Source organism: Hoyosella subflava DQS3-9A1 (assembly GCF_000214175.1).
Taxonomy (GTDB): domain Bacteria; phylum Actinomycetota; class Actinomycetes; order Mycobacteriales; family Mycobacteriaceae; genus Hoyosella; species Hoyosella subflava.
Genome location: NC_015564.1, coordinates 2,128,952 through 2,186,622, shown reverse-complemented (window position 1 = coordinate 2,186,622; position 57,671 = coordinate 2,128,952). Strand labels below are relative to the sequence as shown.

Genomic DNA, 57,671 nt, shown 5'->3' with positions numbered 1-57,671 from the left:
TGTGGCACCCCGTCGCGCGCCTATACCATAAGAGGAGGGTCGGAAACAGCGTTTTTAGGTGGTGTGTGATGAAGAAAACATTCTCGACCCTGGCGGGATCGGTTCTTATAGCCGGTGCACTGGCCGTGGTGCCAGCGTCGACCGCTTCTGCGACACCTTCTCCGTATTGCGGGATCACATGGGGTTCTCTGAACAAGTCGCAGATGCAGATGACGACGGCATCAGTGGTGAATGTCCGCTCAGGGCGGCACGATTGCTTCGATCGGCTCGTAGTTGATATTGCCGGGCCGGTGACGGGTTACTACGCGGAGTACGTAGACACTGTGCGACATGATGGCTCAGGACACCCGGTGCCGCTACGCGGAGGCGCATACCTCCAATTCATCGTTCAGGCGCCCGCGTATGACCGGCATGGCAACCAGACCTATAGACCTGCCAATTATCGTGAGCTGGTCAACGTCAACGGCTACCAGACATTCCGGCAGGTTGCATGGGCTGGATCATTTGAAGGCCAGACGACATTCGGGGTCGGCGTCCGCGCTCGCCTGCCGTTCCGCGTCTTCACCCTCGACGGCCCTGGCGACTATCACAGCCGGGTTGTCATCGATGTCGCACACTACTGGCACTAGCGCGAGAGTTCGCCCGCCTCGCACACGGTAAGAAAAGCTCCGAGTTCTTCGAGCCCGTGCGGGGTGGTCGGCATGAACTCGGTGAGCGTTGGGGACCGCACAATCATCGCGAGCCACTGCCCGCGTGAAATGGCGACGTTAAGCCGATTCCGGTTGAGCAAGAAGCTCATCCCACGGGGCACGTCTTCGATAGCGGACGCGGTCATCGACACAACAGTGACAGCAGCCTGACGGCCCTGGAACTTGTCGACAGTGCCCGCCATCACGCGGTCAAGCCCAGCCATACGCAACTCGGCGAGAATTGTGTTGACTTGAGCGTTATAGGGCGCGACCACGATGACATCGTGCTGCTCGAGCGGACGCTCGGCCGCGCTGGGTTTCGGGCGCCAGGGTGTACCGAGAATCTGCTGGATCTCGGCGCATATCACGCGGGCTTCCTCTCCGGATGCGGTTGAATTGCCCGTATGGGGAACCGTGATGGTCTTCAAGCCGGGCGGTATTCCAGTGAGGAGCCGCGCAGCGGTCACGGACTCTTCACTTGTCAGCCGTCCTTCATAGGATAGGTCCGAGACCACGCGGCAAAGCGCAGGGTGCATGCGGAAGGTGCGCTCAAGGAAATAGCCGAATTCGGAGGGGATAGTGCCGTGGTCCCCTATCAGCCAGCCCAACGCAGACTCGTCGACGGGTTCCGGGTGGGTCCCCTGACTGACCTGCGGAAGCTGTTGCGGATCCCCCAGAAGCATCAGGTTGCGGGCGGCCGCTGATACAGCGATCGTGTTCGCGAGGGAAAACTGGCCAGCCTCATCGATGACGAGAAGGTCCAGCGAACCCGCAGGAACCTGGTTCGGATTGGCAAACGTCCATGCCGTGCCACCGACGACGGCTCCCCCGTCGCAGCCCTCCAGCGCGCCAGCAATAGCGTTGCGCGACCCCAGGGTCGTCCACAGAGATGATCCGAGTCGGTTGTCGGGTTTGAAGACCTGAGATCCCGGCACGTGTGCCTCGACGATGCAGTCCAGCATATTTTCGACCACCGAGTGGGACTGTGCGACCACACCCACTCGCCACCCGTACTTCAGGACAAGCTCCGCAATTACCTTTGACCCCGTGTACGTCTTGCCAGTACCGGGAGGACCTTGTACCGCCAGGTAGGAATGGTCAAGGTCACAAAGCGTCGCGATGATCGCTGCCGCAGTCTCATTCGGACTTGTGGGCGCGACAGGGCCCGCGCCCGACAGCGTGCGCGGAGGTATCCGTCGCAGAACGTCCACCGCGGCTGTCCTCGGTATCTGCGGCCACTGGCCGGCGAAGCTCTCGGCGACGCGCTCGATTGCGTCTTTCAGGGGCTGCGCGGATGGGGGCGGTCCAGGAGTGATTGCGACGGGTGCGTCGCTGTGTGGGTCAGCGCCCTTCGGGCACTTCTCTTCGAGGTAGACACATTCGTCGGAGACCGGCAAGCCGAGCTCATGGCAGCGTGTGCTGCTCAGCAGCTTTGCGGTGGTGAAGCCGCGAGCTCCTGGGACTGGCTGACGCGCACTTTGCGGGCTCGGTGCGTCGTACAGTGCAAACACATCGCCTCCCGCGCGGAGGGTGGCACCGTGTGGTGCTTCACCAGCGATCCGCAGAACGCGGCGCGGCACACGCTGTCTTGGTCCCATTGCCCAATCGCCCACCACGTCACAGCCATCCACAACAAATGCCTCAGACGACTCCGCCAGGTCAGATGCCGAGGCCGTTAGGCGATCGAAATGCCCCCACCAGAAAGGTTTGTCCTCACGCCAGTGGTAGTTCATGGCCGCGGCGAACATCGCGGCTGTCTGTTGCTCCGCCGACCGCCGCATCCGCGGCAGTTCACCCGCGTAATCCAGGAGCTGCACTTCGAGCGGAGACGTGTCGAACTCGCCGTTCGCGTCGTCAGCAGCCTCTACAACGGGGATGGCAAGGGGCACACCCTCTGACTGAGCGCACCGGGCGAGCCAGTTACGCAGGTGCAGTGTCGAATCGCAGTCATACCGGTTGTAATCCTCGATTGAGGCGAGTACCGCAGCCGCTTCCTCTGCTGCCCCTGATTCGGCCAGTCCTGTAAAGCGGGCGTATTCAGCAATCGAGTCGCCCGCGGTGGTGACGTCGCCGCCTCGCAGATGTTCGCCCATGTACAACGGCTCGAGCTTCTTGATGCTGTACGACGACTTGCCAACGCGAACTGCCTTGCGCACCAAGGGATACAGGTCGACGAAGACGTTGGCGCGCAACAAGTCATCGAGTGCGGCTTCGCATATGCCGTGGCGGCCGACGAGGCGACGCAGAGCGGTCTTCTCGTAGGGCGCGTAATGGTAGACATGCATATCCGGAAAACGCGCGCGGCGTTCGGCGACATACTCGAGGAAAGCGTGCAGCGCGCGCTTCTCTTCAGCACGATCGTGTGCCCAAAACGCGCGGAAATCCGTGTGCACGCCGGGGTCGTGGTCGATACGAGCGTCGGGTGCCTCCACGATTCCGAAGAGGTACTCGAGCCCCCAGTCTGTCGAACCGTCCTCAGCCCATAGTGGGTCACCTTCAAAATCGAAGAAAATGTCGCCGGGACTTGGCTGGGGCAGTTCACGCAACGCAGCTGGATTGTGAACAACGTAGTGCGGCTGCCCTGTCCTTTCTTCTTCGACCTGCGCCCCGGCCTGGGAACGCAGCCTGGCAAGCGCGTGCGGTGAAATCCCCGGGACTGTCGTCTCCGGATCTAGCGCGGCGAGCTCGTCGAGCGTCCGCACACCTGCCCATTCAAGCCGGGCACGCTGCACCGTCGTGAGACCCGCGACCAGGATGACGTCGCGGGTGCGCGCGATTTCGTCGGCAGCGAGATCACTGCGCACGTCGGCGCTGTACCGGGGGTCGCCCCACGCTACCGGCGCGTTCTGAGCAAGATGCCCGGTCAGGATCATGTCGAGGCGAGCCCGCCGCTGACGGTACACAGGCAGAACATCCGATAAACGGTGGTCCGTGATGGTCCCGTCCCCGAGAACAAGATGCATTACCGGTGAGACGGCGACACCCGCAGAGATCAACTGATCCGCATAGGCTGCGAGCTGTAAGAGTGCCGGTACACGCGCGTGACGTGAGAGCTTGGTGTCATAGACCGCGTACGCGGAACCACCGGACGTGTCCTCACGTACGAGGAAGTCACAGAAACCCGCGAAACTCCCATCGAAGAACGTGCCCTGATAGATCACCGGCGCATTGTCGTCGATCGCCTCGAACGTCTCCGCTCGTGCCGCGACGAGCCCCTCCTCCGTGAACATAGGGCGGCCGAGGCTGACGACCTTGTCTCCGTGCTGATCGACGAACTTCTCCAACAGTCGCTGCTCATGCGCATCTCCGAGCTCGGCCGTCCTGGCAAACATTGGGTCGTCGATGGCCGCCGCGGCTGGATAGCGGCCAAGCTTCATATCGAGAGTGCGCAGGAAATCGAACTCACTCGCCGCGGCGACCGCAAGATCGGTCGCGCTGTAGACCACCCGGGGGGCGTTCGAGTTGGATGCCTCATGGCCGGCAGCTGCTGGAAGAAGAAACACGCGCCTAGCCTAGGCGGCTCCTCTGACAGTTATCGCATTCGTGGCGGTCTGGAGCGGTGAGGCGTCAGCGCTTGCGCGAACCACTCCGGCCGAGCACGTGAAACGCCGCGAGGCCTAGCACGGCGATGACCGCGAATGCGGAGCTGGGGAGAACTGGACCGAGCATCGCACCGCCGAATGGAGCACTGAAAAGCAGCACAACCGCAAGAATGGCGATGATCAGGCCAGCGAGGATGCCCACACCGCTGAGTTGTGCGACTGAGAGTTGCGGCGGCAGCGGACTGCGCGCGGCTGCAAGGATCTGCGCAAGGGCCCGGGTGGCGCCGTGACGCCGCGGCGGTTCCTCCGCGGACCGTCCACGGTAGCTACGTCGAAAATCCCGCGCGGTCGACGTGTGGACACCGCGACTCACGGGCTTGCGGCGACTGCCGGAATTGTCTGCGCGCGCCATGTGCTCGCAACCTCCTCCGGCATAACGTTCAACTTTAGGTTGATTCTAAGCGCATCCGCAGGACCCCGTAACCGTGTTTCGCGGTTAGCTGCATCACGGTGAATTAGGTTCTTGCGTTAGCGAATTCGGGGTAAATCCCTCAGCCGCGTGCAATTCCTCCACACTTAGGGTTGACTTACCTACTTGTGACCTCCGACCCCGCTGCGCCGCAGACCGGCACCGCGATCCTGCGCCGCACACTGCGGCGTCATCGATCCCGCCTCAGCGGCGCCACCGCCTTGCTATCAACACATCAGGCCGCCGAAACCGCCGTGCCGATCGCAATAGGGCTGATTGTCGATTACGCGATTGCCGTCGGTGACTTGCCGCGTCTCGCTTTCTCCCTCGCGGGACTCGGAGCGCTGTTTGTCGTGCTCTCCTTCGCCTGGCGCTACGGCGCCCAGCTGCTCAATGTGGCCTACCAGCGTGAGTCCCATGCGCTGCGTGTAGAAGCCGCCCGCCACATCCTGAACCCGCGCGGGGTTTCGTCGTCCATGGCGACCGGGGAATACATCACTGTGTCCACGTCAGACGCCGACAACGAAGCCAGCATCCTCGACGCCATACCTCGCGGTATCGCCGCAACCGTCGCAATTGTGTTTACCGCTGCGGTTCTCGTGACGATTCATGTCCCGCTGGGGCTCGCGGTCGTTATTGGCACCCCGGTAATTCTCGCGGTGCTCCACGCCGCGACTCCCCACCTCGTCCGTCGTACGCACGCCCAGCAAGAAACTGTCGCACGGACGTCCGCGATGGCCACCGACCTGCTGAGTGGGCTACGTCCGCTGCGCGGCGTCGGGGGTGAAGCCGCCGCATCCCAGCGGTACCGGAGTGCCAGCCGCCGAGCGCTCGAAGCACGAATAAGTTCGGCGACCGCGCAGGGTGCGTATACGGGCGCAAGCATGACCGCCAGCTCGCTTCTCGCGGTGGCGGTAGCTGCTGCCGCCGGGTGGCTTGCCCTCAGTGGCTCGCTCACCGTGGGCCAGCTCATCATTGTTGCGGGGTTAGCCCAATTCCTGCTCGAGCCGTTGTCGACCCTTGCCTCCGTTCCCGGACTGATCGCCCGCGCCCGCGGCTCCGCTGACCGTTTAGCACTGGTCCTGTCTGCACCCCCACTCCTCCCCGCGGGTGAGAGGGCTGCCCTTACACCGGGCGCCTTGACAGTCGGGGAAGTAAAATTCCGCTCCCTGCGGTCAGTCTCACTGACTGTCGCACCAGGCGAATTCGTCGTACTCTTCGCGTACGATCCGGCTGACGGTGAAGCACTCGCTAGCGTCCTCTCGGGACAGATGGCTCCCAGTGAGTACCGTGGCACCGTTTGGATTAACGGCGTACCTATCGCGACTGCAGAAACGAATGCCGCCCGCGCAGTCTTACTGAGCGAACCCCACCACACCGACCTCTTCGCGGGAAGCCTGCGCGACAACATCACTCTTGGAAGGCACAGCACGAACGCCACGAACGACGTCGTCTTGCGAGAAGCGTTGCACGCATCAGCCGCCGACGATGTGGCCGAACTTCACCGCGACGGACTCGACCACATTATCGGTGAGCGCGGTGGCACGCTCTCGGGCGGCCAGCGACAGCGCCTCGCGCTCGCCCGGGCCCTTTATGTGCGTCCCCCGATTCTCGTTCTGCACGATGCGACCACCGCCGTAGACGCTGTGACGGACCAGGAAATCGCGCAAGGCGTGAAAGCAGCGCGCTCGTTCACGGGACAACGGCTTACCACCCTCGTGATCACGACGAGTCCGGCATTCTTGTCCGTCGCGGACCGCGTGATCGTCATCAAAGACGGGACGGTAACCAGTGAGGGATCCCACGCCGTGCTCATCACGAACGATCCTGCCTACCGGAAGGCAGTGGCACGATGACCCAACAGCTACTTCCGATCGCGCGCACCGCGGCCACGGCGCGATGGCTGCTGCGCGAAGTGCTGCTGCGCTGGCGCCACAGCCTTCTCACATTGGTGGTTTCGACTCTGGCGGCAGCCGCGGCAATCGTCCCCATCTGGGTGCTCGGAATCCTCGTCGACAGAGTGCGCGACGGCGCCCCCGCCAGCGGAATCGGTGGGCTAGTCGCAGTGATGGTCGCGGCCGCGCTCGCCGCGGGTGTGCTCAGTGGGATCGGTTACCGGCTCATCGCATCGCTGGGCGAAACAGTGCTCGCTGATCTTCGTGAGGGATTTGTCGACCGGGCGCTGCGCCTGCCGCTGCACCAGGTTGAGGCTGCGGGCCGCGGCGACCTGCTGGCACGCGCGGGTGACGACGTCGCCGTAATTAGCCGTGCTGTGTCTAACGTTATCCCCACCCTCATGACGGCGATGCTTACCACCGTGCTGAGCATCGCCGCTATGGTCGGCCTCGACTGGCGCCTCGGTCTTGCAGGTCTCGCTGCACTGCCGATGTATGTGCTCGCGCTACGTTTCTATCTCCCACGTTCCGGGCCGCTGTACGCGGAGGAGCGCGTAGCAATGGGTGAACGCACGCAGGCACTCGTCAGCAGTATCGATGCGGCCAAGACCATCCGCGCCTATCGGTACGAGGAACCTCGCCTTGCTCTGATCGACACTGCTTCCGCCCGGGCACGCGACATAGGGATCACCGTGTTCCGACTCGTCACCCGATTTGCAGCGCGTGGCAACAGAGCCGAATTCGTCGGGCTCGCTTCAGTTCTCGCGGTCGGTTTCGCGCTGGTCAGCAACGATACAGTGACCGTTGGACAGACCACGGCGGCCGCACTGCTGTTCCACCGCTTGTTCAACCCGATCGGCATACTGCTGTGGACGTTCGACGACATCCAGTCAGCTGGGGCAAGCCTCGCTCGCCTCGTCGGGGTTGTTCAGATACCCGCCATAGGGACCCGTTCGCGAAAAATCACGCCACCGGAGCCCACTGATGCGAGCCTGGAACTGCGGAGTATCGAGCACACGTACGACGGGGAAAGCTTCGTTTTGCGCGGAGTCAATCTGCACATCAGTCCTGGTGAGCGCGTCGCTATCGTCGGTGCGACAGGTGCGGGAAAATCGACTCTGGCTGCGATCGCAACAGGCACTCTGGCGCCGACGTGCGGTGACATCCGCGTTGGTGGTGTCGTTTTGAGCGACCTGGGCGGCCAACTGCGCGGCCATATCGCCATCGTCACGCAAGATGTCCATGTCTTCGCCGGTTCCCTGGCCGACGATGTCCAGCTCGCTGCGCCGGAGGCTTCCGACAGCGAGATCCGCGCCGCGCTCTCCGCTGTCGGTGCACTCGCGTGGGCTGATGCGCTGCCTGACGGTCTCGGAACGCGGGTCGGTGAGGGCGGCCATCCACTGACGGCGGCGCAGGCGCAGCAACTCGCCCTCGCGCGCGTCCTGCTCGCGGATCCCGCGATCGTGGTCCTCGATGAGGCGACAGCGGAAGCGGGAAGTGCAGGGGCACGCGACCTCGAGCAATCCGCGCTCGCAGTAACAGCGGGGCGCACAAGCCTCGTTATCGCGCATCGGCTCACACAGGCAATGACCGCGGACCGCGTCGTGGTGCTCGAACACGGCATGATCACCGATGAAGGGCCACACGCCGAACTCGTGGCACGTGGCGGCCACTACTCCGCGTTGTGGCACGCATGGTCTGGGCAGGCAACCGGAACGCCTCAGCATCGCCCTCAGGTTTCCCGATAGGGTGCATATGTGGGAAAACGCCCGACCGAGAACAGCGAAGCTGCCAGAACGCCCGTCCTCACCGATGGCGTCGTCACGCTGAGGCCGTGGAATGACGCGGACATCCCAGCTGCTGAACGGGGTCATGATGAGGAAATCCGCCGCTGGACGGATGCACAATCGGCGAACACCCTGACCGACGCGGTCAAGCGTGGGCGCGAGGAACCTGATCCGGAGCGCGGCGTCAGCCTCGTCATCGAACACGACGGAATAGCCGTCGGCTATGTCGAGGTTCGCCGTACCGCCGATGACACGGGCGAACTCTACTGGGTTCTGTTCGCAGGCCAGCGGGGCCGGGGGCTCGCCACTCGGGCGCTAGCCCTGCTCGCCGAATTTGCCTTCGAGGAACTTGGGTTCGCACGGATCGAAGCCCATGTCGATGTGGAAAATCTTCGTTCCATACGCCTCGCAACGCGCGCCGGGCTGCGCCGTGAAGGCCTGCTCAGGAAAGGGCGGCGCCAGGGTGAGGAGCGCCGAGACACTGTGGTGCTCGCCCGCCTTGCCGACGACCCTCCACTACGTGACCCTGGCGGATTTCGCGAGATACTCAATGCTTTTCTGCCCCGAAAGCGCGCGATTTCGCAGATGCTTATCCGCGATGATGCTGATCGCGTGCTTCTCTGCGAACTTACGTATAAGCGGGACTGGGACCTTCCAGGCGGGGTCGTGGAGGTCGGAGAGTCCCCATTTCTCGCCGTCAGTCGCGAACTACAAGAGGAATTAGGCATCGATGTACCTGCCGGACGGCTGCTGCTGACGGACTGGCTGCCGCCGTGGGGTGGCTGGGACGACGCGGTGTGCCTGGTTTTCGACGGCGGCGCTCATCCGTCCTCATTGCTGGACACGATGGTGGCCGATGCGAAGGAGGTGCGCACCGCTGAGTTCTGCACGCTTGATGAAGTGCGCGCCCGTTGCACCGACTTCACTGCTCGCCGGATCGAATCGGCTCTCCACTCGCTGGAAGGCGGTGGACCGCAATACACCGAATCAGGACGCACATGACACTCGATCAACTCGGCACCATCGAACTCCGTGTCGGAACAATCCTGACAGTCGAGAAGAACCTGAAAGCCAGGAAGCCGGCCTACATCCTGACAGTCGACCTTGGCCCCCTCGGGCAGAAGACCTCAAGCGCGCAGATCACCGACCGGTACGAGCCCGATGACCTAGTAGGCCGACAGGTTGTATGCGTATGCAACCTGGAGCCGAAACGTGTCGCGGGAGTGAAGTCGGAGGTCCTCACCGTCGGTGTGTACACCGCTGACAACACCGTCACGCTGGTCTCAGTGGACCATCCCGTCGCTAACGGAGCCCCGCTGGCGTGAGTTCAGCTCTGCGGGCCTGCCTCGTGTCCGGGGCGCCCCGGAGTGCGGCGCTGCTCTTTCATCTCAGCCTCGTGAATATGGCGGACACCGCCGGCCAGTTTTTCCCGGGCCTCTCGCTCCACCGCACGGAACGTAGACCAATATCCGTCGTCGAACTCCTCGACGACCTGGAACGTCCACCGGCCAGAAAGCACATTCAGTCCGATGACGGTGTCTTCGATCCGCTGCGCGAGTTCGGTGTGGCCCGCGTCCCTCAGTTGTTCTACGGCCTCGGAGAGCTTAGCGTCGCCACCACCAATCAGCTGATGGAACGAGTACAGGTGCCCCCGTGCTCGTTCCACCATTTCCAGGGCCTCCGACATGAGGCCGAGCGCGGCCACAGTGGTGTCGTCGACACCGTCAGGCCGCCGGTGGTCGGATGGGCGCGCGATCGGAAAGTCGTCAGTCACGTGTCAACTCTACTTTCGTGCGATGCGTCTGTTCACGGCGCGCAGTAGGCGCAATGGCGTGACCTGTGCGCTGTTGAACATCAGCGCGGCCTGAGTTCCCACCGGAATATGGGTTGGGCGCGGAATAGGGTGCCGCGCGGGACGAGTGGTCTGGAAAATTTTGTCCGCCACATCACGAGCGGTGAGGTGAACCCCCAGCGAAGTCATCGATCCAGTACGTTCCGTCGCGATCATCGAGGTGTCCACAAACAGCGGCCAGAGCGCGAATACTCGTATGTCCTCGGAGCGCCACTCGATGTCCAGAGCTTCAGTCAGCCCTCGCACCGCGAACTTGGAGGCGGAATACGCGGCGAGTTCGGCCTGCCCGTAGATCGCGGACGCCGAGCACATATTCACGACCTGGGCACCGGGCGTAGCTTTGAGGTAGGGATAGGCCGCGTAACACCCGTTCATCACACCGTCCACGTTCACGCGCATAACGCGCTGCTGCGCATCGAGCGGCAGATCGACGAAATTGCCGGCCCGGAGGAGTCCGGCGTTGTTGACGAGAATGTCTAAGCGTCCGCTCGTCCGTTTCATGAAGTCATCGAGCACGCCCGACCACGCGTCTGCATTTGTCACGTCGAGCGCGGCCCTGGTCACGCTCCCCTTGGGCGCCTCGGTTTGCAGCGACCGGAGGCCGGCCTCGTCTACGTCGGTGGCGCACACCAGATAGCCCTCTGACGCGAATCGCAATGCTGTCGCGCGGCCAATGCCCGACGCGGCACCCGTAATGAAGACACTTCCCTGTGTAAACGCCATCGAGGCCCTCTCCCTCAACGAACCAGCCAGTCACCCCTCACCTAGGAACGCTACCTGCCCTCAAGACAAGAACTTCGCGGGGTGATGTATCAGTTTCGACACGCAAACCGGATACATCACCCCGCGAAGCTGGCGGGCGGGCAGCCGCGTCAGTGACGGCTGTTCGCGGTCTCCCACGCCCTGTCATAGGGGCTCGAGCCACGCTTCGCGACGTCCTTACTCCGGTAGACGACGTAGGGACGGAACAGATACCCCAGCGGGGCACTGAACACGTGCACTAGCCGCGTGTACGGCCAGATCGTGAACAGCACGAGCGCCGCTATCGCGTGCAACTGGAAGCTAACCGGGATGCCGATCATCAGGTCCGGGTCGGGACTCAGCATGAAGACACTGCGGAACCACGGGGATACTGTTTCGCGGTAGTCGTACCCACCAGCGACGATGTTCTCCCAGACGGTGTTCACCATCCCGGTCAGCACCGTGAAGATGAACACCGCGTACATGAAAATGTCGCCTTTGGTGGTTGCTTTCCGTACCGCCGACACGGTGATTCGCCGGTACAGCAGAATAACCAGGCCAGTGATCACGGCAATTCCAGCGAGGGTTCCGGGAATCACGGCCAAATAGTGATAAGCGTGGTCAGAAATACCGAGGGCCTGTGTCCACGATTTTGGGACTGCAAGCCCTCCGACATGCCCCGCGATCACTGCGAGCAACCCGAAGTGGAAGAGCGGGCTGCCGATTTGTAGCAGGCGGCTCTCGTACATTTGCGACGAACGAGTGGTCCAGCCGAACTGGTCGTGCCGGTACCGCCACACGTGGCCAAGCGCAAAAGAAGTGAGCGCAACGTACGGCAGAATCAGCCACAGGAAAGTATTCACTGGTGCCCTCCCGAGGCGCCGGGGAACGAGGGCGTCGGGAGAAGTTCCGGCGCCGTGACAGTGGGGTCTATCGAGTAAGGGTCGAGTCCCACCTCTTCTTCGGGCGGGCCTTCAGCGGCGAGCACACGGATTTCGGCGCGGTCGGTCGTCGTGAGCGGGCGCAACGTGTCGCATAGCGCATCGACGACTGCGGCATAAGGGGATTCGCTGTCGTGCAGCGAGAGCCGCAATAGTTCGAGGACGGCACGATGGCGTGCCAGGATCCGGCCCCCAGCACGCGCGTCGATCGTCGATGCGAACTCCAGGACCGCGGGCAGATAGTCCGGGAGCTCCTGCTCATCCATCTCGGCACCAGCCGACCTGTAGGCCTGCTTCATCATCAGCAGCGCACCGCCACGCTTCCGCGTATCACCGTAGGCGTAGTAGGTAAGGTGCAAACTCGACCGGCGGCGCATATCGAACGTTTCCACGTAATGCCCCGCCAGGGTGATCTGGTCGGTGTTCTGCGCATAATCCAGAAATGACTTCAGATGCGCCCGTGCGGGTCCGGGTACGCGCGCCACCGCCGCGACCAGATCTGGGAGCATCACGAGGGTCCGGGGGTGCGGATAGTCGAGGAGCAATGCGCACAGCCTCCACACGAGCCGCATGTCGCGTTCGGTGTAGTCGTCGCGTTTGCGGCGCCCGCGAATGATGCTCACGACACGCTCTCCGGGTGTTTCTCCGCCGGCTCCTTCGGAACGCCTTCGGGCACGATTCCGCTGGTGGACTTACCATCCCAGTTCAGCAAATTCACCCGTCCCGTTTTGTCCTCTGGGGCTGCGCCATTGGTGTCATCGAGAAGGTGGAACTTCTCCGCCATGACATCAAACGCCGTCATGCCGGGGCCGCCATCATTGTCGAGACTGCAGGACGTCGCGATCGCTTCGAGACGGTGCGCATCCGACGTCGCGCCGGTGGGGATCACATAGCGGTCCTCGTACTTCGCAAGCGCAAGCAGCCGGTACATCGCCTCGATCTCGTAAGTTGTCAGCCGGACCGACGCGGCGATCGACGGATCGACCTCTTCCTGCAAGTTGACCTGACGCATGTGGGCGCGCATCGCAGCGAGGCGCTGCAATGCGGCACGCACAGGTCCGACATCGCCGGCTGTGAAAAGCTCCGCGAGGTATTCGATTGGGATTCGCAGGGCGTCAATCGCCCCGAATAAGTTGTCGCCGTTCTCGCCGTCACCGCCGGATTCGGTCACAGCGTCGACAACCGGGGACAGCGGCGGGACGTACCAGACCATCGGCATCGTTCGATACTCGGGATGGAGGGGCAGCGCGATCTGGTACTCGGCGATCATCTTGTATACCGGCGAGTTCTGGGCCGCTTCGATCCAGTCGTGCGAGATGCCGGCTTTTTCGCACGCGTCGACAACGCGTGGGTCGTGCGGGTTGAGGAACACGTTCAACTGGGCGGGGTACAGGTCCTTGTCATCAGGCACCTGAGTCGCCTGGGTGACAGCGTCCGCGTCATACAGCATCACGCCGATATACCGCAGGCGACCAACACAGGTCTCCGAGCAGATAGTCGGGATCCCCACCTCAACACGCGGATAGCAGAAGGTGCACTTCTCGGCTTTGCCGGTCTTGTGGTTGAAGTAGATCTTCTTGTAAGGACAGCCCGTCACGCACTGGCGCCAGCCTCGGCACTTGTCCTGGTCAACGAGAACAATCCCATCCTCGGTGCGCTTGTAGATGGCACCCGACGGGCACGACGCAGCGCACGAGGGATTGAGGCAGTGCTCGCAGATACGCGGCAGATAAAACATGAAGGTCTGCTCGAACTCGAGTTTGATCTTCTCGTTCACCCGCTGGAGAATCGGGTCCTGTCCCACTTGCTCCGATCCGCCACCGAGATCGTCGTCCCAGTTGGCGCCCCAAGTCACCTTTGTGTCTTCACCGGTGATCGCCGACTTCGGCCGCGCCACCGGCGTCGTATCCATCGGCCCTGCACCAAGAATGGTGCTGTAATCGTAGGTCCACGGTTCGTAATAGTCCGCGACAGTCGGAAGGTCTGGATTCGCGAAGATGTTGCCGAGCCGCTTCAGGCGTGACCCCGACTTCAGGGTGACCTTCCCGCGTTTGGTGCGGGTCCATCCGCCCTTCCACCGCTCCTGATCCTGATACTGGCGCGGGTACCCTTGGCCAGGGCGGGTTTCGACGTTGTTGAACCATGCGTACTCGACACCAGGACGATTCGTCCACGCTTGCTTACAAGTGACCGAGCAGGTGTGACAGCCGATGCATTTGTCCAGGTTCATCACCATGGCGATCTGAGCCATTGGTTTCATCAGTACTCAACCTCCTGCGCGCGACGACGGATCGTGGTGACTTCGTCGCGCTGATTGCCGGTCGGTCCGTGGTAGTTGATCGCGAATGACTGCTGTGCGTAGCCACCGATCATGTGCGTCGGTTTGATCATCACGCGTGTTAGCGCGTTGTGGATGCCGCCGCGTTTCCCGGTTCGTTCGATACGAGGCACATCGACCGCGCGGTCCTGGGCGTGATACATGAAGACTGTGCCTTCAGGCATGCGGTGGCTGACGATTGCGCGTGCGACTACGACGCCATTCCGGTTGACCGCTTCAATCCAGTCGTTGTCCTTCACACCGATCTTGTTCGCGTCGACCTCTGACATCCAGATTGACTGACCGCCCCGTGACAGCGTGAGCATGTGCAGGTTGTCCTGGTAGGCAGAGTGAATGGACCATTTGGAGTGCGGTGTCAGGTAGCGCACGGTGATGCCTGCGGTGCCTTCCTGGTTCCCGACATCCCCGACGCGTGGCTCGCTGAACAGCGCGGTCATGTCCAGCGGGGGGCGGAAGATGGGCAGCTGCTCCCCCAGTTCAGCCATCCACTCGTGGTCGAGGTAGAAGTGCTGACGGCCGGTCAGAGTGTGCCACGGCTTGAGCCGCTCAGTGTTGATGGTGAATGGCGAGTACCGCCGCCCGCCTGACTCCGAACCCGACCACTCCGGGGAAGTGATAACTGGCACTGGCCGGGATTGAGTGTCTGCGAACGTGATCCGCTTTCCTTCGTGCTCCGCGGCAAGGTCAGCCAGCTTCGTTCCGGTGCGGGTTTCGAGGCTCAGGAAACCTTCGGTGGCGAGACGGCCGTTGGTGGTTCCAGAGAGCGCAAGTACGGCCTCGGCAGCGTGGGTGTCCTTCTTGAGCGACGGCCGCCCCGCCGCGGGTCCAGTCGGGATGACGCCGTTCATCTCCTTGAGGTATTCCACCTCTTCGGCCGGGTAGGTCGTGACACCTTTGACGGTCAGGCCTATCTGCTCGACAAGCGGTCCGAGCGCTGACATCTTGTCCGCCAGTGCCGGGTAGTCTCGCTCTACGACAGTGAGTTTTGGCATGGTCTTACCCGGGATGGGTTCGCACTCGCCTTTCTTCCAGTCCCGGACTTTGCCTCCCGGCTGGGCGGTCGCATCCGCTGTGTCGTGCATCAGCGGCGTGGCGACGACGTCCTTGCGAACACCGAGGTGTTTCTCGGCAAGCCAGCCGAATCCCCGGGCGATGCGGTGAAACGCCTCAAAGTCCGTCTTCGATTCCCACGGCGGACTGATGGCCGGCGAGAAAGCATGCACGAACGGGTGCATGTCGGTGCTCGACAGATCGTGCTTCTCGTACCACGTTGCTGCGGGAAGAACGATGTCGGAGAACAGAGTTGTCGAGGTCATCCGGAAGTCCAGCGACAACAACAAGTCGAGCTTGCCTGCGGGTGCTTCGTCACGCCACTTGACGTCCTCGGGCCGGATGCCCTCCGCATCAGTCGTGCGCAAGTTCGTGTCGGCGCCGAGGAGGTGTTTGAGGAAGTATTCGTTGCCTTTCGCTGATGAGCCGAGCAGGTTCGACCGCCACACAGTCAGCACTCTGGGGAAGTTCTCTGGGGCGTCCGGGTCTTCGCATGCGAATTGCAGGTGCCCCGATTTCAGTCCGTCGACCACGTGGCTGACAGGGTCCTTGCCGAGACGTTCCGCTTCGTCCGCGAGGTCGAGTGGGTTGCGGTTGAACGTGGGATACGACGGCATCCAGCCGAGCCGCGTCGCCAGGGCGATGTTGTCGGCGGCGGTCCGGCCCCGGAAAGCGCCCTTGGCCAGCGGCGACGCCACGACCTCGGACGTGAAAGGGTCATAGCGCCACTGATCCGTCGCGAGGTACCAGAAAATGGTGCCCTGCATCTGGCGCGGTGGGCGTGCCCAGTCGAGACCGAATGCGAGGGTGCCCCATCCAGTGAGAGGCCGGCACTTCTCCTGTCCGACGTAATGTGCCCAGCCACCGCCGTTTACGCCCTGGCAGCCAGTCAACAAGGTGAGAGCCAGGAAGGAACGGTAGATCTGGTCTGAATGGAACCAGTGGTTCGTGCCCGCTCCCATGAGAATCATCGAACGGCCACCGGAGCGGTCGGCATTGTCGGCGAACTCTCGTGCCACCTTGATGGCTGATGCGGCTTTGACTCCGGTGATTCCTTCTTGCCACGCGGGTGTGTACGGCTGGGAAGGATCATCGAACCCCTTGGGCCAGGAGCCCGGCAAGCCGTCCCTGTGCACCCCGTACTGGGCCAGCATCAAGTCGTACACGGTGGTGACGCGCTTGCCTGCAACTGTCCGCACCGGGACGCCACGAGTGAGCACTTCAGGCGTTGTGGTGTCGAATCGGGGCAGTCTCACCTTTGCGGTCTCGGCTGATCCGTGCAGCGTCAGTGCCGGAATCACGTCGCCGAGATCAAGGTTCCATTTCCCTTTTCCGGACGCGGTGAATCGGTGGCCGAGTGAACCACCCGGCACCACTGCCTCACCCGTCTCCGAGTTCAGCAGTACCGTCTTGAACTCCGCGCCTTCCGAGTTCGATCCGAGATCCGCGGCGGTGAGGAACTTTCCCGGAACAAAGGACTGACCTGTGGTGTCGTCCTCCAACGTGACGAGATAGGGCAGATCCGTGTATTTGCGAACGTAATCAAGGAAGCGTGGTGTCGTCTTGTCGACGAAGAATTCTTTCAGAATGACGTGTCCCATGGACATCGCCAGCGCGCCATCGGTTCCTGGGCGGGCGGGCAGCCACTCGTCGGCGAACTTAGTGTTGTCCGCATAGTCCGGAGAGACGACGATGACTTTTTGACCCCGGTAGCGCGCTTCGGTCATATAGTGGGCGTCCGGTGTGCGGGTAACCGGCACGTTTGAGCCCCACATGATGAGGTAGCCGGCGTCGAACCAGTCAGCTGATTCGGGTACGTCCGTCTGGTCACCGAACACCTGTGGTGAGGCTTCCGGCAAGTCCGCGTACCAGTCGTAGAACGACAGCATCGTTCCGCCGAGCATCGAGATGAAACGCGCACCAATTGCGTGGGACACCATCGACATCGCCGGGATGGGTGAGAAACCAGCGACACGGTCCGGACCATACTTCTTGATGGTGTGAACGTGCGCGGCCGCGATCATCTCCGCCGCTTCCCACCACTCGGCGCGGACGAACCCGCCTTTGCCGCGTGCACTCTTGTAGCGTCGCGACTGTTCTGGGTCCTCGACAACGTCAGCCCACGCCAGCACTGGGTCTTTCAATCGCTCCTTGGCAGCACGGTACAGCTCGAGGAGCGTTCCGCGAACGTACGGGTACCTCACTCTGGCCGGCGAATACGTATACCACGAGAAAGACGCACCGCGCGGACATCCGCGGGGCTCATACTCAGGTTTGTCCGGGCCGATAGACGGATAATCCGTTTGTTGCGCTTCCCAGGTAATAATTCCGTCTTTGACGTAAATCTTCCACGAGCACGATCCCGTGCAGTTAACGCCATGCGTGGACCGCACAACTTTGTCGTACGACATTCGGTCGCGATAGAACGCGTCTGCCTGGCGTCCACCAGACTTGTGAATCGCCCGTAAGTCGTCGGAAGCGTCACCTCGCTGAAAATGACGTCCGAGCCTTAAGAGCGATTCCGCTACATCTGGGCTGCCGGTTGAACTGGCACGCTGGTCGGCGAGGTCGGTCACAACTGTCCTCTCGAGGGAGCACCTGATGTCGAATCGGTTAACTCCGGCATCTGGCGCAAACTGCGATGGGCTGAGCAGGTTTGAACGACTGTATATACCGCGTGACCTGCGGTTCAACGCCGACGATGTATCGCACGCCAAGGCCCTTCACCCGGTGCGACACCCGCAATGTCGTAGTTACATTAAATGTGACGAAAGCGACAGGCGCCGCGCACTGATCAGGGGCTTTACCGCCAAACGACGCACCGCCACCCGCGGCGCGGTGAAGAGTGCGGAACAAAGAATTAACCATCTCGCAGCGGTGGCAGCGCGGCCAGGTGGCCGATTCTCCACCCCTAGGGTGCCTGGATGCGCGACGCCCCCATTGAGAACCTTAAGAACACGAACCTGCACCCGACGTCGGGAACCGGAGGGTTTGCCGAGAGTACGGAAAACACCGGCAGCACGGTGTAATCGCACGGACGTAAATGGCGGCGCATTTGGAAATGCGCATCAAATCATAGACGCCGCTGGTACCGAGTGGGAAACTATGAATGGCTGCCCACGCGACAACCACAGCGGGAACGCTACACGTCCTCCAATAGGAGGCTGGGACGAATGGCAGAAGAAGGCGATACACCGACGCCTGGCGGTTCTGGGCCGGGGATTGCCGACGAGCTTTCGGCAGCCGGTTTCATCAATGCCCGAATGGTTGGACGAGGCGGGTTCGGCACGGTCTATCGATGCGTCCAGGCGGCAGTGGGGCGTGTGGTCGCTGTCAAGGTGTTGTCCTCCGACCTTGACCGCGACAACCGGGAGCGCTTCCTTCGCGAGGGCCATGCAATGGGGCGACTCTCCGGGCACCCGAACATCGTCAATATCATTCAGGTCGGTGCGACCGATTCCGGCCGCCCCTACATCGTCATGCCCTTCCACCCGCGCGATTCGCTCGCCGTCCGGTTGCGCCGCCATGGTCCTATCGCCTGGAGCACGGCAATAAGCATTGGCGTCAAACTCGCGGGCGCGCTCGAAACCGCGCATCGGTGCGGGACACTGCATCGTGACGTCAAACCCGGCAACATCCTGATGTCGGACTACGACGAGCCGCGCCTCACCGATTTCGGTATCGCCCGGATCGAGGGCGGCTTCGAAACCGCCACCGCGGCATTTACTGGCTCCCTTGCCTACACCGCACCGGAGGTCCTCGAGGGGCACAAACCAACTCGCGCGGCGGACATTTATGCTCTCGGTGCTACGTTGTTTGCACTGATCACGGGTAAAGCAGCGCATGAGCGGCGCACCGGAGAGGAACTCGTCGCACAATTCGTGCGCATCACGACGCAGCCGTTACCGGACCTTCGGGAACGAGGCATACCCGACGATATTTGCGCCGCGATTGAGAAGTCGATGGCGCTTCGCATAGACGATCGCTGGCAGTCCGCCGAGGAGCTCGGCCACGAACTTCAGGCTGCTCAGGAACGTCACGGCCTGCCCGTAGACGATATGGCGATTCCCGAGTTCGACGCTGACGATCTCGATACCGCCAGCGCTGCGTGGCCGGCGGACGGCGCGGCCGACTTCGAGGAGACCGAGGCCTCACCACGCGCACCCGACTTCACCGCGCCGAGCGAAGTACGGCCACCCACCGGGGAAAGCCGCGAAGCGCAGCCGCCCAGCATCCCAGTCGCGCCTTTGCCCCCAGTAGCGAACCCCGCAATTCCAGTGACGCCGGAACCCAGTCCAGGGCCACCGGATACGCCGCCATCACGCCGGAACTCTCGTGTGCTGACTTATGCCGCCATCACGCTCGTTCCCATTCTTGTCATCGCGGTAGGCTGGGCGTTGTGGCCGCGCACAAGCCCGGCGACCTGCACACAGCCCCCCTATTCGGCTGAAGAATGCACGTTCGAAACCGTGGCTGATTCCTGGTCACCGTACCCAGATGCGCCACTAGCCCGTCAGCAGACAGCGACGGCTGTCGATGACGGCGGCATCGTCTGGGTCATTGGCGGGCTCGACGAAAACGGAGCGAGCACCGACGCGGTACGGGGCTACGACCCCGGCGGTGGAAGACAATGGCGGACAGGTCTCAGTCTCTCGGAGCCGGTGGACCACGCAGCCGCCGTGTTCTACAACGGGGAACTCGTTGTGATTGGCGGCTGGCTGGACGGGGGAAGCACCACCACTGGCCAGGTACTCGCCCTCCGCGACGGCCGCAGGTGGGTCGAACTGCCTCCCCTCAATCATCCGCGAGCAGCGGCCGCAGCGGCCGTCGCGGCCGGCAAGATCGTGGTGTTCGGCGGGCAGTCAGACGGCGAACTGGTCCCCGAAACCGAGGTTTTCGACGGTGAACGATGGGTCGACGCGGCTGCGATCCCGGTTCCGCGTGAACATCTGGCAGCCACGACCGATGGGTCCTTCGTGTACGCGGTCGGAGGCAGACAGCTGTCAGTTGATGACAACAGTGCTGCGCTCGACCGATACGATCCCGTGGCGGACACGTGGACGAGTTTGCCTGACATGCCAACGCCTCGCGGTGGCCTCGGTGCAGCATTCGCCGATGGGCGCATTCTCGCGGTGGGCGGCGAACTCCCCGACCGGGTCAGCGGTGTCACCGAAAGCTACGACATCGCCGCACAGACGTGGTCTCAGCTGCCTGAGATGAGGACCCCTCGCCACGGCATGTCTGTCGCCGCGGTGAGGGGTGAAATGTACGCAATTGGCGGAGCGAACCAGATAGGTCACCGCGGAACCACCAACGCTACGGAAACACTCCGTATCCCGGCTCCGCGCACGGACCCGGATTGGTGGGTGGAAACCGCGCGCTCCAACACGCCACGGCAGTGGGCAGCAGCAGCGGTCGTCGACGAACTCTTGTGGGTAGCGGGCGGCATAGATGATCGCGGGTCCACCACTCTCGTGGAGGCGTTCGATCCGAGCGGCCGGCCGCCAGATTGGCGCCGCGGGATCGCTCCCCCGCTGCCTATCGACCTGAACCACGCGATGGCGGTCAGCTACCGCGGGGAACTCTTCGTTATCGGCGGCTGGTCTGCCGAGGGCGGTGACACGTCGGCTATCGTTTCGGATCGCGTGTTCGCATTGCGTGACGGGCAGTGGACTGAAGTCGCGTCGCTGAATCACCCGCGCGCCGCCGCAGCAGCCGCGGTCGTGGGGAACCGGATCGTTGTGTTCGGCGGCCAGGCCGACGGTGAATTGGTGGGACCTACAGAGGTGTTCGATGGCAGTGAGTGGACTGTCGCCGGTGAGATTCCAACTCCCCGGGAACACCTCGCAGGCGCGAGCGACGGCACATACGCCTATGCGATCGGAGGACGCACCCTCACCGTCGACAACAACTCAGCTGCGGTCGAACGATTCGACCCCGCTACCGGCGAGTGGGCTTTCATGCCGAGCATGCCCGAAGCGCGAGGCGGCGTCGCGGCTACCTACGTCCCCACCGCGGCACGTGAGGGTTACATTGTCGTGGCGGGCGGCGAGGAGTCTGCGCACGTACTCAGTATCGTCTACGCGCTCAATCCAGCGACGGGTGCGTGGACCCAGCTGCCTGATCTGCAAATCGGCCGTCACGGAATCGCGCTGGCAACGATCGGCGACACCGTCTACGCGATCGGCGGTGCGACACGGCCAGGCCACACCGCCTCGACGAACGCGGCGGAGACCCTGCGCTTCGGATGAGATCCGTGTTCAGACGCACAAACCATCGTCGGTGACGCCGCGTGCGCACATCACGGTGCGCTCCACGGTGCGCAAAGCAACCGTTGCGTTGTCCTCAATACCGAACACCAGCAACCGATATCCCATTGTCGCGTCGTCTCCGAGCCCGATCACATCGAAGGTGACTTCGTGCAGGTCCCCACGGGTTGCCGGGCCTGACTGCACGACACGCGCTGGTGGCTCCGCGGGCGCGAAATAGTCAGCAACCATCTCACCGAGATCTTCAACCGAGCCTGCCGTGTATCGGCCTTCCGATTCAACGATCTCACTCGTAGCGTCATCGGTTTGACCGAGCTGCGAAACGTTTCGCGCGTTAAGCCAGCCGCTGCCCTCGTCGCTCTCGACCTCGAACCATGTCGAGTCGGGCAGTTGCCAGTTGTTTCCAGTTGCGGACAGGGTCGCCGTCAGCGGGTCAAGGTCGGCGACGACCGATTCCGTCGCCCCCGGGTCCTCGAGCAGCGCGATCGTATCCGGGTAGGTCACGCCGACGATCGCTACGTCCGCACCCTCGGACGGCCCAAACAGACTTGGTTCACCGGGCAGCGCATCTTGATCCTCGTCCTCTGTGGGCGCCTCGGTAACCGGTTCCTCAGCCGTGGCAGGCGAGGTGCCCGGAACCGTCGTTTCCCCTGGATCTGGCGCATCTGGCTGTGCGCAGGCAGACACTACAAGGAACGCCACTGCGGCGCCCGCGACGACAAGTCGTTGCTTTACACGGGAGTCCATGAGCCCCATGCTACGACCAGGTGCCCGGTTTGCGGATAACGTCGCAGCAGCCGTGACCCTGCCGATACCTCGGGCTTTCTCATGAACGCAGATGGGCGAGGATGGAGGCATGCCTACGCCCACGACTTCACCTGGTTCCCCGGTGACGGCCGCCGCGAACCCCTGGGCCGGGCTGTGGGCTTTGTGCCTCGGCTTCTTCATGATCCTGGTGGACACGACAATTGTGACGGTCGCGACCCCGACGATCATGCGGGAACTCGATACCGATATTGCGACCGCGGTGTGGGTGACGAGCGGCTATCTGCTGGCCTTCGCGGTGCCTTTGCTCATCACGGGCCGGCTCGGAGATCGGTTCGGGCCCAAACGCGTGTACATGGCCGGGCTCATCACGTTCGCCTGCGCATCGGTCGCATGCGGTCTGTCCGGCAGCATTGCCATGCTTATCGCGGCCCGTGTGGTGCAGGGGCTCGGGGCATCGCTGATGTCGCCGCAGACAATGGCGATCATCACGCGAACGTTTCCGCCCGAGCGTCGCGGCGCGGCAATGGGTATGTGGGGTGCGGTGGCGGGAGCCGCAACTCTCGCTGGTCCCCTGCTTGGCGGTGTCATCGTGGGCACGCTCGGATGGGAATGGATCTTTTTCGTCAATATTCCGCTGGGTATCCTCGCGTTCGTGCTCGCGTGGCGGCTCGTGCCGGATCTGCCGCGGACTGCACGACGTATCGACGCGCTGAGTGTGGCCCTCAGTGCGTGTGCGGTTTTCCTCATCGTCTTCGGCATTCAGGAAGGGTCGAAGTACAACTGGGGAACCATCACTGGATTCGTTTCGATACCGCTCCTCATCGCGACCGGTGTCGTGACCTTTGCGCTTTTTCTGCTGCGCCAGGCGATCGGGACGCATGACCCACTACTGCCACTCTCGATCTTCCGTGACCGCAACTTCTCACTGGCCGCCTTCGGTATCTCCACTATGGGTTTCGCCTCGGTGAGCATGTTCCTGCCAGTCATGCTCTACGCACAGGAAGCCCGCGGATTCACAGCTGCCCGGGCCGCGCTGCTACTAGTGCCAGTGGCCGTGCTCGCAGGCGTCCTCGCGCCAATGGTGGGGCGCGCTGTTGATCGTATCGATGCCCGGGTAATCGCTGTGCCTTCCTTCCTTCTTCTCGCGGCGTCCACCGCGTGGCTCGGTCTGATCATGCGTCCGGACACCGATTTCTGGCTGCTCGTGATCCCGCTGACGCTCATCGGCATTGCCAACGCGGGAATCTGGTCACCGCTGTCAACGACGGCAACGCGCGCGCTGGCGCACACCGTCGCGGGAGCAGGTGCGGGCGTCTACAACACCACCCGGCAGACGGGAGCTGTACTCGGCAGCGCGGGGATTGCCGCGTTGATGGCGACGCGCAGTACCGCACTGGGTGTACCGGTAGCTGCAGACGGCGACACGGTTGTCGACGCAGGGTCCAGTGAGGCGTTCAGTATCGCGATGGGGCAGTCACTCTTCCTCCCCGCAGCCATCCTGCTAGCTGGTGCCGTGGCAGCCTTCTTCTTCATACCGCGTCACCGTCGGGCTCCCTCACGGAACACGTAAGGTCCGAGCCTGCCAGCGTCGACGCCATCCACTGCGCGGATTTCCCGTATTTCGTTACATCTGGATCACGTATCTGGTGATCTGATCCAACGCGGCTGCCGACTGGGGCCGAGGTGACTAGGGTCAGGTCCGTTCTATTTGCCAGTGACTAGACGCCAAAAACAACGAGAAGGCATGCGGGTCGATCGCGAGCAGAATCGTGGCGCGTGAGTGCGTGTGAGCACGGCGGGCAGGGTTGTTTCGTATGCCGCAGATGGAAGGGAAACCGTCCCCGTGGAGACGACAGCAAGGAAAGCCCTCAGTAGTGTACGGCGAACTGGATACTTGGCGGGTGCAACGGTGTTTGCAGCCGCGCTGAGTGGCTGCGCCAGTGGATCACTCACAGTTGACGAACTCGCCGAGCAAGGCTCCATCAGCGTTGGCTTCGCAGGAGAAGCGCCCTACAGCTTCGAAGAGGGCGGCCAGCTCACCGGTGGTACGGTCGCACTGCACCGCGAGATCTTCGGTGCACTCGGCATTGGCGAAGTCGACGGTATTCAGACGGAGTTCGGTTCACTGATCCCCGGCCTGAACGCCGGTCGCTTCGACGCCGTCAGCGCTGGCATGTCAATCCTGCCGGACCGGTGCGAGCAAGCAGCGTTCAGCGAGCCTGAAATCGTGTACACGACCGCCTTGATGGTGCCGGAAGGCAACCCGCAGGGGCTGACGGACATGCAGTCCATTGCTGATGCTGGCGCCAGTATGGTGGCCCTGACCGGCGCGATCGAAGTCGATTATGCGAATGCGCTCGGCATCGACGTGACACCCGTGGGCAACCCCGTCGACGGCATGGACGCCGTGATCGGCGGGCGCGCAGACGTGTTCGCTCTCACCGGCGTCTCGCTGAACTACATGGCCGAGAACCGTCCGGACGCGCCCGTCGAGGTCACCGAATCGTTCGTGGCAGAAATCAACGGAGTCCCACAGGTCGGTGCTGGCGCGACCGTATTCCGCCAGGATGACACGGAACTTCTCGACGCCTATAACGAACAGCTCGCGGAGATCAAGTCTGACCCAGATCGCTGGCTCGAGATCATGGAGCCCTTCGGATTCAGCATCAATGAGCTCCCCGGTCCGGAGCTCACGACCGAAATGCTCTGCGAAGGTGTCCCCGGTATCGATGACGCCGGCGATGGCGGTGCCGACGAGGACGGTGAATGAGCAATTTCGACGCGTTAAGAGAAGCGCTCCCCCGCATCATTGACGGCATAATCGTCACTGTGCAGCTCACGCTCGGGGGAGCGTTGCTCGCACTCGCTGTCGCGATAGCGTTCGGGCTCGCCGCGCGTCTGCACAATCCTTTTGTGCGGGGCGGCGCCCGGGCGTTCATCGAGGTCTTCCGGGGTACCTCCCTGTTGGTGCAGGCGTTCTGGCTGTTCTTCGTTCTCCCCGCGTTCGGGATCCGTCTCGAACCGATCGTCGTTGGGATTCTGGCCCTGGGTCTCAACTATGGGGCGTACGGGGCCGAAGTGGTGCGCGGCTCCATCAACGCTGTGCCCAAGGTCCAGTGGGAGGCCGCGATCGCGCTGAACTTCAGTCCCGCACAGCGCATGCGCCGGGTGATCTTCCCGCAGGCCTGGGTCCTGATGATTCCGGCGCTGACGAACCTCATGATCCACCTCCTGAAAGGCACCGCGATCGTCACTGCGATCACCCTGCAGGACTTGACCTTCCAGATCAACCGTCTCCGGGAGAGTACGGGTGACACGTTCTTCGCCTTCGGTATCGCCCTCGTCATCTATTTCGTACTCGCCTACATCCTCACGCTGGTGATGCAAGTCGTCGAAGCGCGTGCGAAGTTCAAGCTCGGGCGCGGCCCTTCCATGCGCGAGATATTCAAGCTCAAACCTGACGTCGACGAGGCCGTGACCGTGGGGAGGAGGTAGCCATGTGGAGCTGGCATCACGCGTGGGAGTCGCTGCCGGTCCTGCTGGAAGGCTTCCGCATCACTCTGCTCGCCACTGTCCTGGGTTTCGCGATCGCCGCCGCTGTCGGCCTCGTCGTGGCAGTGCTGCGCATCACGCTGCCGAAATGGGCCAGCTGGCCGCTGCACGCGGCAATGGAGTTCGTCCGCCTCACACCACTTGTCGTGCAGCTCCTGTTCGTCTTCTACGCGGTACCGCCCGGCGTATCCGGACTCCAAGTCGGCATTATCGTGCTGGGCATCCACTATTCGGCCTACATGGCTGAGGTGTATCGCGCTGGCATCGAGGATGTGCCGAAGGGACAGTGGGAGGCAGCACGGGCGTTGTCGCTGCCGCCGACACGCACCTGGCGGGCAGTGATTCTCCCGCAGGCCATCCGGCGGATCATCCCGTCGCTCGGCAACTATGCGGTGTCGATGTTCAAGGACACCCCCTTCCTCTTCTTCATTTTCGTGGCTGAAATGGTGACCCGGGCACAGCAGTATGGCGGGCAGACGTTCCGCTACACGGAGCCGATTACCATCGCTGGAGTCATCTTCCTCATTGCCAGCCTCGTAACCGCCTACTTCATCCGGAGACTGGAGAACCGTTATGCCAAACAGCCAGGGTGAACCTAGCCCGAAAATCCGGTTTGAGGACGTCGTCAAACAGTTCGGTGACAACGTTGTGCTCGACCATTTGAACTTCACCGTCGATCGCGGTGAAAAGGTCACACTCATCGGACCGAGCGGCTCCGGTAAGACGACCATCTTGCGCCTGCTGATGACGCTCGAGAAAGTAAACGAAGGCGTCATCTGGGTCGATGACGACCCGTTCTCGCACGAAATGCGGAAAGGCGCTCTCACCCCGGCGAGCGAGAAGTACCTTCGGCAGGCGCGGCGCAAAATCGGGATGGTCTTCCAGCACTTCAACCTCTTCCCGAACATGACGGTGATCGAAAACCTGACTGAGGGACCGGTCCACGTGCTCGGGCGAAGCAAGGACGAAGCAGTCGACCGCGGCAGAAAACTTCTCGACATGGTGGGGCTTGCGGAGAAGGAGAATGCGCACCCTTCGCAGCTATCAGGCGGTCAGCAGCAACGTGTCGCGATCGCACGAGCACTCGCGATGGACCCGGAAATCCTGCTGCTTGACGAAGTTACGTCAGCACTGGACCCCGAACTGGTCGTCGGTGTGCTGAATGTTCTGCGCGACATCGCGCACTCGACCGACATCACCATGCTCATCGTGACGCATGAAATGCAATTTGCGCGCGATGTTTCGGACCGCATTCTCATGTTCGACAAAGGCAGAATCATCGAAGAGGGCGCACCTGAGCAGATCTTCACTGAGCCACGAAACGACCGCACGAGAACCTTCTTGCACGCCGTGATCAGCCACTGAGTATCCATCAGCGGACGGCCAGCATCGGCCTATGGCAGGAGCGGACGGCGCCGCAAACCGGGCCCCGAGTGGTCTAGTTCACGAACTTACACGTACGCTCTTGTCGATCGTGATAAATCTTCCCCTGTGGACTGCGACAAAGGAGCACGCGTGGGTAAGGCACACAACACTGTCGGCCGCGGCCGGCGAACGCCTGGGCTCAGGATTCTGATCGCGCTGGCCGCGTTACTCCTCCCTCTCGTCGTCAGCACGGCCCCAGCAGGTGCACAGCCCGGCCCGCGTGTCGATCGAATCGATCGCATCGGTGACCGGTTCGCGATTGTGCATGTCTACTCCCCTTCGATGAATCGCGTCATTCCCAATGAGGTGTATCTTCCTGCCAACCAGGGCGCGGCAAGCCCGACGCTGTACCTCCTCAACGGAGTCGACGGTGGCCAGGAGGGCAAGAGCTGGTTCCAGAGCACCCGGCTGCGTGACTTCTTCTCAGACAAGCACGTCAAGGTCGTCAGCCCGATCGGTGGTCGTTACAGCATGTACGCCGACTGGCGGCATCCCGACCCGGTGCTGGGCGTAAACAAATGGCAGACCTACATGACGTCGGAACTGCCGATCGCGATCGATAACGCATTCCCGTCGACGGGGCGCAACGCGGTGGGTGGTCTTTCCCTCAGCGCTGCGTCCGCTCTCGACCTCGCAGTCCAGGCACCGCACCGGTACCAGGCAGTTGCCTCTTACAGTGGCTGCGCCCGGACCAGCGCACCGGAAGGGATCGCGGCCAATGCGGCGGTCGTCGCATTCGGCGGCGGAAATGTTTTCAACGCCTTCGGCCCGCCGGGTGACCCCGCCTGGGTTCGGCACGATCCTTTCGTCAACGCGGAACGCCTCCGCGGTAAAGCAATCTACCTCGCGGCCGCAAGCGGTATCCCGGGCCCCGCGGACGGAGTGACGGGCCTCGCTGTCATTGGACAGACCCTAGGACCGGGGGCCGTAGAGTTCGCAACGAACCTGTGCTCGATGGCCTTCAAGAGCCGACTGGATTCCCTCGGCATTCCCGCGACGCTCTCTCAGCAGGCGACCGGTGCACACACCTGGGGGCTGTTCGAGCAGCAGATGCGTGACTCGTGGCGAGTGATCGGCCCCGCGATCGGCGCATGACGGCGAACGCCCGCTAGCGTTGCCTGTGTGATCTTCCTGATCCTGGCACTGACGCTGGCGGGCATTTTCCTGTACCGGTTCCAGAGAGAGCCGCGGCGCCTCAGCAACGGTGTCTACTTGATCTTCGCTCTCTTGCTGGCGGCGCTCTGGGCGATGACCGGTGACACCGCGACACCACTCCCCGCACTCCTCGGTATCACGGTCCTGTCCTCGCCCTTGCTCGTTCTCGCGCTTGCCGGTTTCCTGCTCACCAACGGTGTCGTAATGGTGCGCCGTGAGGGCGTGTCAGCCGCCAACATGCTGTCCTTCCTGGCTGGATTCCTCCTGCTGGCGCTGCCGGTAGGTGCAGCGCTTGCCATCGCATCCGGCTCTCCCCTGCTCACCGTGGCCGCCCTCTCCCTCACGCTCGCGAGCACATACGCCGGTTTCGCGTTCACCTGCTTCCTGCTTTATGCATGGGTGTACAGTCGGCTTCCCGTGCGCCGCGGGCACGGTGCGATCATCGTGCTCGGCGCTGGGTTGCTCGATGGCGAGATCCCGCCGCTACTCGCCAATCGGCTCGATCGTGCGCTCGCTCTCTACGAACGCGAACGCAAAGCGGGCCATCAGCCGGTCATCGTCCCATCGGGTGGTCAGGGCGATGATGAGCCACTACCCGAAGCGCAGGCGATGGCATGGTATCTGACAAGCCGTGGGATCACCGACGCGGAACTACTGCCTGAAACACGCTCCACATCAACGGAAGAGAACCTCCGCTACAGCAATCGCGAATTGATTGCAGCGGGTGTGGAGGGGCGCCTCCTCGTCGTGACGAGCAATTATCACGTGCTTCGCGCCGCGATTTTGTCACGCCACCTCGGCCTTCACGCGCACGTCACGGGCGCACCGACAGCACGCTACTACCTGCCGAGTGCATTCCTGCGCGAGTTCGCGGCACTGATGGTGCAGTACCGGGCGCTTAACTTAACGGCATGTGGTGTGCTGATGGCGGTCCCACCGCTGCTGTACCTGGTGGGTGAAGCGCTGCACACTGCCTGGTAGTGCGGGGTTGCGCTGAGAGCACAAGGGACAGATTTCAACGGCCCCACCATAAGTGAGCTTAATAGCCTACGGTGGGTGGCATGACGATAGCGTCCCGTGCACGGCCCGCGATGCCGTGGTTCCGCCGGACTGTCGCCGCAGGTACCGCGAGCGCGCTGATACTTACCGGAGGGGCCGCGGCCGCGGGCGCGCTACCAGGTGCGAATTCCCCTGTTCAGCAGCAGTATCTTTCAGCACCGATCCTGTCCGGTATCGATGCGACGGACATACCGTCGCCCCTGCCTCCACAGGGCAGCTTGATCAGATCGTCGCCGCTCGACAGCGCCGTGCGTGTCCCCGATTCGGGGCTCAGCTACCGAATCCTCTACTCGACGCTGAATCACCGGGGCGAGCCGGCAGTCAGTACCGGGACAGTGTCTGTCCCTCCGGGCACGCCGCCGCCCGGAGGCTGGCCCGCCATCATCTGGGGTCACGGGACCACAGGTATCGGAGATGACTGCGCTCCCTCCACATTGCCGAGTAGCCCGTCGCGAGAAGTCGCCGCCAACTACCCTTCCTACTGGCTGCGTCAGGGCTATGCCGTCGTCGCCACCGACTACGCAGGCCTGGGGACCCAGGGCCTTCATGCCTATCTGAATACCCAGGCCGCTGCAAACAGCATGCTCGATGCGGCAACAGCGGCGCACGGGCTTAATCTGCGGCTCTCGCGGACCGCCGTTGCGCTCGGACATTCTCAGGGTGGTGCCGCAGCCCTCGCGGCCGCCAGTGCCGCGCCCACCGGTAACGGTGCGCTGGATTTCCGCGGGGCGGTAGCAGTCGCCCCGGCAGCACACACAGACGCCTTGCGGCAAAGCGTGCGACCATCACCAGAAACTCTTCCCGGAAACCTCACCGCCTACGCTTTTTACGCACTTGCTGGTTTCCGAGATACCTACCCTGACCTGGACATCGACGCCCGTCTCACCGGCAAGGGCCGAGAACTTCTTGCGCTCGCGGAACGTCTGTGCAGCTCAGAGATGGGCGTTGCGGCACGGCCCTATCGCATGAGTGAGCTCTTTGCTGAGCCGCTCAGCGACATCCCCGGGTTCGATCAGGCTCTCGACGAATACATGCGGCTGCCCTCGAACGGCTACTCCACGTCGTTGCTCATCGTCAGCGGCCTTGATGACGATCTGCCTCCTGAGCCGGCAGTCCGCCTCGCCGAGGAGATCCAGGAAAGCGGTGGCCATGCGGTAAGCCGCACGTATCCAGGCGCTACACATGTAAGTGTGCTCGAGCATTCACTTGATGATGTGCAGAGTTTCATTGGTGCACTCTTCAGCCCCAACCCGGAGCGGGCATTAGATGCGGCGGGATTTTAGCGAAATACGGTGAACTGGGGCGCATTACGGGCGTGGCGCGAATAGGGTCATCACAAGCAGTGCTGACCGTCGAGGAGTTCACGTGATGAAACGAACTGGCCGCCTAGTCGCCGCATTAACAATCAGTGCTCTTGCGCTGACAGCATGCTCAGGAGAACCCAGCGACCCACTCGCGACCGACGGGCCATCCGGGCAGGTCGTAGTGGGTTCAGCCAATTTCCCGGAGAATGTTCTGCTCGCGGAAATCTACGCGCAGGCGCTCGAGGCAGAGGGCACGACTGTGCGGCGCCAGTACAACATCGGCAGCCGCGAGATCTACTTCGGGCAGGTTGAGCGCGGGGCGATATCTGTGCTCCCCGAATACAACGGAGCGCTGCTCGCCTACCTGGACGACGGGAGCGACGCTCGGACGACCGACGAGATCAACGAAGAGCTGCGCGCGGCGCTCCCCGAAGCGCTCACAATTCTTGATTCCGCGCCTGCGGAGAACAAGGATTCACTGGTTGTCACCCAGGAAACCGCAGATGAATTCGAGCTGAGTTCGATCGAGGATCTGGCACCCGTTGCCGCAGATATGCGTATCGGGGCGGCCCCTGAGTTCCGGGACCGGCAGCAAGGACTCGTTGGGCTCGAAGAGGTGTACGGCATCGAGTTCGGCGAGTTCGTGCCCACCGATAATTCCGGGCCAATCACGATCAGCTCGCTCGAACGCGGAGATATCGATGTTGCGAATATCTACTCGACAGACCCGTCACTGACTACGCGTCCGTTTGTCTCACTTGACGATCCGGAAGCGGTGTTCGGTTCGCAGAACGTCACCCCGCTGGCAGGGGCAGAGGCACTTGGTGAGGAGAGCATCTCCGTGCTGAACGACGTGTCCGCCCGGCTGACCACTGAAGCTCTGACCGAACTTCTCAGCCAGGTCGTCATTGAACGTCGTGACGTCGACGAAGTTGCCCGCGAGTGGCTGGAATCCGCTGGTTGATGATCACTTTCGATGAGGTTTGTAAGCAATATCCGGACGGGACGACCGCCGTCGATGGCCTGTCGCTGGACGTGCCCAGTGGTTCGCTGACGGTTTTCGTCGGGCCGTCCGGGTGCGGAAAGACCACGTCGCTGCGCATGATCAACCGGATGATCGAGCCGACATCCGGCCGTATCATGCTTGGCGGCCAAGACGTCCTGACCCGCGACGCCCACCACCTCCGACGCGGGATTGGTTACGTCATCCAGCATGCCGGACTATTCCCGCACCGCACCGTTATCGACAACGTCGCCACCGTGCCGAGATTGCTTGGTGCCTCACGCCGGGAGGCGCGGTCGCGCGCCGCGGAGCTACTCGAACGTGTCGGACTGGGCAGCGAGTTCGCGAAACGCTACCCATCGCAACTCTCAGGTGGCCAGCAACAACGCGTCGGGGTAGCACGTGCACTCGCGGCGGACCCTCCGGTGCTGCTGATGGACGAGCCTTTCTCCGCTGTCGACCCGGTAGTCCGTAAAGATTTGCAGCAGGAACTGCTGCGGCTGCAATCGGAGATCAGTAAGACGATCGTCCTCGTCACCCACGACATCGACGAAGCGATCACTCTAGGAGACCGGGTCGCCGTCATGAGGCCTGGAGGTACGCTCGCGCAATACGCGGCCCCTGCGGAACTACTGACCGAGCCTGCCGATGATTTTGTGGCCGAGTTTCTCGGCCTCGATCGAGGCGTTCGCCTGCTGTCCTTCTTTGGCGCGAATGGCCTTCCGCTGCGCACCGACATCGTGGTGTCGCATTCACGCCACGAACAGCTCCCGGCAGCGCACTCCGGTGAATGGGTACTGGTCACCGACGACGATGACCGTCCACTCGGCTGGCTCGACGGCGCTGCTTCCGGCGACGGGACATCACTCGGCTCCGCTACGCTCCACAGCATCGGGCACGGATATACACCGGAGACCGATTCCTTGCGCGCTGCACTTGACTCCGCGGTCCTCTCCCCCTCGGGACACGCGGTTGCGCTGGACGGGGACCGTAGAGTCCTCGGTGTCATCAGTCAGGAAGACCTCGCACAGCAGATCCGCAACGCACACCTTCACTCGTCGCGGAAGGCAGCACCGTGATAGTGGCGCTGTCAACGTTCAGCATCCCGAGCTACCTCGGCACATTCACCGAGTTGCTCGGCCAGCATTTGTACATGGCGCTCACCGCATCACTGCTCGGGCTCGTCATTTCGCTGCCCGCGGGGCTCGCGTGTGTGCGGTGGCCGCGTTTGTATCCTCCTGTACTTGCAGTTGCGAGTGTGCTCTACTCCATCCCCTCACTCGCGTTCTTCGTGCTGCTGATCTCCTTCACCGGCATCACACCCACCACCGTGATCCTCCCCCTCGCGCTTTACACGCTTTCCGGACTGATACCGAATGTCGTGGACGGCCTGCGTTCGGTTCCAGCTGAGACTCGACAGGCGGCCACCGCGATGGGAATGCGCCGTCCGCGTCAGCTGGTCACAATCGAGCTGCCCCTCGCATTCCCGGCCGTGATGGCTGGTCTCCGCGTCGCGACAGTCGCGAACATCAGCATGGTCAGTGTGGGTGCCCTGATCGGCATGGGAGCTTTCGGCTCCCTCTTCACCGCCGCTGCGCAGCTCGACCGGGTAGAACTCGCTGTGACTGGCATCCTCATCACGATCGTCATGGCGCTGACCGTAGATCTCGCGCTGCTAGCCGCACAGTGGTATGCGACGCCATGGACGCGTGCTGGCGGCTCAGCACCGATTGCACGGCGCACACCCTTCCGTTCTCTGCGCCGCGCCACGCGCCAGACGGTCGCACCGGGGGTGCGTACTTCATGACGACGCTCTGGTTCTATTTCACTGACTTCTTGAGCAACCCGGAGAGCTGGCGAGGCACCGACGGCATCCCCAACCGGATGATGGAGCATGCCCTCTACACGATTCTCGCGCTCGTGATATCGATCGCCCTGGCATTTCCTGTGGGTCTGTGGACAGGTCATTCGGGTCGCGGCGGCGCGGCACTCACCGCTATCGCCAACTCGGCTCGCGCACTCCCCACCTACGGAGTACTTGTTCTGCTCGTGGTCATGATGGGCATCGGGCTCGTCCCCGTCCTGATACCTCTCGTGGCGCTGGCTATACCCCCGATTCTCCTGAACACTCATGAAGGTATTCGCGCGGTCAGTCCGCAATTGACCGACGCTGCACGAGGAATGGGCATGACAGGTTCGCAGGTGCTGCTCAGGGCAGAACTCCCCGTCGCACTGCCTTTTATCCTGGTCGGTATGCGGACCGCTGCCGTTCAGATCGTGGCGACCGCCACGATCGCTGCTGCGGTCAGTTTCGGTGGCGTCGGGCGCCTCATCGTCGACGGTCTGGCTCGGCGTGATTTCACGCTTGTGGTGGGCGGAGGCATCCTTGCGGCCGTGGCCGCACTGATCGTGCTCGCGTTCTTCGCTGCGCTGCGACGCTTCCTTGTGTCTCCTGGGCTGCGCGCGCACGCCAAGGGCGGGCACTGAGCCGGAGCGATCCGGACGTACCCGCCCTGTGAGCTGCGTGCAACTAGGCGAACGGCGACCCTGTTATGGGTGTCAGCGGTGTGAAATCGCGGCTGCCGAGATGCTCCGGGCGCGGTTTCGTTCCTGCGAACGGCTGCTCGAGCACATTGTCCACGCTGTTGAACACCAGGAAGATGTTCGCACGCGGGTAGGGCGTGATGTTGTTCGACGACCCGTGCATTGAATTCGAATCGAAGAACAGGGCGCTGCCAGCCTGCCCGGTAAACTGCTCGATACCGAATTCGTATGCGAGCTCCGTGATCGCATCCTCGCTCGGCACACCGATTCGCTGTTCCTGCAATGAGGATTTGTAATTGTTTTCCGGTGTTTGGCCGACGCATGGCACGAATGTGCGGTGCGCACCTGGCATCAGCATCAGTCCGCCATTGAACGGATAATTGTCAGTTAGCGCGATTGATAAACTGACGGCGCGTGGGACGGGCATTCCATCTTCTGCGTGCCATGTTTCGAAATCGGAATGCCAGTAGAACCCCGTACCTGCAAATCCCGGCATGCAATTTATCCGGCTTTGATGAATGTACACGTCAGACCCAAGGATCTGCCGAGCACGATCGAGAATTCGCGGGGTTCGGATCAGTTTGTCGATCAGGGGGCTCACCTCGTGCACCGCGAAAATCGAACGAACTGTGTCGGAACCGCGTTCCCGCACAATCAGTTCGGTCTTCGCAAGCTCGGGATCAGCCGAAAGACGCTCGACTTCCGACCAGCAGTGCTGAATCTGCGCCGGTGTCAGGAGTCCTTCTTCAATGTGGAAGCCCTTCGCGTCGTACCGGGAAAGGGCGTCGGCCGTAAATGGTCCCGGAGTGCTGCCCCAGGTTGTGGGATGAGGGCGGCCAAAGGAGGCTGCCTGTGAGGAAAGACGCGAGGGATAAAGATCACCGATCGCGTTCCGAGCGGTTGTCATAAACACACCCTCCTAAATCAGAGCCTGCAGCAATAAGCAGGCACAGTTATTAGTCGGACGCAACCACGGTAACGCAGTCCGCGTGACCGTGGAAACTCACGGATGCAACGGCGGCCGTACCGGCGTTGCAGCGGGTGCCGAATTCACCCTCAATTAGTGGCGTAGATCACAGATGTCACGCATTGCGAAATGCGGAGCTGCGGTGCGGACGGACCCACTGCGGTTCAGAGGCTTTCCCCCGTCCACGTCATGAGAGAACCGCCTAGCGGGAGAGGCACCCGAAGACCAAGACCACCTGGGCTCTCATCAATCAGTACCTCCTCTCCGCAGCCTGGATAGTTCAGTTCGCTGGTGAGCGCGCGCGGCGTTCCAAGCACATCGCCGTGGCCTAGTTCCAAGGTGTGCATCACCATCGGAACCGTGTCCACCCGGGCGCTCAGCGTGCCGCGCCAGAACCCCAGACCGTGTTCGCCCCACCGGCCGATCTGAACGCGTTCGCGCAGCCGCACTGTGGCAGACGCAGCGAGGTCCAATTCGGTCGTCGCGTCGTGCTCCGCCCGGCCAGCAACGATCATGGGTTCTGGCTCCCAATCCAGATACCCGTCGGTTTTGACGCCAAACATCCAGTTCGAAGCGGATCGCACAGACTTCTCCCCCGGCAGCGCGACGGAGGCCGCCACGGATCGCACAATAAGTCGCGCGCCGTCGCCGACCGTCACTCGTACGCTGATCTCATCGCCACCGAGCGGAGTCATCGCTGTTCCGATCACATGGACCGTGTCCGGCCCCGTTATCCGCGCTGCCAGGCCACCCGACGACCGGATGCGCGGTGAGCGGCCTTTTTCTGCGTCGATTACCAGTTCAGTGCGCATGTACTCCGTCTGCTCCGGATTCTGATTCCGTTCCGGAGCCGAGCCGCTGCACCTGCGCACGCACCCACGCCAGCACTGGACCCGCTGTGGGGTCTTGCGTCAAGGAGGTGAAAACGGTGGGACGGTTTTCCCGGACCTTGGTAGCGTCGCGCTCCATCACCGAGAGGTCCGCACCTACGAGTGGGGCGAGGTCAGTCTTGTTGATCACGAGCAGATCCGAATACGTGACTCCAGGCCCACCCTTCCGGGGCACTTTGTCTCCACCCGCCACGTCGACTACGAAGATTTGCACGTCGATCAGTCCGGTGGAGAACGTCGCGGTCAGGTTATCCCCACCCGACTCGACAAAGATGAGATCGAGCGGCTGATTCGCTTCGATCAGGTCATCGATCGCGTCGAGGTTCGCGGTGATGTCATCACGGATCGCTGTGTGGGGGCAGCCTCCGGTCTTGACGGCAGTAATACGTTCGTCCGGAAGCACTGCGTTGCGGCGCAGAAAATCGGCATCCTCGGTCGTGTAGATGTCGTTGGTGAGGACAGCGAGTGACAGTTCCGCACACAATTCCCGGCACAGACTGGCCACAAGCGCTGTCTTACCCGAGCCCACTGGCCCGCCAATGCCAATGCGCACTGGTTCGCCGGGGCGCCGCTCGCGTGCAGGGCGGGCTGCAGCATGGGAATGTGGTTCTCCATCTAGAAGATGCGGGGGCATTAGCACTCTTTCTCTCAGGACACGAACAGCGGCATCTCGCGGCGGGTGTGCCGCTCAGCCAGAACATCGAACAATGGGTCAGATAAGCTCTGCAGCCCGGTAGCCGCGCGCTGGGCGGTCGCATCGCACAGCGATGACAGGGTGAAGGTTATGCGGGTCACGTGCGCCGGATCGAGCGCGAGCAGTCGTTGCGCTGCCGTGGCTGATCCTGTCATCGATGTATAGACAACGGCCAGTGCGGTCTCCTGCGGGGTGAGGTCACATCTGCGGGCGACTGTGCCGGCGACCACCGGCAGGTGAGGCTTGGCAGTGAAGCCGGTCCAGTCGTCGTCGGGCCACACACTGCGCGCCAGCCGGAGAAACCCTCTGCCCTGTGCCCGGGATGCGGCACGGGCGGCTGGTGACGGGGTGCGCGCGTCTGTCTCGGCATCAGCCTCGCTGGTGTTGAGTCCGTCGCACACCGCAGCGGCGACCGAGCCTGCCACTAGACCGCTGGTGCGGATTCGTCGTGCTAAAAATGCCTCGAGGGTGCCCAGGTCGCGAACAAAACCGGACGTAACGGCCTCTTCCATGCCACCGGAATGGACGTGTCCCCCGATTGGCAGCCTCGTATCAGCGAGGGCGAGAAGATTACTCAGCATCACGTCAGAACAGAAAGTACCGCTGAGCCATGGGGAGTTCCGCAGCTGGCTGCTCGTCCCACACTTCACCGTCGATTCGCACCGTGAACGTATCGGGATCTACCTCAATCGATGGGCGGGCATCGTTGAGCGGCATGTCGGCCTTACCCACCGTCCGAGTGTCCTTCACCGCGACGAGGCGGCGATCGCAGTCGAGTCGCTCCGCGAGACCATCTTCAAGCGCGACCGGCGCGACGAAGTGGACCGATGTTGCCGCGGCGACCTTGGGTGCGGCACCGAACATGGGGCGCGGCAATGCGGGCTGAGGAGTGGGGATCGAGGCGTTCGCATCGCCCATCGCGGCCCACGCGATTGCACCGCCTTTGACAACCGCATGGGGGCGGACGCCGAAGAAAGCCGGTTCCCAGAGAACGAGGTCCGCGAGCTTTCCCGGTTCGACCGAGCCAATCTCACCGTCAAGGCCGTGCGCGACAGCCGGGCAGATTGTGTACTTCGCTATGTAACGCTGCACGCGATTGTTGTCCGCAGGTCCGTCACCGGCTAATGCACCCCGCCTTTTTTTCATCATGTGTGCTGTCTGCCAGGTCCTCATGATGACCTCACCGACGCGCCCCATCGCTTGCGAGTCACTGCCGATCATGGAGATTGCCCCGATGTCGTGGAGCAGATCCTCCGCCGCGATCGTTGAGGGCCGGATCCTGCTCTCCGCGAAAGCCAGATCTTCCGGTATCGAAGGGCTGAGATGGTGACACACCATGAGCATGTCAAGATGCTCGTCTACCGTGTTCACGGTGTGCGGACGGGTGGGATTAGTCGAACTCGGCAGCACATTCGGGTGTGACGCTACGGTGATGATGTCAGGCGCATGGCCGCCCCCTGCACCTTCGGTGTGATAGGCGTGGATGCTGCGGCCTTTGATCGCGCCGAGCGTCGATTCGACGTAGCCAGCCTCATTGAGTGTGTCGGAATGCAGGGCAACCTGGATACCTGAGGCGTCGGCCACCCGTAGACACGCGTCGATTGCTGCAGGTGTCGAGCCCCAGTCCTCATGCAGTTTGAGGCCGGACGCCCCGGCGCGGATCTGTTCCCACATGGCATCCTCACTGACCGTGTTGCCCTTGCCGAGCAGCGAGAAGTTCATCGGCGAGGAATCAAGCGCCTCCAGCATGCGGGCGAGATGCCAGGCCCCAGGGGTGACAGTGGTGGCTTTGCTGCCCTCAGCAGGACCCGTGCCGCCGCCGATCAAGGTCGTGAGCCCGGATCCGATGCCCTCGTCGAGAATTTGCGGACAGATGAAGTGCACATGGCAGTCGATGCCGCCTGCAGTGAGGATTTTGCCGTTGCCTGCGATGATTTCAGTTGATGGGCCGACCACCAGGCTAGGGTCGATCCCGTTCATCGTGTCTGGGTTACCGGCCTTGCCTATTCCCACGATCCGCCCGTCGCGGATGCCGACGTCCGCCTTGATGACGCCCCAGTAGTCAACAATGACCGCTCCGGTAATGACCGTATCGGGCGCACCGTCCGCGCGTGTGGCGCGTCCTTGACCCATCGACTCGCGCAGCACTTTACCGCCGCCGAAGACGGCTTCGTCCCCCGCTTTGCCAGGCCCGCCGGACCGATCTTCGGTGATTTCAATGAAGAGGTCAGTGTCCGCGAGCCGGATGCGGTCACCGGCAGTGGGCCCGAATAGCTCCGCGTAGCGCGCTCGACTTATTCGTGTCATCAGCGATCCAGCTTTCCGGGAGGGGTGAGGCTCAGGCCATGGACTTCGCGGGTCCCACCAAGGGGAACAAGCGACACAGTGTGCGCGATGCCCGGTTCGAACCGGATCGCGGTGCCCGCGGGAATGTCGAGTCGATGCCCATGCGCGGCTTCGCGGTCAAACTCGAGAGCGGGGTTTGCCTGTGCGAAGTGAAAGTGGCTGCCCACCTGCACGGGGCGGTCGCCGGTATTGACAACCTCAGCCTCGATTCGCTGAGCACCGTCGTTCAATGTGAGTTCACCCTCAGCGGTGATGACTTCCCCAGGAATCATGCGGCCTCCTCGGGCGCTGCTAACGAATGGGATGGTGGACAGTCACAAGCTTCGTACCGTCAGGGAAAGTTGCTTCCACCTGGACGTCGCGCAGCATCTCGGGGACACCCTCCATCACGTCGTCACGCGTGAGAACTTCACGGCCAGTCGCCATGAGTTCGGCGACGGTACGTCCGTCGCGAGCGCCCTCGAGTACATGGTCGGTGATGAGCGCGACCGTCTCCGGGTGGTTGAGTTTCACGCCACGCGCTTGCCGTCTTCGTGCGAGGTCCGCGGCATAGCTGATCATCAGCCTTTCTTGCTCATGCGGCGACAAACGCATCGAATCTCCTCCGGCTGGGGCACGGCGGCGCTCGGGACTGCTCAGCGCTCGGCAAGAGCGACGTTAGCAGCCAGTTCACCAAGTGTCGTTCGGCGATTCGGAAAAGGCGAAAGCTGTTAACGGGGGCTTAACGTGACACCGCCGCGCAGTGTTGACGAGACTGAGCAGCCAGCGAAAACGACAGGCTGTGAGATGATGGGACAAAACGAATCCGAACCCACAATTTGTTAGGGGGGTCGCAGGTGACTGGAGTTCTAGTCGGACTCTTAGTAGTCATTCTCATCATCGCCGTTATCTCCGTGATCGCTGTCGTCAGCATCTACAACGGGCTGGTAACGCGCCGCAACGGTTACAAGAACGCATTCGCGCAGATCGACGTCCAGTTGACTCGTCGGCATGATCTCATTCCGAACCTGGTCGAGACTGCCAAGGGCTACATGAAGCATGAACAGGGCACGCTCGAGGCTGTCATTAACGCGCGAAACTCGGCTGTGTCCGCGCAGAACAGTGCCCGCCAGAACCCCGGCGACCCGAACTCCATGAACGAGCTTGCGGGCGCGGAGAACACGCTGACGCAAACGCTGGGGCGCCTGTTCGCACTCACTGAGTCCTACCCGGATCTCAAAGCGAACCAGAATATGATGCAGCTTTCCGAGGAACTCACCTCCACGGAAAACCGTGTGGCTTTCGCACGCCAGGCGTACAACGACGCTGTCATGGCCTACAACAACAAGCGGGAAGTGTTCCCCTCGAACATCATCGCGGGAATGTTCAACTTCCAGGCTGCTGCACTGCTCGAAGCAGAAGGACCTGACACGCGTCAGGCCCCGCGCATCACCTTCTGAGGGCCGCTCGATCAACGGGACGCGCGTCACTGACTTCGCGTCCCGTTGTGGTTTCACTGTTAGGGGTCGATGTGCGCGTGGGAGAGACACATGAATTTCTTTGAGCGCCAGAAACAGGTGCGCCGGTCTTCGACAAGGCTGGTGGTGCTGTTTGTGGTCGCAGTGCTGGCAATTGTGACGCTCGCGAACCTTCTGGTCGTTGTTGCCTCGCTTTCTGGCGGCTCGGACCCGGGCGAGGTGGCAACATTCGCGGTGCTGGTGACGATCGGGACGCTCGTCTTCATCGGCGGCGTGTCATTCGTCCGGACCATGTCGCTGCGCAGCGGCGGTGGGAGCAAGGTCGCGCTGGCGCTCGGGGCGGTACCGGTGCCCGACGACACGACGGATCCGCATCTGCGCCGCTACCGCAACGTCGTGGAGGAAATCGCGATCGCCTCGAGCACGCCGGTCCCGGATCTGTTCGTGATGCCAGGTGAACGCGGCATCAATGCGTTTGCTGCGGGCTACACGCCTGCAGACGCCGCGGTGGCCGTCACCCAGGGGGCACTCGAGCGGCTCAATCGCGACGAACTTCAGGGTGTGATTGCCCACGAGTTCAGCCACATCATCAACGGCGACATGCGCCTCAACATCAGGCTGATTGGCGTGCTCGCGGGACTAACGGCACTGTCTGTTATTGGTCGGGTCCTGCTCTATTCGGGCGGCGGCAGGCAGCGAGGGAACAACAACGCAGGTGCTCCCATCGCGCTCATCGGCATCGTGGCACTGATCGCCGGATTCATCGGGGTGTTCTTTGGCCGCCTCATCAAAGCAGCCGTGTCGCGTCAGCGCGAGTTTCTCGCCGACGCATCCGCCGTTCAGTTCACTCGCCAGACCTCCGGGCTCGCGGGCGCACTCAAGAAAATTGGCGGCCTCGACGATGGCTCGAAACTGCGCAACGCGAAGACTGAGGACGTCAGTCACATGCTGTTCGGCGAGGGGATGAACTTCTCATCGCTCTTTGCGACGCACCCTCCACTGGTGAAGAGAATCCAGACGCTCGAACCTGAGTTCAGCCCTGAAAAGCTCGCGGACCTGCAACAGCGGTGGCGCTCGAATCCACCGTCTGGGCTGCGCGAGGACGTCCAACTCGGGCTCGTGGCCGACCACGATATCCCGCCCTCACATGCCGCCGGTGCACCGAGGCGGCAGGCACCGTCGCCGAGTGCGCGTTCTCAATCTCCCATCTCCGTCGATCCCGCTGCAGTCGTCGCGGGCATCGGTGACCCCTCCTCAACGTCGTACGCGCACGGCGAGCGCATACGACGCGATATCCCGAGTTCGCTTGCCGACAAGGCTCACGACGGCACTGCTGTCGTGCCACTCGTGTTCGGTCTGCTGATGTCCAACGAACACGACGTGCGGACACGTCAGCACGCCATAATTGCCACAAAATATGGTCGTGAAGTAGCAGATGCGTCCTGGAACACCGGTGGCGAGGTACAGCAACTTGACCCTCATCTGCGGCTCCCACTGGCAGAGATTGCGTTCCCGGCCCTGCGCCACCGTGGTTCCGACGATGTCCGGGAAATCATGGGTACCCTGAGTGACCTCATCGCCGCAGATGGCCGCGTCAGCGTGTTCGAATACTGTCTCGGCACACTGGTATTCACCGGTTTGCACGAAGTCCTGACGCACAAGCCGCGCTGGGGAGGCCGCCGCCACAGCCTCAGCGGCAGCCGTGATGCGGTGTCCACGCTGCTCGCGGTTCTCGCGCGCGTAGGAAATGACGAACAAGCCGCTGCTGAGAAGGCATTTCAGGCCGGTATGAACGTGGTCTTTCCCGGTCAGCAGGTGACCTTCGCGCTACCGGACGATGGCATCCTCGCGCTCGAGCATGTATGGCCGATTATCGACGGACTCGCTGGAGAAGAGAAAGGCAGACTCGTCGAGTCCGTCGTCACCACAGTGATGGACAACGGCCAGGTGACGCTGGAGGAAGGCGAACTCATCCGCACGGTGTGTGCTGTGCTGCACTGCCCAGTTCCACCTCTAGCCTGAAATCGTGGGCAGCGATAGCGACTCGTGGGATGCGCGTAAGGCGCCGGTGACGACGCTGCGCACCCTGCTAGCGCCAGGCGATGGTCCCACTGTGCCCCCATCTGAAGGACCTCCGCTGGGGTACCTCGACACTTCGACGTACGACATCCCCCTGCCCGAATCCGGTGCTGTATTCACTCAGAACGCGTGGAACGACCTCCTGAATCGCAGTCGGAGGCAGGTGTCCCACGACGGTGTCTCCTACGAAGCGTATTGCCGCGCAAGCGCGGACATCACCATGAAAGGCGGAACGACCTCCGGGATTGTGTATCCGCTTGCTGTCTGTGAGGTGGCACGCTCGTTCAGGCTCCGCAACGTGGGCGGTGCGTCCGCTGGTGCGATCGCCGCTGCTGCGGCGGCCGCAGCTGAACTCGGACGAATCCGGATGTCTGCGCGGCTGCCACTCGATCCACCGGACGACGGGCCCGCACCAGGCTTCGCCGGGCTGGCAAGCATCCCCCAGTGGCTCACACAGCTCGAGTCCGGAGCACCGGTTCGTGAGAAGCACCGTCTCGCACAGCTTTTCACTCCCTCATCGAAGTCAGCCGGAGATACGAGAGCTTTCCGGGTGATCGCGTTCTGGCTGAGTCGCGGTTCCCGCATTCGGCAGCTGCCATCGTTGCTCCGTGGTCTCGGGATTCCCCCCGTGGCAATTCTTTTCGCCGCAGTCGCTGTACTTTTCGGCGCGCTGGCACTTGAGTCTGCGGGCACCGTAAGCGGCCTTGTCGCGCCGTGGTGGGCGCTGGCCCTTTCCGTGTTCGCGGCGGTTGCGGGAACAATTCTCGTCGCCGGTGGGAGCGCTAGCGCAGCAGCGACCCTGGTGGCATGGTGGCGCCGGAGGCGAGCTGCCGCACGAACTCGCCTATGGTCCGGTGACAGCCATGACTATTGGACGCTTCGCACATCCGGCGCGCCCCGTGAGCCACTTCCATTGCGGGCGATTTCTTCTGCCCTCCTGTGGCTACTCGTGGGCGTCACTTCTTGGAGCGTGGTGGCTGCCGTACTAGCTGTGGACGACAACGCGGACGTCGCGCTTACGCTTGCGGTACTGGCGGCGACAGTCGTCGCCACGGGCCTGCTTGTCGCTCTGGTGGTGTGCGTGGCGGCGTTGCGGGTCTACCGGACCTTTCGTTCGGAGCGGCATTTTGGTGTGCTCACCGGCGACACGCTTGTGCAATGGATCGACCTGCAGATGCGTGGGCTCGCGGGACAGAAGTCCGCAGTCACGTTCGGTGACCTGTGGCGGGGTTCCCGCGACACATCACAAGCGCTGACTGAGCAACTCACACGCGATCCATTTGAGCGAACGGTGAATCTCAAACTGATGGTCACCGACCTATCCCAGCAGCGTCCTTTCCGGTTCCCCCTGCCGCCGCAGCAGGAGCTGGAAAAGTCCATCGGCAGCAAAATCTATGTCTGCCCCGACGATCTGCGCGCGATCTTCGGTGACGAACTCACCGATGCGATCGCACCCCCGCACGGTGGCGGCGGGCTGTACTACTGCTGGGACGACACGAGCGGGAGTTACGAGCCCCTGGAGCTGCGGCCCCTGGCGGAACCGTGGGATCTGCCAGTGGTGTTCGCGGTGCGCGCGAGCATGTCACTTCCGTTCCTGTTCCGGGCGGTGCGCACGTTCCGTGTTCGCCCGCCAACAACGGTGCGTGACAACTTCGGGATCCCGATCCCCGCGGACGGCGCGGCGTATACATCACCGACTCCACCTCGGAACCCGCAGGCAGGGAACCCGCAGACGGACACGCAGCCCTGGCTGCTCGCCGAAGAGCTCTGGCTTTCCGATGGCGGGATCACGTCGAACTTCCCGGTTCACCTTTTCGATCGTCAGCTTCCTGAGTGGCCCACCTTCGGCCTCAACCTCGGATCCCACCCCCTGGGTTATGAGCACCAGGATGTCTGGCTGCCGGAAGACTGGCAGGCGAACGTCCCGCGCTGGGTCCGCGTCGGCACGACGCCCGGGAGCTTCCTCAGTGCCATCCTGGACACCGCACGTGGATGGCGGGACGTGATGCAAACCCACATGCCTAGCGCGCGGGGCCGCGTGGCGTGGGTGTGGCTGCGCCGCGACGAGGGCGGAATCAACCTTTTCATGCGCAAAGAGACCGTAGCGTCCTTGTGTGTGCGCGGGGCACTCGCAGGGATGCGCCTGCGCACGCGTTTCGAAGGCGACAGCGACCGGTGGCATCGACACAGGTGGCTCCGGTTGCGCGCGGCCGTGCATGCACTCGACGAACTGAGCGACGATGTGGCGATAGCCCTTCCGCAGTACCGCGACCTGCTCGACCCTGTAGGCGCTGCCCGCGCTGCCCGGATCGACACAGTCGAGGCGTCACCGCCAACTTTCCTTCCCGGCAACGATTTCTGGCCAGCCGCCCGAGACCTGCTCGACGGAGTGGCGGCACCCCGCGCCGCAGACGCTGATTTGCGGAGTAACACGCCTCAGCCTGCACCGGAGCTGCGGCAAGTACCACGGGTGTAGGCTCACGCCAGAAGGAGACAATTCTTAAAGTCTCACGGTGTTAAGGGCACACGATGACTCACACTGCCTTTCTCGAGGTTCCCCACCAGTCTGTTCCTGTGTCCGCCGGTCAACTGAGGTATCGCCGAATGGGCACGGGAGAGCGCCCGCCAGTTCTGTTTCTGCACGGGGTGTTCGTCAACGGAGACGTGTGGCGCAATGTCGTTTCCCGCCTCAGCGGATCGTTTGACTGCGTCGTCCCTGATCTGCCATTCGGTTCGCATCACACCCCCATGAATGCAGACGCCGACCTCAGCCCACTCGGCATCGCGGACCTGATCGCGGACTTCATCCGTGCGCTCGACATCGCGCCAGTTCGCCTTGTCGCAAACGACAGTGGCGGGGCGTTCGCGCAGATTATTACGGCGCAGCATCCAGAACTCGTTGATTCATTAGTCCTGACGAATTGCGACTGCTACGACAACTTCTTCCCCCTCATATTTCGTTATCTCACTCCCCTTTCCCGAGTTCCGGGCGGACTTTGGCCTGTAGCGCAATCTCTGCGGCTTAAACCCATTCGCCGGTCGCCTCTCGCGTACGGCTGGTCAACCGCGCGGCCACTGCCGCCACAGGTCGAGAAGGCGTACGTCGCCCCGTTGCTGCGCAGTGAGATTCGCCGCGACATCGCTAAAGCGATGAAGGACGTCCATCCGCGCTACACGCACGCGGCGATCCAAGCGCTACGTACGTACCCGGGGCGCGTACTTGTCGCGTGGGGCGACGCGGACAAGTACTTTCCGCTCCGACTCGGTGAGCAACTCGCGCGCGACATTCCCAACGCCACTTTCGTAAAAATCCCGAATGCACGCGCGTTCGTGCCTGAAGATGCGCCAGCGGAGCTGGCAAAGCTGATCAGTGAGTTCTTCACATGAGCGGCAGTCCCGTTTGCGCAGGTACAGTCGAGTCCGGAACGGTCAGCAGACAAGGAAGGTGCTGATGAAGGGCAATACGCTCTCTGTGCGGCGGACGATTCCCGTTGAACCAGAGAAGATTTTCGCACTGCTCGCGGATGCCGCGAAGCATCGCGAGTTCGACGGCTCAGGCACCGTTGTCGGTACCCGCGCAGAGTCCCGCCCACTGGCGCTCGGCACCAAATTCGGAATGTCAATGAAAATGGGCTTGCCGTATTCGATGGCGAACGTCGTGATCGAATACGAGCCGGATCGACGGATCGCTTGGAAGACAACCGGTTTAGGTGGTCTGCTCGGTGGCAGGATCTGGCGATATGAGCTCGAACGCATCGACGGGGGCACCGCGGTCACCGAGACCTGGGATCTATCCGAGGACAAGCAGCGCTTCTTCCTGAAACGCAGCAAATTTCCGGCAGCGACAAGGACGAATATGGCGCGGACGCTGGAGCGGATCGAGGAAGCTGTCGCGCGATAGCGGCAGCCAGGTGACAATAGGCGGGTGACTGAATCCCGACTGCTCATACGCGGCGGCCGCGTGCTCACCATGAACGGGCAGCTGACCACCTATGAGGAGGGTTTCGTTGCCACGCGGAACGGGACCATCGACGCGGTCGGGTCGGGTGCACCTGTGCCAGCCCAGGGAGCGCACGTTATTGATGCGAGCGGCTGCGTCGTACTCCCGGGGTTCGTTAACGCGCATACTCATCTGGCGATGACCCTTTTCCGAGGCATCGCGGACGATCTGTGCTTGCAGGACTTCCTGACTCGGGTGGTGGGCGAGGAATCGCGCACCCTTGGACCGTCGCAGATCCGGGCCGGCGCAACCGACGCGTGCCGGGAGTCGATCCTGTCAGGGACCACGGCCGCGCTGGACATGTACTGGTTTCCCGATGAGACGGTGCGGGCTGGGGAACGTTTCGGCGTCAATGTCGCGACCGGTCCGGCGTTCGCGAACTTCGCCACTCCTGAGGGCAGGAGCGTGGAGGAGAAACTCGACCGCGCCGAACGCCGACTGGCTCAGTCCGCTGCGAACCCTGGATCCGCGCCGCAATGGCTGATGCCGCACAGCACCTACGCCCTTACGGTTCCGCAATTGCGGGCGCTGGGGGACCTCGCCGCCCGGTACGGCGCGCGGATACACGTTCACGCGGCGGAAAATGCGCGTGAAGTCGAGTCCGTTCGGGACATGCACGGCGGATCACCGATAGAGGTGCTCGCGGAGACGGGGCTGCTCACCGCACGTACTGTCGTGGCGCACGCGGTGGAACTCAGTGAGCGCGACATCGTGCTTCTCGCTGAAACGGGCGCATTCGTGGCGCACTGCCCCTGGTCAAACCTCAAACTGGCGTCCGGAATCGCACCGGTGCGTGCCCTGATCGACGCCGGGGTCAAGGTGTGCCTCGGAACCGACGGCGCCGTCAGCAGCAATTCGCTGGATGTCTGGTCCTCCATTCGGCTCGCCGCGACACTTCATAAGTGGCGCGAACGCGACCCGGCGGCCGTTGGTTCACGCGACGTCATGGCGATGGCGACGCGCGTCGGTGCGGCCGCTCTCGGACTGGGCGAATCGCTCGGCTCCCTCGAGCCGGGTAAGGAAGCGACAATGCAGATCGTGGAACTCAGCGGACCACATCATGCGGGTCCGGCGGACGTGTGGTCCGCGCTCGCCTACTCGGCACGGCCCGGTGACGTGCGCGATGTCATCGTCGGAGGCAAACAGATCGTGCGCGAGCGCAGCATCATTCACGGCGATTCCTGAGCGGCGCGCCAGCCGGCGAGCACCTCGTGAATGGCCCCGGCGCCGAGCAGCGGCCTTTTGGGTAACGCCAGTCCGGCTGGATGCAGCAAGAAAGGCCGTGTCTGCTCACCTCCGAGACCACCATGCGAGCCGACCTGTTCCTCGAACGCCGCCACCTCGTCGGTCACCGGTGAATACACGCTGTTGATCATCAAGTCCGGCGTATTGCGGAAGCTATCAGTGCGACGGACCCGCTCGAGAGCGAGCGGGCCAAAACGCTCAAGTGGGTTTTCGCCTTCCACTTCACCGGTCTCGACGGCGATCGACCCGTGTGGACCTATCACGAGAGACCCTCCATGTTCGCGCGCAACGAGCACAAACCCGATTCCCGGATGCCCGGCAAGTGTGGGAATGAGGGCAGGGTAGTTATCGCTGATCCACTCCAGAGTCGCGCGTTCGGCAATCCACGGGAAGCTGACCAGCCCTAGATTCCCTGAAGCCAGCACGATCGGCTCGGTTGACGGCTGGTGCTTCTCAGGTGCGTCCATCTCACTGTGCAGCGCCGCCGCGGCGAACTGAAGTGTCTCCGCTCCGCGTCCCAGCGCGCCTGTTTGTTCGTCCCCTGCCTGAGCATGGGCGATCTGACGACGACGCGTCAGAACCCCACTGAGATGGCGTGGCAGCGGATGGTCCGGCGGCGGGAGCGCACACGCGCGGTGCACCAGAGCACGCAACGGCTCCTGGTACCGCTGCCTGAACGTTGCACCCTGCGACTGTCCATGGTCCGAGAGCACAATGACGTGGTAGTCACGCCTGACTTCCTTCACGACCGACAGCAGCAGCCCGATTTCTGCATCGAGCCGACGCAATACTTCGAGGGTCTCCGGGCGGTCCACGCCCGAATGATGCGACACCTCGTCGTATCCGACGAGATCCGTGTAGATGATGTCGCGCCCCTTGATGAGATCACCGATGACCGCCGCCACCGCGACGTCGGTCAGCACCACCGTCGCGAAGGCACGGATGAACGGGTAGAGGCCACCCCGGCCGACGCGCGGCTGGAAGTTGTACCGTCGCTGCCGCCCAGACTGCCTGATTTCCCGCACCACCTCGGCGACGAAACGGACCGTCGTGCGCGTGGCATTCGCGGGGTCGATGAAGTATGCGCCGTATCCGTTGCCGGCCCCCATCCGCGGACCCCTGAACTGGCTCACAACCAGCATGGTGTCATCGGCGCCCCCGGTGAAGAGATTCCCCCGGCTTGCGCCTCCCGCGAGAAGGGCAGCGTTGTTCGTGCGCTGCGACTCCAGCCACAGCGTGTCCTCAGGCCGGTTGCTGACGATGACGCGTTTTTCGTGCTTGTCATACCAGCGGAAGGCGGGCACATCGCGATTCGTCCCATAGAAGATGCCCAGCTGGCTCGCTGATGTTTGACAACTCCAATCCGTTTCCCAAGAAACCAGCTGATGGGACCCGTTACGCACCAGCGTCGCGATATTCGGTACGTGGCCCGACGCGACGGCACGACGCAGCACATCGTAGCCAAGCCCGTCGATCTGGATGCACAGCATCCCAGGCGGCCCTGCTCGCTCCGCGTCGCCAATACGGCGCAACCGCCGACGTTCGCGCCGCATCACCATCAGCTGATACGCCTCGTCATGGGTGGAGGCGATGACGCCCGAAACCAGGGCAGTAACCACAGCGACGACCGCGAATGTCACCACAGTCGCGAGAGTGCCTTCGATCGCCGCGATCGGCACCACATAGATCGCGATGAGGAAGCTCACGACGCTGAACGCCATCACCACCACGTACAACAGCACGGGCCCCACCCAGAGCATGGCTTTGAGAAGCAGCGGCCATAAAACCGCGTTGAGAACACAGAACACCACGGCGATAGCCAATGCCCGCACGAACGCTACGAAAGCCTCATCAGTCGCTTCCCGCAGCGAAAACCCTTCAAGGAGCCCGTCCAGTATCAGGAGAGATATCGCGATCAGCGCGGTGAGTAGCGCAAACTCACCCAATGTGCGCAAACGGCGATTCATCAGCGCGACCTCCCCGATCCAGAACCGCATGATCACGATAGCCCGAAACGACCGCCGATGGGCGCGTGCCGCGCCTTGCCGGCCCGATACCCGAACAAGCGATGGGCCTCCGCCGGGGTTTTGAGGTACAAACAGAAGAGTCCACCAGTGTCGATAGCAGTTGGCGAGCATGTCGTGACGACGAAACCAGGAGTGTCGGTGCAGTGGCACGGCCACGCCACCACGACGATCGTCGACAGTGGTACCCGAGTTCTCACTGACCCAGTCCTGACGAATCGAGTCGGGCACCTGCGCCGTCGGCGGGGACCGCGCCCAGGCGACGCTGTCTACTCACCCGATGTTGTCGTGCTCTCGCACCTGCACAGCGACCACACACACATACCGTCGCTGCAGCTACTCGACCCTGGTGTTCCCATCATCGTTCCCGCCGGGGCGGTCGGCGCGGTCCGCGGGTTGCGCGCATTCAGCGATCAGATTATCGAGGCCAGCATCGGTGACACGATCAGGATCGGCGCGCTCAGCATCGACGTCACGCCCGCTGAGCACGACGGCCGCCGCTGGCCGAGGGGCCCGGCACAGGCCGATGCCGTGGGATACCTGATCAGAGGATCCGCGACCACCTACTTCGCCGGGGACACAGATCTGTACCGCGAGATGGACCAGTGGGCGGCAAACTGCGATATGGCTCTCATTCCGGTCGGCGGCTGGGGACCTACTCTGGGACCCGGCCACCTCACTCCGCAGCGCGCTGCGGAGGCTGTCGCCCATATTGGGGCAGGTCACGCTGTACCGATCCATTTTGGGACGCTGTGGCCGATCGGTCTCGACAAGGTCCGGCCCGAGCGCTTTCACGCCCCCGGCGCGGACTTCGTAACCCACGCCGCACGTGCGGGCGTGGCCGCGACGGAACTCGAACCCGGCACCACCGTCTCGTGGGGCGCATCAGCGTAGCCGCTCAGCCTCCTTGGCGAGGTTGACGAGCGAGTCGACGAGCTCACGCAACTCTCCCCCGTGTGCGCCCTCGGCAATCGCCGTCGCCACGTCCTCGGCCGCGCAGCGTACCTCAAAAGCCCGATCTACCAGCGCTGACGCTTCAGCTGCTGATAACACGACAGCATCTGACGGAATCGAGGTTCCCCGAACTGTCGTTCGGTGTTCGTACGCACGCTGCCGACACGATTGCCGACAGTATTGCCGACGCCGTCCCACCCCGGTATCCGGTACTTGTCGCCCGCACCACTGACACGCATGCGGGCGCCGTGCAAGTCTCGTCACGGGGATAAACATTAGCGCCCGAAATGAACGAAGCCACGGATCAACGCGCCTGCACGACCCTATGCCACCACGAGCGAGTAAAATGTAGCGGCCACCTTCTCACGGGAACCTTTCCCGGTGCCGGTGCGTTGAAATGCTGTGTACGATCCGGCGGGCGAACACGCGCGGCAGCGCGAGTCCGACGATGAAAGGGGAAAGCGATGGCAGATCGGGTCCTTCGAGGGAGCCGTCTCGGCGCTGTAAGTTACGAGACCGACCGGGACCATGACCTTGCCCCGCGCCGGTACGCTCGGTACCGCACCCCTAGCGGTGAAGAGTTTGAAATACCTTTCTCCGACGATGCGGAGATCCCCGGTACCTGGCTGTGCCGCAACGGCGAGGAAGGCGAACTGGTTGAGGGCACTGCTCCTGAAGCAAAGAAGGTGAAGCCGCCGCGCACGCACTGGGACATGCTGCTTGAGCGCCGCAGTGAGGAAGAACTCGAAGAGCTCCTTACTGAGCGTCTCGATTTGCTCAAACAGCGCCGTCGGCGGCCGGCTTCAAGCTAGCGCTACGACGAAAAGGCGGCACCCGAGGCATTCCGGGTGCCGCCTTTTTGGCGTTATGCCCTTTTGCGGCGCAGTTTGTTTATTCTGCGTTCCCATCCCCAACGGGTGACCTTTAAGAGCGCTTCACGAACGATGTTGCCACTCATCTTCGACTCGCCACGCTCACGTTCGGTGAACGTGATGGGAACTTCGCGAACGTTGAACCCCGACTCGATGCTCCGCCACGCGAGATCAACCTGGAAGCAGTAGCCATGGGATTCGACCTCGCTGAGATCAAGGTGTTCGAGAACGCTGCGGCGGAAAGCCCGGTATCCACCGGTGATGTCCTTTAGTCCGACTCCAAGAGCAAGGCGAGAATAGAGGTTCCCGCCGCGCGAAAGCCATTCGCGGCGCTTTGGCCAGTTGACGACTGAGCCCCCAGGTACGTATCGAGAACCGAGGACGAGGTCGTAGCCAGCGTCGATCTGGTCAAGCAACCGGTGCAGCTCTTCAGGTGCGTGGCTGCCGTCTGCATCCATTTCGACGAGCACGCCGTAATCTCGCCCGAGTCCCCAGTCGAAACCAGCGATGTACGCCGCGCCCAGCCCGTTCTTGGCGGTGCGGTGCATCACGTGAATGCGATTCTGCAAATCAGCATCCGCAAGCTTGTCAGCGAGCTCGCCGGTGCCGTCAGGGCTACCATCGTCGACGACGAGAACGTGTGTGTGAGGCAGCGCGGCATGCAGGCGCTCAATGATGATTCCGAGGTTGTCACGCTCGTTGTAAGTAGGGATGATTACGAGCGTGCGCGCGCTCGGCCGCAACTCGTCAGAACCCGAGTCATGCTGGCCACTCGCCCCTGGGGTGCCCGCCGCCATTGGCTGTCCTTCCTGCCGGTCTCGCATTACTTCCACGTGTGAGCCACACGCGAATCACACGAGAGTGTATGCGTTCAGCTCGGTGTTGAATCTAACGCCACCGTCTGTGGTTTCGCTCGGTGCCCGTAGGATTCGTTGCGGGCCTCATCTTGACGGCGCGCAATCACACCTGCAACCGCAGCAAGGAGAGCAAGCGTCCCGATGATGCGCTCTGGCCACGGGCCGAGAACGGTGGCCAGCGTGTTTGCCGTGTGCAATGGCACCTCAGCGACCAGCACATCCGGAACGAAAATGTCAGACTGTTGCTCGATGACCCCGGCCGGAGAAACGATCGCGCTGACTCCGCTGGTTGCTGCAACGATGACCGCGCGGCCGTGCTCCACCGCTCGTACCTGGGACATGGCGAGCTGCTGGAAGGTCATGTCCGTATCGTCCACGGTTGTGAATGTCGCGTTGTTCGTAGGCACTGCGAAATACTGAGCGCCGTTGCGCGCCGCTTGTGTGAATGCCCGGTCGAAGGCGACCTCGTAGCACGTCGCCACGCCGAGCGGCACGCCTGCGGCCGACACGACGAAGTCGCTGTCCCCTGGAACGAAGCTGCCCGCCATATCGACGAGGTCGGAGAAGAACAGCCCGAAGAAGCCGCGCATCGGCATGTACTCACCGAACGGCTGGATGATCGCCTTGTCATGCCGGTCCGCAGGCCCCACGTCCGGTTCCCAGACGACCGCAGTGTTAGAGAACGTGTTGTCGCCGTTGTACCGGACCGCTCCTACGAGTATCGGAGCCCCCACTGCCCTCGCAGCACCGGTGATGATCTCAGTGGCATAGATGTCACGGAACGGGTCGATGTCTGACGAGTTCTCCGGCCAGATCACCACATCCGGCGGAGCCACGTCACCCCGGTCGATCGCGCGGGCCAGTTCGTGCGTTCGCTGTACGTGGTTGTCCAGCACGGCGCGGCGCTGCGCATTGAAGTCGAGTCCGAGCCGCGGCACATTGCCCTGTACCGCGGCAACCGTCAGTGTCGAGGATGACTCAGCGAATCGCGCGACCGCAGGAGCGAGCACAGCGGCCGCAACAAACGGTATGGTCAGCGCGAGTCCACCCACAACGAGGCCTGGCAGAGCACGCGCCCGGACCGCCGCTACCAGGCCGATAGTTCCCGCTCCCACGAGGGCCACCGCAAAACTCAGCCCCGGCGCCCCCAGCGTCGACACGAGCGGCAGCAATGGTCCTTCGGACTGCCCGAACGCCAGCCTTCCCCACGGGAAGCCGCCGAACGGGACCATCGACCGGAGCCATTCAGCCGCCGTCCAGCACGCTGCAACCGCGGGGACTGCAAGCACGGTCGGCAACCGCCACACGAGCACCGTCCCGATGCCGAACACACCGACGTACACGGCGCACGCGAGGGCAAGCCCGAGCCAGGGCACGGGACCTACATACATCCCAACCCATGGCAGCAATGGGACGAAGAAGCCGGCACCACCGAGGAAGCCATAACCGAAACCGGACCGGACGCTTGCCCCGCCCGCACCGAAGCGCGTCAGAACGGCGACGAGAAGCGCCACCCCAATCGGTGCGAGGAACCACGTCGTTCGCGGCGGGAAACTGAAGTAGATCAGCAGCCCCGCGGCGAACGCGAGCAGACAATTGCCCGCGGTACGGAGCGTCGCACGCGTGTCGTCGTTCATGCGCCGCGCCTGTAAATGACGTGGCCTCGGTGCACTGTCCGCAAGCAGACCGGCAAGGCGCCCTCGAGGTGAGGCAGTGCGGGCACGCGCGACCGTGGGTCTGTGGACCACCGCTGCACACTGTCGCGGGGCACGGAGACTACAAGGTCGCCCGTTTCCCACACTGCGTACGACGCGGGCGCCCCAGGGACGAGGGTCCCAGCGAGACCATCGCGGACCCCGCCTGCGCGCCAGGCACCCCGAGTGGCAGCCGAGAACGCCGCGCGGGGCGATACACCGTGGCCTTCCGTATGGTGGTGAACAGCAGCGCGGATCATTTCCCAGGGCTCGATGGGAGTTACGGGGGCGTCGGAACCGAAAGCCAGCGAGACTCCTTTCGCGGCGAGCATCGAGAAGGGGTTGAGTTCCGCTGCGCGCTCGGCGCCCAGACGCTGAGCGTACATACCCTCAGGTCCACCCCAGAACGCGTCGAAAACCGGCTGCATACTGGCGATAACTCCGAGTCGGGCGAGCACTTGGGCCTGCGCGCTGCTCACCATCTCGACGTGCTCGAGCCGGTGCCCGCAACGGGCAACCTGCGGGCCGCCGAGAGCCGTTTCCGCGCGTTCGTACGCCCGTACCGCCGCAGCCACCGCAGCGTCACCGATCACATGGAAGCCCGTTTGAATTCCCGCCTCGGTGCACGCGATGACGTGGCTCGCCATCGTGTCTTCATCGAGGTAGGTGCGGCCGAATTGATCCCCATGCCCATCGTGGTAGGGGTCGCAGAGCCATGCCGTGTGCGAGCCAATCGCACCGTCCGCGAAGAGGTCGCCACCGAGTGCATGAGCACCCGTGGCAGCCAGAAGTTCCTTGGCCTCTTCCAGTCCCGACACGGCTTCGCCCCAGTAGCCGCGCACCTCGACACCGTGTTCGGTCGCGAGGAGTTCCCTGAAGTCGGTAAGGCCCGCGATCTCTGGGCCACCACATTCGTGGACGCACGCCACCCCGCGCGACGCAGCGTGGCCCAGCAGCGCCTCCCGCGCACGTGCTCGCTGTGCCGGTGTGAGCAAATCGCCCGCGGCGGTTCGCACCAGGTGGTGCGCTTCTGCTGTCAATGGGTCGTCAGCGGAAAATCCAGGCGCCCCGGTGAGTCCGGGCGCCGCGTCGCGCAGCGCCGCGGAGGCCGCTGCGGAATGAGCGTCGACCCGCACCGCATACACGGCGCGGCCGGGTGCCGCGGCGTCGAGTTCCTGCGTGGTCGGGGGGCGCTGGCCGGGCCACGCTGTTTCATCCCAGCCAGTAGCCCAGATGACGCCATCGTTGTGGCTGCGTGCGTAACCGGCGATCGCATCGAGCATCGCCTCGCGTGAGCCGCAGTGCGTGACGTCCAGGCTGGTGAGAGCCAAACCAGCTGCGGTGGTGTGCACGTGCGGGTCGACGAACGCGGGAGTGACGAATGCCCCCTGCAGATCGATCACGTCAGCGTCGGGATGCAGAGCGCGCCCGGGCCGATCCTCACCGAGCCAGACGACTATTCCGTCGGTTACGGCCATTGACGTTGCATCGGGCGAGACAGGACTGTAAATGCGCCCGCCGACTAGAAGCTGAGTTCCCACGACGTGTCAGTCTGCCTCGTCCCGGCGGCGCTCGCCCTCACCTCCGCTTTCGCGGGGTGTGTCGTCCTGGTTCCACCTGAGTTCACGCGTGTTGCCGGCGGAGTCGTCTCCAGCGTCAGATGCCTGCTCTGAATACTGGCCTGGGCGGTGAGCGCTTCTGCCGGGCGGGTCCTCGACGGTTTCCTCACTGACCACGACGCCATCCACCACGCCATGACGAGAATCGGCGGGAGACCGGTACGCGCGCATCGTTCCCCATCCTGCGGCACCGGAGGCTGCGGCGACACGGTACCGCCGAACCGCGAGAAGCATGATCACTGGCCGGATCAGCGCGCGCGTCGGCGGGAACAAGATGAGCACGCCCAGCGCAGTGGTGACAAGACCAGGGATGATCAGCAGGAGCCCCGCGATGGCGATCAGCATGGTGTCAGTGACCGCGCCCGCTGGGGACCCCTTCCCATCACGCAAGGCGCCAAGTTGCCGCAAAGCCGATTGCGTCTGCATCCCGAAAAGCATGAATCCCAGTAGGGTCGTGCCGAGCACCACCGCCACCGTCCAGAGGATACCGACCGCCTGTGCGAGCAGCACAAGAGCCGTCACCTCGGCGATGACGTAGAGCAGAAATATCAGCAGAAACACGGACAACCCTTCCGGCGGCACAGATCGTTATGTCCAGTGTTCCGCAAAAGACGGATCTGCGGCTACTGCTCGCGTCATGAACCCGGTCTCACCAAGCCGTTCTCGTAGGCGAACACCACTGCCTGCACGCGGTCGCGGACCCCCAGTTTCGACAGCACCCGGCCGACGTGGGTCTTGACGGTCGCCTCCGAGAGATGGAGCGTCGACCCTATCTCAAGGTTTGACAGGCCCGCCGCAACAAGCTCCAGGACTTCCCGCTCACGTTCGGTCAGCAGGCTCAGTTGCTGGGGTTCTTCACTCGGTACCTGCTCGCCTGCGAGGAAACGATCTAGTAAGCGCCTAGTGATCTTGGGTGACACCACGGCGTCACCTGCGGCGACGACGCGGATCGCGGAAACCAGGTCCTCCGGAGGGGTGTCTTTGAGCAGAAATCCACTCGCGCCTGCCTGCAGAGCTCCCAGGACGTGCTCATCGAGATCGAACGTCGTCATTACAAGGACCCGAGTATCGCAGTGCGACTTCACGATCTGTTTGGTAGCCGCGATTCCATCGAGCACCGGCATCCGAACATCCATGAGCACGATGTCCGGACATGAGCGCCTGACCTCGTCCACTGCTTCCCTACCGTTACCGGCCTCACTAATCACTTTGAGATCAGGGTGCGCATCGATGATCATGCGCAACCCCATACGCATGAGTTCCTGGTCGTCAACGAGAAGAATTGTGATCGGCACGCCCTCACCCTAGTTACTCGGTCGGCAACTGAGCGTGGACCCTCCACCCTTCTCCCGGCCTGCGGCCAGTTTCCAGTGTGCCACCGAGCACCGCCACCCTCTCTCGCATCCCCACGAGACCCTTGCCACTTCCGATGTCCCGTCCGGTGCGCGATTCGCCATTCCCCCCGAAGTCACTGATGGTGACATCGACCACCCCGTCAATTCGCCGAACCTGAACCCGCGCGCGAGCACCCTCGCCGGCGTGCCGCAGCACGTTTGTCAGAGACTCTTGAACCAGACGGTGAATGCCGAG

50 protein-coding genes (1 of these 50 cut by a window edge) are annotated in these 57,671 nt (G+C 62.9%); 26 read left to right on the top strand and 24 right to left on the bottom strand.

All coding sequences use genetic code 11. The annotated features are described in order from the left end of the window. Window positions 1–68 precede the first annotated feature (68 nt). A complete protein-coding gene (locus AS9A_RS10190) occupies window positions 69–629 on the top strand; it encodes an AMIN-like domain-containing (lipo)protein (RefSeq protein ID WP_041451013.1) in 561 nt (186 codons plus the stop codon). Here AS9A_RS10190 and AS9A_RS10185 read toward each other — a convergent pair. Together AS9A_RS10185 and AS9A_RS10180 are read right to left on the bottom strand one after the other, a co-directional pair. Further along, complete coding sequence (locus AS9A_RS10185) at window positions 626–4,192, bottom strand: TM0106 family RecB-like putative nuclease (protein ID WP_237707904.1); 3,567 nt, start codon at window positions 4,190–4,192, stop codon at window positions 626–628. The two genes, AS9A_RS10190 and AS9A_RS10185, sit on opposite strands and share 4 nt — an antisense overlap. A gap of 64 nt (window positions 4,193–4,256) precedes the next feature. Continuing rightward, on the bottom strand, window positions 4,257–4,643 hold the full coding sequence (locus tag AS9A_RS10180; RefSeq protein WP_013806901.1) for a hypothetical protein: 387 nt from the start codon (window positions 4,641–4,643) through the stop codon (window positions 4,257–4,259). A gap of 185 nt (window positions 4,644–4,828) precedes the next feature. Here AS9A_RS10180 and AS9A_RS10175 point away from each other — a divergent pair, with 185 nt between their 5' ends. The 4 genes from AS9A_RS10175 to AS9A_RS10160 are packed head-to-tail and all read left to right on the top strand — an operon-like array spanning window position 4,829 to window position 9,707. Further along, window positions 4,829–6,556, top strand: coding sequence for an ABC transporter ATP-binding protein (locus tag AS9A_RS10175; protein ID WP_013806900.1), 1,728 nt, complete (start codon window positions 4,829–4,831; stop codon window positions 6,554–6,556). Next, window positions 6,553–8,343, top strand: a complete 1,791-nt coding sequence (locus tag AS9A_RS10170) for an ABC transporter ATP-binding protein (protein WP_013806899.1) — start codon at window positions 6,553–6,555, stop codon at window positions 8,341–8,343. Before AS9A_RS10175 ends, AS9A_RS10170 begins: the two co-directional genes overlap by 4 nt. Window positions 8,344–8,352: 9 nt before the next feature. Further along, window positions 8,353–9,384, top strand: coding sequence for an NUDIX hydrolase (locus tag AS9A_RS22685; RefSeq protein WP_013806898.1), 1,032 nt, complete (start codon window positions 8,353–8,355; stop codon window positions 9,382–9,384). Beyond that, window positions 9,381–9,707, top strand: a complete 327-nt coding sequence (locus AS9A_RS10160; RefSeq protein ID WP_013806897.1) for a tRNA-binding protein — start codon at window positions 9,381–9,383, stop codon at window positions 9,705–9,707. The genes AS9A_RS22685 and AS9A_RS10160 overlap by 4 nt, the downstream gene beginning before the upstream one ends. Window positions 9,708–9,709: 2 nt before the next feature. Here AS9A_RS10160 and AS9A_RS10155 read toward each other — a convergent pair whose 3' ends face one another. The 6 genes from AS9A_RS10155 to AS9A_RS10130 form a co-directional block, all read right to left on the bottom strand. After that, window positions 9,710–10,156 (bottom strand): hypothetical protein, encoded by a 447-nt coding sequence (locus AS9A_RS10155; RefSeq protein ID WP_013806896.1) that lies wholly within the window; start codon window positions 10,154–10,156, stop codon window positions 9,710–9,712. A gap of 9 nt (window positions 10,157–10,165) precedes the next feature. Next, window positions 10,166–10,957, bottom strand: coding sequence for an SDR family oxidoreductase (locus tag AS9A_RS10150; RefSeq protein ID WP_013806895.1), 792 nt, complete (start codon window positions 10,955–10,957; stop codon window positions 10,166–10,168). A 149-nt stretch (window positions 10,958–11,106) separates the two neighbouring features. Beyond that, window positions 11,107–11,838, bottom strand: a complete 732-nt coding sequence (narI, locus tag AS9A_RS10145) for a respiratory nitrate reductase subunit gamma (RefSeq protein WP_013806893.1) — start codon at window positions 11,836–11,838, stop codon at window positions 11,107–11,109. Then, window positions 11,835–12,539 carry a nitrate reductase molybdenum cofactor assembly chaperone gene (narJ, locus tag AS9A_RS10140; RefSeq protein WP_013806892.1) on the bottom strand — a complete coding sequence of 235 codons (705 nt, stop codon included), beginning with the start codon at window positions 12,537–12,539 and terminating at the stop codon, window positions 11,835–11,837. The genes narI and narJ overlap by 4 nt, the downstream gene beginning before the upstream one ends. Continuing rightward, entirely contained in the window at window positions 12,536–14,176 is a 1,641-nt protein-coding gene (gene narH, locus AS9A_RS10135; protein ID WP_013806891.1) for a nitrate reductase subunit beta, read from the bottom strand. The genes narJ and narH overlap by 4 nt, the downstream gene beginning before the upstream one ends. Next, window positions 14,176–17,880 carry a nitrate reductase subunit alpha gene (locus tag AS9A_RS10130; RefSeq protein ID WP_013806890.1) on the bottom strand — a complete coding sequence of 1,235 codons (3,705 nt, stop codon included), beginning with the start codon at window positions 17,878–17,880 and terminating at the stop codon, window positions 14,176–14,178. Before AS9A_RS10130 ends, narH begins: the two co-directional genes overlap by 1 nt. Window positions 17,881–18,477: 597 nt before the next feature. Here AS9A_RS10130 and AS9A_RS10125 point away from each other — a divergent pair. After that, window positions 18,478–21,555: a serine/threonine-protein kinase gene (locus AS9A_RS10125; protein WP_013806889.1), complete on the top strand. Its 3,078-nt coding sequence runs from the start codon at window positions 18,478–18,480 to the stop codon at window positions 21,553–21,555. Window positions 21,556–21,564: 9 nt separating this feature from the next. On the opposite strand, the gene AS9A_RS10120 is transcribed toward AS9A_RS10125, so the two are convergent. Then, a complete protein-coding gene (locus AS9A_RS10120) occupies window positions 21,565–22,320 on the bottom strand; it encodes a hypothetical protein (protein WP_041451012.1) in 756 nt (251 codons plus the stop codon). A gap of 109 nt (window positions 22,321–22,429) precedes the next feature. On the opposite strand from AS9A_RS10120, the gene AS9A_RS10115 reads away from it, so the two are divergent. The 12 genes from AS9A_RS10115 (at window position 22,430) to AS9A_RS10060 (ending at window position 34,326) form a co-directional block, all read left to right on the top strand. Further along, window positions 22,430–23,911 (top strand): DHA2 family efflux MFS transporter permease subunit, encoded by a 1,482-nt coding sequence (locus tag AS9A_RS10115; RefSeq protein ID WP_148262437.1) that lies wholly within the window; start codon window positions 22,430–22,432, stop codon window positions 23,909–23,911. Between the two features lie 324 nt (window positions 23,912–24,235). After that, the gene (ehuB, locus tag AS9A_RS10110; protein WP_272942029.1) at window positions 24,236–25,111 is read left to right on the top strand and encodes an ectoine/hydroxyectoine ABC transporter substrate-binding protein EhuB; all 876 of its coding nucleotides are present in this window, start codon (window positions 24,236–24,238) and stop codon (window positions 25,109–25,111) included. After that, window positions 25,108–25,836 carry an ectoine/hydroxyectoine ABC transporter permease subunit EhuC gene (ehuC, locus tag AS9A_RS10105; RefSeq protein WP_013806885.1) on the top strand — a complete coding sequence of 243 codons (729 nt, stop codon included), beginning with the start codon at window positions 25,108–25,110 and terminating at the stop codon, window positions 25,834–25,836. The genes ehuB and ehuC overlap by 4 nt, the downstream gene beginning before the upstream one ends. Window positions 25,837–25,838: 2 nt before the next feature. Beyond that, complete coding sequence (ehuD, locus tag AS9A_RS10100) at window positions 25,839–26,486, top strand: ectoine/hydroxyectoine ABC transporter permease subunit EhuD (protein ID WP_013806884.1); 648 nt, start codon at window positions 25,839–25,841, stop codon at window positions 26,484–26,486. Then, a complete protein-coding gene (gene ehuA, locus AS9A_RS10095) occupies window positions 26,467–27,258 on the top strand; it encodes an ectoine/hydroxyectoine ABC transporter ATP-binding protein EhuA (RefSeq protein WP_013806883.1) in 792 nt (263 codons plus the stop codon). Before ehuD ends, ehuA begins: the two co-directional genes overlap by 20 nt. 150 nt (window positions 27,259–27,408) lie before the next feature. Further along, the gene (locus AS9A_RS10090) at window positions 27,409–28,413 is read left to right on the top strand and encodes an alpha/beta hydrolase (protein WP_013806882.1); all 1,005 of its coding nucleotides are present in this window, start codon (window positions 27,409–27,411) and stop codon (window positions 28,411–28,413) included. 27 nt (window positions 28,414–28,440) lie between these two features. Then, window positions 28,441–29,454 (top strand): YdcF family protein, encoded by a 1,014-nt coding sequence (locus AS9A_RS10085; protein WP_013806881.1) that lies wholly within the window; start codon window positions 28,441–28,443, stop codon window positions 29,452–29,454. Between the two features lie 80 nt (window positions 29,455–29,534). Continuing rightward, window positions 29,535–30,815 carry an alpha/beta fold hydrolase gene (locus AS9A_RS10080; RefSeq protein ID WP_049793707.1) on the top strand — a complete coding sequence of 427 codons (1,281 nt, stop codon included), beginning with the start codon at window positions 29,535–29,537 and terminating at the stop codon, window positions 30,813–30,815. An 85-nt stretch (window positions 30,816–30,900) separates the two neighbouring features. Further along, entirely contained in the window at window positions 30,901–31,800 is a 900-nt protein-coding gene (locus tag AS9A_RS10075) for an ABC transporter substrate-binding protein (RefSeq protein WP_041451011.1), read from the top strand. Then, complete coding sequence (locus tag AS9A_RS10070; protein WP_013806878.1) at window positions 31,800–32,918, top strand: ABC transporter ATP-binding protein; 1,119 nt, start codon at window positions 31,800–31,802, stop codon at window positions 32,916–32,918. Before AS9A_RS10075 ends, AS9A_RS10070 begins: the two co-directional genes overlap by 1 nt. Before the next feature lie 2 nt (window positions 32,919–32,920). Then, a complete protein-coding gene (locus AS9A_RS10065) occupies window positions 32,921–33,646 on the top strand; it encodes an ABC transporter permease (RefSeq protein ID WP_237707903.1) in 726 nt (241 codons plus the stop codon). Then, the gene (locus AS9A_RS10060; RefSeq protein ID WP_013806876.1) at window positions 33,643–34,326 is read left to right on the top strand and encodes an ABC transporter permease; all 684 of its coding nucleotides are present in this window, start codon (window positions 33,643–33,645) and stop codon (window positions 34,324–34,326) included. Before AS9A_RS10065 ends, AS9A_RS10060 begins: the two co-directional genes overlap by 4 nt. A 43-nt stretch (window positions 34,327–34,369) precedes the next feature. Here the strand turns inward: AS9A_RS10060 and thpD are convergent, their stop codons facing one another. The 7 genes from thpD to AS9A_RS10025 form a co-directional block, all read right to left on the bottom strand. Continuing rightward, window positions 34,370–35,290 (bottom strand): ectoine hydroxylase, encoded by a 921-nt coding sequence (gene thpD, locus AS9A_RS10055; RefSeq protein ID WP_013806875.1) that lies wholly within the window; start codon window positions 35,288–35,290, stop codon window positions 34,370–34,372. Between the two features lie 224 nt (window positions 35,291–35,514). Further along, complete coding sequence (locus AS9A_RS10050) at window positions 35,515–36,162, bottom strand: urease accessory protein UreD (protein ID WP_013806874.1); 648 nt, start codon at window positions 36,160–36,162, stop codon at window positions 35,515–35,517. Next, window positions 36,152–36,874, bottom strand: coding sequence for an urease accessory protein UreG (ureG, locus tag AS9A_RS10045; protein WP_049793706.1), 723 nt, complete (start codon window positions 36,872–36,874; stop codon window positions 36,152–36,154). Before ureG ends, AS9A_RS10050 begins: the two co-directional genes overlap by 11 nt. A 14-nt stretch (window positions 36,875–36,888) precedes the next feature. Further along, window positions 36,889–37,515 (bottom strand): urease accessory protein UreF, encoded by a 627-nt coding sequence (locus AS9A_RS10040; protein WP_083826680.1) that lies wholly within the window; start codon window positions 37,513–37,515, stop codon window positions 36,889–36,891. A 4-nt stretch (window positions 37,516–37,519) separates the two neighbouring features. Next, the gene (locus AS9A_RS10035) at window positions 37,520–39,241 is read right to left on the bottom strand and encodes an urease subunit alpha (RefSeq protein WP_013806871.1); all 1,722 of its coding nucleotides are present in this window, start codon (window positions 39,239–39,241) and stop codon (window positions 37,520–37,522) included. Next, window positions 39,241–39,552, bottom strand: a complete 312-nt coding sequence (locus AS9A_RS10030; protein ID WP_013806870.1) for an urease subunit beta — start codon at window positions 39,550–39,552, stop codon at window positions 39,241–39,243. The genes AS9A_RS10035 and AS9A_RS10030 overlap by 1 nt, the downstream gene beginning before the upstream one ends. A gap of 19 nt (window positions 39,553–39,571) precedes the next feature. Further along, on the bottom strand, window positions 39,572–39,874 hold the full coding sequence (locus AS9A_RS10025; protein ID WP_013806869.1) for an urease subunit gamma: 303 nt from the start codon (window positions 39,872–39,874) through the stop codon (window positions 39,572–39,574). Window positions 39,875–40,116: 242 nt separating this feature from the next. On the opposite strand from AS9A_RS10025, the gene AS9A_RS10020 reads away from it, so the two are divergent. From AS9A_RS10020 to AS9A_RS09995, 6 genes are all read left to right on the top strand, one after another. Then, on the top strand, window positions 40,117–40,719 hold the full coding sequence (locus AS9A_RS10020) for a LemA family protein (protein WP_013806868.1): 603 nt from the start codon (window positions 40,117–40,119) through the stop codon (window positions 40,717–40,719). Window positions 40,720–40,809: 90 nt separating this feature from the next. Then, entirely contained in the window at window positions 40,810–42,759 is a 1,950-nt protein-coding gene (locus AS9A_RS10015) for a M48 family metallopeptidase (RefSeq protein WP_013806867.1), read from the top strand. A gap of 4 nt (window positions 42,760–42,763) precedes the next feature. Beyond that, the gene (locus AS9A_RS10010) at window positions 42,764–45,292 is read left to right on the top strand and encodes a patatin-like phospholipase family protein (RefSeq protein ID WP_013806866.1); all 2,529 of its coding nucleotides are present in this window, start codon (window positions 42,764–42,766) and stop codon (window positions 45,290–45,292) included. A gap of 128 nt (window positions 45,293–45,420) precedes the next feature. Further along, the gene (locus AS9A_RS10005; RefSeq protein WP_013806865.1) at window positions 45,421–46,203 is read left to right on the top strand and encodes an alpha/beta fold hydrolase; all 783 of its coding nucleotides are present in this window, start codon (window positions 45,421–45,423) and stop codon (window positions 46,201–46,203) included. Between the two features lie 64 nt (window positions 46,204–46,267). Beyond that, the gene (locus AS9A_RS10000; protein ID WP_013806864.1) at window positions 46,268–46,717 is read left to right on the top strand and encodes an SRPBCC family protein; all 450 of its coding nucleotides are present in this window, start codon (window positions 46,268–46,270) and stop codon (window positions 46,715–46,717) included. A gap of 24 nt (window positions 46,718–46,741) precedes the next feature. Next, window positions 46,742–48,001, top strand: a complete 1,260-nt coding sequence (locus AS9A_RS09995; RefSeq protein WP_013806863.1) for an amidohydrolase family protein — start codon at window positions 46,742–46,744, stop codon at window positions 47,999–48,001. On the opposite strand, the gene AS9A_RS09990 is transcribed toward AS9A_RS09995, so the two are convergent. Beyond that, entirely contained in the window at window positions 47,986–50,058 is a 2,073-nt protein-coding gene (locus AS9A_RS09990; protein WP_237707902.1) for a phage holin family protein, read from the bottom strand. The two genes, AS9A_RS09995 and AS9A_RS09990, sit on opposite strands and share 16 nt — an antisense overlap. A gap of 117 nt (window positions 50,059–50,175) precedes the next feature. On the opposite strand from AS9A_RS09990, the gene AS9A_RS09985 reads away from it, so the two are divergent. Then, the gene (locus tag AS9A_RS09985) at window positions 50,176–50,979 is read left to right on the top strand and encodes an MBL fold metallo-hydrolase (protein WP_237707901.1); all 804 of its coding nucleotides are present in this window, start codon (window positions 50,176–50,178) and stop codon (window positions 50,977–50,979) included. On the opposite strand, the gene AS9A_RS23245 is transcribed toward AS9A_RS09985, so the two are convergent. Then, window positions 50,971–51,315, bottom strand: a complete 345-nt coding sequence (locus tag AS9A_RS23245) for a hypothetical protein (RefSeq protein ID WP_083826514.1) — start codon at window positions 51,313–51,315, stop codon at window positions 50,971–50,973. The genes AS9A_RS09985 and AS9A_RS23245 overlap by 9 nt on opposite strands. Before the next feature lie 188 nt (window positions 51,316–51,503). Between AS9A_RS23245 and AS9A_RS09980 the strand changes: the two genes are divergently transcribed. Further along, entirely contained in the window at window positions 51,504–51,851 is a 348-nt protein-coding gene (locus tag AS9A_RS09980; protein WP_013806859.1) for an RNA polymerase-binding protein RbpA, read from the top strand. Window positions 51,852–51,904: 53 nt separating this feature from the next. Here AS9A_RS09980 and AS9A_RS09975 read toward each other — a convergent pair whose 3' ends face one another. The 6 genes from AS9A_RS09975 to AS9A_RS09950 all read right to left on the bottom strand — a co-directional run. Beyond that, on the bottom strand, window positions 51,905–52,708 hold the full coding sequence (locus AS9A_RS09975; RefSeq protein WP_013806858.1) for a polyprenol monophosphomannose synthase: 804 nt from the start codon (window positions 52,706–52,708) through the stop codon (window positions 51,905–51,907). A gap of 74 nt (window positions 52,709–52,782) precedes the next feature. Beyond that, entirely contained in the window at window positions 52,783–54,405 is a 1,623-nt protein-coding gene (gene lnt / locus AS9A_RS09970; protein ID WP_013806857.1) for an apolipoprotein N-acyltransferase, read from the bottom strand. After that, window positions 54,402–56,003 (bottom strand): amidohydrolase, encoded by a 1,602-nt coding sequence (locus AS9A_RS09965; protein WP_041451008.1) that lies wholly within the window; start codon window positions 56,001–56,003, stop codon window positions 54,402–54,404. The genes lnt and AS9A_RS09965 overlap by 4 nt, the downstream gene beginning before the upstream one ends. Window positions 56,004–56,009: 6 nt before the next feature. Beyond that, window positions 56,010–56,642 carry an FxsA family protein gene (locus tag AS9A_RS09960; protein WP_013806855.1) on the bottom strand — a complete coding sequence of 211 codons (633 nt, stop codon included), beginning with the start codon at window positions 56,640–56,642 and terminating at the stop codon, window positions 56,010–56,012. Between the two features lie 74 nt (window positions 56,643–56,716). Continuing rightward, window positions 56,717–57,376 carry a response regulator gene (locus AS9A_RS09955; protein WP_013806854.1) on the bottom strand — a complete coding sequence of 220 codons (660 nt, stop codon included), beginning with the start codon at window positions 57,374–57,376 and terminating at the stop codon, window positions 56,717–56,719. Window positions 57,377–57,389: 13 nt separating this feature from the next. Beyond that, a protein-coding gene (locus AS9A_RS09950) for a sensor histidine kinase (protein ID WP_041451007.1) crosses the window boundary here: on the bottom strand, window positions 57,390–57,671 show its end. Its footprint extends 876 nt past the window's final position; the window shows 282 of its 1,158 coding nt (coding positions 877–1,158); its start codon lies beyond the right edge, outside the window — the gene reads right to left on this strand; its stop codon occupies window positions 57,390–57,392.

What these genes read in the sequence shown, in the direction of transcription:
- AS9A_RS10190 (WP_041451013.1), top strand. Translation starts at nt 69, where the DNA reads ATGAAGAAAACATTCTCGACCCTGGCGGGATCGGTTCTTATAGCCGGT.
- AS9A_RS10180 (WP_013806901.1), bottom strand. Translation starts at nt 4,643, where the DNA reads ATGGCGCGCGCAGACAATTCCGGCAGTCGCCGCAAGCCCGTGAGTCGC.
- AS9A_RS10170 (WP_013806899.1), top strand. Translation starts at nt 6,553, where the DNA reads ATGACCCAACAGCTACTTCCGATCGCGCGCACCGCGGCCACGGCGCGA.
- AS9A_RS10160 (WP_013806897.1), top strand. Translation starts at nt 9,381, where the DNA reads ATGACACTCGATCAACTCGGCACCATCGAACTCCGTGTCGGAACAATC.
- AS9A_RS10150 (WP_013806895.1), bottom strand. Translation starts at nt 10,957, where the DNA reads ATGGCGTTTACACAGGGAAGTGTCTTCATTACGGGTGCCGCGTCGGGC.
- narH (WP_013806891.1), bottom strand. Translation starts at nt 14,176, where the DNA reads ATGAAACCAATGGCTCAGATCGCCATGGTGATGAACCTGGACAAATGC.
- AS9A_RS10125 (WP_013806889.1), top strand. Translation starts at nt 18,478, where the DNA reads ATGGCAGAAGAAGGCGATACACCGACGCCTGGCGGTTCTGGGCCGGGG.
- AS9A_RS10120 (WP_041451012.1), bottom strand. Translation starts at nt 22,320, where the DNA reads ATGGACTCCCGTGTAAAGCAACGACTTGTCGTCGCGGGCGCCGCAGTG.
- AS9A_RS10115 (WP_148262437.1), top strand. Translation starts at nt 22,430, where the DNA reads ATGCCTACGCCCACGACTTCACCTGGTTCCCCGGTGACGGCCGCCGCG.
- ehuC (WP_013806885.1), top strand. Translation starts at nt 25,108, where the DNA reads ATGAGCAATTTCGACGCGTTAAGAGAAGCGCTCCCCCGCATCATTGAC.
- ehuD (WP_013806884.1), top strand. Translation starts at nt 25,839, where the DNA reads ATGTGGAGCTGGCATCACGCGTGGGAGTCGCTGCCGGTCCTGCTGGAA.
- ehuA (WP_013806883.1), top strand. Translation starts at nt 26,467, where the DNA reads ATGCCAAACAGCCAGGGTGAACCTAGCCCGAAAATCCGGTTTGAGGAC.
- AS9A_RS10080 (WP_049793707.1), top strand. Translation starts at nt 29,535, where the DNA reads ATGACGATAGCGTCCCGTGCACGGCCCGCGATGCCGTGGTTCCGCCGG.
- AS9A_RS10075 (WP_041451011.1), top strand. Translation starts at nt 30,901, where the DNA reads ATGAAACGAACTGGCCGCCTAGTCGCCGCATTAACAATCAGTGCTCTT.
- AS9A_RS10070 (WP_013806878.1), top strand. Translation starts at nt 31,800, where the DNA reads ATGATCACTTTCGATGAGGTTTGTAAGCAATATCCGGACGGGACGACC.
- AS9A_RS10060 (WP_013806876.1), top strand. Translation starts at nt 33,643, where the DNA reads ATGACGACGCTCTGGTTCTATTTCACTGACTTCTTGAGCAACCCGGAG.
- thpD (WP_013806875.1), bottom strand. Translation starts at nt 35,290, where the DNA reads ATGACAACCGCTCGGAACGCGATCGGTGATCTTTATCCCTCGCGTCTT.
- AS9A_RS10050 (WP_013806874.1), bottom strand. Translation starts at nt 36,162, where the DNA reads ATGCGCACTGAACTGGTAATCGACGCAGAAAAAGGCCGCTCACCGCGC.
- ureG (WP_049793706.1), bottom strand. Translation starts at nt 36,874, where the DNA reads ATGCCCCCGCATCTTCTAGATGGAGAACCACATTCCCATGCTGCAGCC.
- AS9A_RS10040 (WP_083826680.1), bottom strand. Translation starts at nt 37,515, where the DNA reads ATGCTGAGTAATCTTCTCGCCCTCGCTGATACGAGGCTGCCAATCGGG.
- AS9A_RS10035 (WP_013806871.1), bottom strand. Translation starts at nt 39,241, where the DNA reads ATGACACGAATAAGTCGAGCGCGCTACGCGGAGCTATTCGGGCCCACT.
- AS9A_RS10030 (WP_013806870.1), bottom strand. Translation starts at nt 39,552, where the DNA reads ATGATTCCTGGGGAAGTCATCACCGCTGAGGGTGAACTCACATTGAAC.
- AS9A_RS10025 (WP_013806869.1), bottom strand. Translation starts at nt 39,874, where the DNA reads ATGCGTTTGTCGCCGCATGAGCAAGAAAGGCTGATGATCAGCTATGCC.
- AS9A_RS10015 (WP_013806867.1), top strand. Translation starts at nt 40,810, where the DNA reads ATGAATTTCTTTGAGCGCCAGAAACAGGTGCGCCGGTCTTCGACAAGG.
- AS9A_RS10005 (WP_013806865.1), top strand. Translation starts at nt 45,421, where the DNA reads ATGGGCACGGGAGAGCGCCCGCCAGTTCTGTTTCTGCACGGGGTGTTC.
- AS9A_RS10000 (WP_013806864.1), top strand. Translation starts at nt 46,268, where the DNA reads ATGAAGGGCAATACGCTCTCTGTGCGGCGGACGATTCCCGTTGAACCA.
- AS9A_RS09990 (WP_237707902.1), bottom strand. Translation starts at nt 50,058, where the DNA reads ATGCGGTTCTGGATCGGGGAGGTCGCGCTGATGAATCGCCGTTTGCGC.
- AS9A_RS23245 (WP_083826514.1), bottom strand. Translation starts at nt 51,315, where the DNA reads ATGTTTATCCCCGTGACGAGACTTGCACGGCGCCCGCATGCGTGTCAG.
- AS9A_RS09980 (WP_013806859.1), top strand. Translation starts at nt 51,504, where the DNA reads ATGGCAGATCGGGTCCTTCGAGGGAGCCGTCTCGGCGCTGTAAGTTAC.
- AS9A_RS09975 (WP_013806858.1), bottom strand. Translation starts at nt 52,708, where the DNA reads ATGGCGGCGGGCACCCCAGGGGCGAGTGGCCAGCATGACTCGGGTTCT.
- lnt (WP_013806857.1), bottom strand. Translation starts at nt 54,405, where the DNA reads ATGAACGACGACACGCGTGCGACGCTCCGTACCGCGGGCAATTGTCTG.